This is a genomic window from Cellulomonas sp. GbtcB1 (assembly GCF_019091725.1).
Taxonomy (GTDB): domain Bacteria; phylum Actinomycetota; class Actinomycetes; order Actinomycetales; family Cellulomonadaceae; genus Cellulomonas.
This window is the reverse complement of record NZ_JAGXJG010000003.1, coordinates 56,822-113,254: the sequence shown is the minus strand read 5'-3', so window position 1 is coordinate 113,254 and position 56,433 is coordinate 56,822. Positions and strand designations below refer to the sequence as shown.

General features: G+C 76.5%; 55 protein-coding genes and 1 pseudogene (2 of these 56 only partly in view). 39 read left to right on the top strand and 17 right to left on the bottom strand.

What is annotated here, in order from left to right; genetic code table 11:
• Positions 1–1,690, bottom strand: the 5' portion of a protein-coding gene (locus tag KVT14_RS02390) for a metallophosphoesterase (protein ID WP_217614191.1). It extends 86 nt beyond the left edge of the window; the window shows 1,690 of its 1,776 coding nt (coding positions 1–1,690); it begins with the start codon at positions 1,688–1,690; the stop codon falls past the left edge of the window.
• A gap of 100 nt (positions 1,691–1,790) precedes the next feature.
• Here KVT14_RS02390 and KVT14_RS02385 point away from each other — a divergent pair, with 100 nt between their 5' ends.
• Complete coding sequence (locus KVT14_RS02385; protein ID WP_217614190.1) at positions 1,791–2,765, top strand: cation diffusion facilitator family transporter; 975 nt, start codon at positions 1,791–1,793, stop codon at positions 2,763–2,765.
• A gap of 315 nt (positions 2,766–3,080) precedes the next feature.
• Positions 3,081–3,473: a PASTA domain-containing protein gene (locus KVT14_RS02380; RefSeq protein WP_217614189.1), complete on the top strand. Its 393-nt coding sequence runs from the start codon at positions 3,081–3,083 to the stop codon at positions 3,471–3,473.
• Positions 3,474–3,762: 289 nt separating this feature from the next.
• Here KVT14_RS02380 and KVT14_RS02375 read toward each other — a convergent pair whose 3' ends face one another.
• The gene (locus KVT14_RS02375) at positions 3,763–4,527 is read right to left on the bottom strand and encodes a fructosamine kinase family protein (RefSeq protein WP_217614188.1); all 765 of its coding nucleotides are present in this window, start codon (positions 4,525–4,527) and stop codon (positions 3,763–3,765) included.
• Positions 4,528–4,593: 66 nt separating this feature from the next.
• Between KVT14_RS02375 and KVT14_RS02370 the strand changes: the two genes are divergently transcribed.
• Positions 4,594–5,628: an aminoglycoside phosphotransferase family protein gene (locus KVT14_RS02370; protein WP_217614187.1), complete on the top strand. Its 1,035-nt coding sequence runs from the start codon at positions 4,594–4,596 to the stop codon at positions 5,626–5,628.
• A 17-nt stretch (positions 5,629–5,645) separates the two neighbouring features.
• Here the strand turns inward: KVT14_RS02370 and KVT14_RS02365 are convergent, their stop codons facing one another.
• Positions 5,646–6,158 (bottom strand): Lrp/AsnC family transcriptional regulator, encoded by a 513-nt coding sequence (locus tag KVT14_RS02365; RefSeq protein WP_217614186.1) that lies wholly within the window; start codon positions 6,156–6,158, stop codon positions 5,646–5,648.
• A gap of 120 nt (positions 6,159–6,278) precedes the next feature.
• Between KVT14_RS02365 and ald the strand changes: the two genes are divergently transcribed.
• From ald to KVT14_RS02345, 4 genes are all read left to right on the top strand, one after another.
• On the top strand, positions 6,279–7,397 hold the full coding sequence (ald, locus tag KVT14_RS02360; RefSeq protein ID WP_217614185.1) for an alanine dehydrogenase: 1,119 nt from the start codon (positions 6,279–6,281) through the stop codon (positions 7,395–7,397).
• Between the two features lie 59 nt (positions 7,398–7,456).
• Positions 7,457–8,044: a GNAT family N-acetyltransferase gene (locus KVT14_RS02355; protein WP_217614184.1), complete on the top strand. Its 588-nt coding sequence runs from the start codon at positions 7,457–7,459 to the stop codon at positions 8,042–8,044.
• An 8-nt stretch (positions 8,045–8,052) separates the two neighbouring features.
• Positions 8,053–10,131 (top strand): M3 family metallopeptidase, encoded by a 2,079-nt coding sequence (locus KVT14_RS02350; RefSeq protein WP_217614183.1) that lies wholly within the window; start codon positions 8,053–8,055, stop codon positions 10,129–10,131.
• Between the two features lie 74 nt (positions 10,132–10,205).
• Entirely contained in the window at positions 10,206–11,555 is a 1,350-nt protein-coding gene (locus tag KVT14_RS02345) for a M20/M25/M40 family metallo-hydrolase (RefSeq protein WP_217614182.1), read from the top strand.
• Positions 11,556–11,655: 100 nt separating this feature from the next.
• Here KVT14_RS02345 and KVT14_RS02340 read toward each other — a convergent pair whose 3' ends face one another.
• Positions 11,656–11,901 (bottom strand): DUF5703 family protein, encoded by a 246-nt coding sequence (locus tag KVT14_RS02340; protein ID WP_147796572.1) that lies wholly within the window; start codon positions 11,899–11,901, stop codon positions 11,656–11,658.
• A 63-nt stretch (positions 11,902–11,964) separates the two neighbouring features.
• Between KVT14_RS02340 and KVT14_RS02335 the strand changes: the two genes are divergently transcribed.
• Complete coding sequence (locus KVT14_RS02335) at positions 11,965–12,285, top strand: primosomal protein (protein WP_217614181.1); 321 nt, start codon at positions 11,965–11,967, stop codon at positions 12,283–12,285.
• Positions 12,286–12,329: 44 nt separating this feature from the next.
• Here KVT14_RS02335 and KVT14_RS02330 read toward each other — a convergent pair whose 3' ends face one another.
• Positions 12,330–13,292, bottom strand: coding sequence for an aldo/keto reductase (locus KVT14_RS02330; protein WP_217614180.1), 963 nt, complete (start codon positions 13,290–13,292; stop codon positions 12,330–12,332).
• Positions 13,293–13,404: 112 nt separating this feature from the next.
• On the opposite strand from KVT14_RS02330, the gene KVT14_RS02325 reads away from it, so the two are divergent.
• Positions 13,405–14,286, top strand: a complete 882-nt coding sequence (locus KVT14_RS02325) for an undecaprenyl-diphosphate phosphatase (protein WP_147796573.1) — start codon at positions 13,405–13,407, stop codon at positions 14,284–14,286.
• 16 nt (positions 14,287–14,302) lie between these two features.
• On the opposite strand, the gene KVT14_RS22220 is transcribed toward KVT14_RS02325, so the two are convergent.
• Positions 14,303–15,292, bottom strand: a complete 990-nt coding sequence (locus KVT14_RS22220; protein WP_217614179.1) for a CorA family divalent cation transporter — start codon at positions 15,290–15,292, stop codon at positions 14,303–14,305.
• Positions 15,293–15,439: 147 nt separating this feature from the next.
• On the opposite strand from KVT14_RS22220, the gene mshC reads away from it, so the two are divergent.
• A complete protein-coding gene (gene mshC, locus KVT14_RS02315) occupies positions 15,440–16,702 on the top strand; it encodes a cysteine--1-D-myo-inosityl 2-amino-2-deoxy-alpha-D-glucopyranoside ligase (RefSeq protein ID WP_217614218.1) in 1,263 nt (420 codons plus the stop codon).
• Positions 16,703–16,737: 35 nt separating this feature from the next.
• Here mshC and KVT14_RS02310 read toward each other — a convergent pair whose 3' ends face one another.
• The 3 genes from KVT14_RS02310 to KVT14_RS02300 form a co-directional block, all read right to left on the bottom strand.
• Entirely contained in the window at positions 16,738–17,235 is a 498-nt protein-coding gene (locus KVT14_RS02310) for a hypothetical protein (protein ID WP_217614178.1), read from the bottom strand.
• 86 nt (positions 17,236–17,321) lie between these two features.
• Complete coding sequence (locus KVT14_RS02305; protein WP_217614177.1) at positions 17,322–18,755, bottom strand: DUF4232 domain-containing protein; 1,434 nt, start codon at positions 18,753–18,755, stop codon at positions 17,322–17,324.
• Positions 18,756–18,893: 138 nt separating this feature from the next.
• On the bottom strand, positions 18,894–19,757 hold the full coding sequence (locus KVT14_RS02300) for a PAC2 family protein (protein WP_147796577.1): 864 nt from the start codon (positions 19,755–19,757) through the stop codon (positions 18,894–18,896).
• 59 nt (positions 19,758–19,816) lie between these two features.
• Between KVT14_RS02300 and KVT14_RS02295 the strand changes: the two genes are divergently transcribed.
• The 4 genes from KVT14_RS02295 (at position 19,817) to KVT14_RS02280 (ending at position 24,230) form a co-directional block, all read left to right on the top strand.
• Complete coding sequence (locus tag KVT14_RS02295; RefSeq protein WP_308160833.1) at positions 19,817–21,511, top strand: bifunctional 3'-5' exonuclease/DNA polymerase; 1,695 nt, start codon at positions 19,817–19,819, stop codon at positions 21,509–21,511.
• Between the two features lie 63 nt (positions 21,512–21,574).
• A complete protein-coding gene (locus KVT14_RS02290; RefSeq protein ID WP_217614175.1) occupies positions 21,575–22,189 on the top strand; it encodes a TetR/AcrR family transcriptional regulator in 615 nt (204 codons plus the stop codon).
• Between the two features lie 98 nt (positions 22,190–22,287).
• Positions 22,288–23,250, top strand: a complete 963-nt coding sequence (locus tag KVT14_RS02285) for a DMT family transporter (protein ID WP_217614216.1) — start codon at positions 22,288–22,290, stop codon at positions 23,248–23,250.
• Positions 23,247–24,230, top strand: a complete 984-nt coding sequence (locus KVT14_RS02280) for a 3-methyladenine DNA glycosylase (protein WP_254630249.1) — start codon at positions 23,247–23,249, stop codon at positions 24,228–24,230. Before KVT14_RS02285 ends, KVT14_RS02280 begins: the two co-directional genes overlap by 4 nt.
• Positions 24,231–24,469: 239 nt before the next feature.
• Here the strand turns inward: KVT14_RS02280 and KVT14_RS02275 are convergent, their stop codons facing one another.
• On the bottom strand, positions 24,470–24,988 hold the full coding sequence (locus KVT14_RS02275; RefSeq protein WP_254630272.1) for a DUF6338 family protein: 519 nt from the start codon (positions 24,986–24,988) through the stop codon (positions 24,470–24,472).
• Positions 24,985–26,181, bottom strand: coding sequence for an ROK family transcriptional regulator (locus KVT14_RS02270; protein WP_217614173.1), 1,197 nt, complete (start codon positions 26,179–26,181; stop codon positions 24,985–24,987). Before KVT14_RS02270 ends, KVT14_RS02275 begins: the two co-directional genes overlap by 4 nt.
• Before the next feature lie 158 nt (positions 26,182–26,339).
• On the opposite strand from KVT14_RS02270, the gene KVT14_RS02265 reads away from it, so the two are divergent.
• The 21 genes and pseudogenes from KVT14_RS02265 (at position 26,340) to KVT14_RS23355 (ending at position 50,758) form a co-directional block, all read left to right on the top strand.
• Complete coding sequence (locus KVT14_RS02265) at positions 26,340–27,824, top strand: sugar ABC transporter ATP-binding protein (RefSeq protein WP_254630248.1); 1,485 nt, start codon at positions 26,340–26,342, stop codon at positions 27,822–27,824.
• Positions 27,821–28,951, top strand: coding sequence for an ABC transporter permease (locus KVT14_RS02260; protein ID WP_308160832.1), 1,131 nt, complete (start codon positions 27,821–27,823; stop codon positions 28,949–28,951). The genes KVT14_RS02265 and KVT14_RS02260 overlap by 4 nt, the downstream gene beginning before the upstream one ends.
• 133 nt (positions 28,952–29,084) lie before the next feature.
• Positions 29,085–30,143 carry a substrate-binding domain-containing protein gene (locus KVT14_RS02255; RefSeq protein WP_217614171.1) on the top strand — a complete coding sequence of 353 codons (1,059 nt, stop codon included), beginning with the start codon at positions 29,085–29,087 and terminating at the stop codon, positions 30,141–30,143.
• Positions 30,144–30,203: 60 nt separating this feature from the next.
• On the top strand, positions 30,204–31,391 hold the full coding sequence (locus KVT14_RS02250) for a Gfo/Idh/MocA family protein (RefSeq protein WP_254630247.1): 1,188 nt from the start codon (positions 30,204–30,206) through the stop codon (positions 31,389–31,391).
• 254 nt (positions 31,392–31,645) lie between these two features.
• The gene (locus KVT14_RS02245) at positions 31,646–35,047 is read left to right on the top strand and encodes a PQQ-dependent sugar dehydrogenase (RefSeq protein WP_308160831.1); all 3,402 of its coding nucleotides are present in this window, start codon (positions 31,646–31,648) and stop codon (positions 35,045–35,047) included.
• Between the two features lie 71 nt (positions 35,048–35,118).
• Positions 35,119–36,126: a sugar phosphate isomerase/epimerase gene (locus tag KVT14_RS02240; protein ID WP_254630246.1), complete on the top strand. Its 1,008-nt coding sequence runs from the start codon at positions 35,119–35,121 to the stop codon at positions 36,124–36,126.
• Positions 36,127–36,145: 19 nt separating this feature from the next.
• The gene (locus KVT14_RS02235; protein ID WP_217614169.1) at positions 36,146–37,420 is read left to right on the top strand and encodes a hypothetical protein; all 1,275 of its coding nucleotides are present in this window, start codon (positions 36,146–36,148) and stop codon (positions 37,418–37,420) included.
• 114 nt (positions 37,421–37,534) lie between these two features.
• Positions 37,535–38,692: a DUF916 domain-containing protein gene (locus KVT14_RS02230; protein WP_217614168.1), complete on the top strand. Its 1,158-nt coding sequence runs from the start codon at positions 37,535–37,537 to the stop codon at positions 38,690–38,692.
• 77 nt (positions 38,693–38,769) lie between these two features.
• The gene (locus KVT14_RS02225; protein ID WP_217614167.1) at positions 38,770–39,780 is read left to right on the top strand and encodes a sugar phosphate isomerase/epimerase; all 1,011 of its coding nucleotides are present in this window, start codon (positions 38,770–38,772) and stop codon (positions 39,778–39,780) included.
• Entirely contained in the window at positions 39,777–40,946 is a 1,170-nt protein-coding gene (locus tag KVT14_RS02220) for an inositol-3-phosphate synthase (protein ID WP_217614166.1), read from the top strand. Before KVT14_RS02225 ends, KVT14_RS02220 begins: the two co-directional genes overlap by 4 nt.
• Complete coding sequence (locus KVT14_RS02215; protein ID WP_308160830.1) at positions 40,943–42,055, top strand: SCO3242 family prenyltransferase; 1,113 nt, start codon at positions 40,943–40,945, stop codon at positions 42,053–42,055. The genes KVT14_RS02220 and KVT14_RS02215 overlap by 4 nt, the downstream gene beginning before the upstream one ends.
• Positions 42,052–43,026 carry a sugar phosphate isomerase/epimerase gene (locus KVT14_RS02210; protein WP_217614165.1) on the top strand — a complete coding sequence of 325 codons (975 nt, stop codon included), beginning with the start codon at positions 42,052–42,054 and terminating at the stop codon, positions 43,024–43,026. Before KVT14_RS02215 ends, KVT14_RS02210 begins: the two co-directional genes overlap by 4 nt.
• Positions 43,023–43,817 (top strand): EboA domain-containing protein, encoded by a 795-nt coding sequence (locus KVT14_RS02205; RefSeq protein WP_308160829.1) that lies wholly within the window; start codon positions 43,023–43,025, stop codon positions 43,815–43,817. The genes KVT14_RS02210 and KVT14_RS02205 overlap by 4 nt, the downstream gene beginning before the upstream one ends.
• The gene (locus KVT14_RS02200; protein WP_217614164.1) at positions 43,817–44,692 is read left to right on the top strand and encodes a TatD family hydrolase; all 876 of its coding nucleotides are present in this window, start codon (positions 43,817–43,819) and stop codon (positions 44,690–44,692) included. The genes KVT14_RS02205 and KVT14_RS02200 overlap by 1 nt, the downstream gene beginning before the upstream one ends.
• Before the next feature lie 2 nt (positions 44,693–44,694).
• A complete protein-coding gene (gene eboE / locus KVT14_RS02195; RefSeq protein WP_217614211.1) occupies positions 44,695–45,912 on the top strand; it encodes a metabolite traffic protein EboE in 1,218 nt (405 codons plus the stop codon).
• Complete coding sequence (locus KVT14_RS02190) at positions 45,909–47,321, top strand: nucleotide pyrophosphatase/phosphodiesterase family protein (protein ID WP_217614163.1); 1,413 nt, start codon at positions 45,909–45,911, stop codon at positions 47,319–47,321. Before eboE ends, KVT14_RS02190 begins: the two co-directional genes overlap by 4 nt.
• Positions 47,322–47,352: 31 nt before the next feature.
• A complete protein-coding gene (locus tag KVT14_RS02185; RefSeq protein ID WP_217614162.1) occupies positions 47,353–47,814 on the top strand; it encodes a nucleotidyltransferase domain-containing protein in 462 nt (153 codons plus the stop codon).
• Entirely contained in the window at positions 47,811–48,167 is a 357-nt protein-coding gene (locus tag KVT14_RS02180; RefSeq protein ID WP_217614161.1) for a HepT-like ribonuclease domain-containing protein, read from the top strand. The genes KVT14_RS02185 and KVT14_RS02180 overlap by 4 nt, the downstream gene beginning before the upstream one ends.
• 82 nt (positions 48,168–48,249) lie before the next feature.
• Positions 48,250–49,744: pseudogene (locus KVT14_RS02175) on the top strand (RNB domain-containing ribonuclease).
• 155 nt (positions 49,745–49,899) lie between these two features.
• Entirely contained in the window at positions 49,900–50,196 is a 297-nt protein-coding gene (locus KVT14_RS23360; protein ID WP_217614160.1) for a hypothetical protein, read from the top strand.
• Between the two features lie 52 nt (positions 50,197–50,248).
• Complete coding sequence (locus tag KVT14_RS23355) at positions 50,249–50,758, top strand: GNAT family N-acetyltransferase (RefSeq protein ID WP_217614159.1); 510 nt, start codon at positions 50,249–50,251, stop codon at positions 50,756–50,758.
• Positions 50,759–50,772: 14 nt separating this feature from the next.
• On the opposite strand, the gene KVT14_RS02160 is transcribed toward KVT14_RS23355, so the two are convergent.
• From KVT14_RS02160 to KVT14_RS02135, 6 genes are all read right to left on the bottom strand, one after another.
• A complete protein-coding gene (locus KVT14_RS02160) occupies positions 50,773–51,000 on the bottom strand; it encodes a hypothetical protein (protein ID WP_217614158.1) in 228 nt (75 codons plus the stop codon).
• 119 nt (positions 51,001–51,119) lie between these two features.
• On the bottom strand, positions 51,120–51,440 hold the full coding sequence (locus KVT14_RS02155; RefSeq protein WP_217614157.1) for a DUF3349 domain-containing protein: 321 nt from the start codon (positions 51,438–51,440) through the stop codon (positions 51,120–51,122).
• 10 nt (positions 51,441–51,450) lie between these two features.
• Positions 51,451–51,753, bottom strand: a complete 303-nt coding sequence (locus KVT14_RS02150; protein ID WP_217614156.1) for a hypothetical protein — start codon at positions 51,751–51,753, stop codon at positions 51,451–51,453.
• Positions 51,753–52,979, bottom strand: a complete 1,227-nt coding sequence (locus KVT14_RS02145; protein ID WP_217614155.1) for an inorganic phosphate transporter — start codon at positions 52,977–52,979, stop codon at positions 51,753–51,755. Before KVT14_RS02145 ends, KVT14_RS02150 begins: the two co-directional genes overlap by 1 nt.
• Before the next feature lie 142 nt (positions 52,980–53,121).
• Positions 53,122–54,303 (bottom strand): aromatic acid exporter family protein, encoded by a 1,182-nt coding sequence (locus tag KVT14_RS02140; protein ID WP_217614154.1) that lies wholly within the window; start codon positions 54,301–54,303, stop codon positions 53,122–53,124.
• Between the two features lie 95 nt (positions 54,304–54,398).
• On the bottom strand, positions 54,399–54,734 hold the full coding sequence (locus KVT14_RS02135; RefSeq protein WP_217614153.1) for a hypothetical protein: 336 nt from the start codon (positions 54,732–54,734) through the stop codon (positions 54,399–54,401).
• A gap of 145 nt (positions 54,735–54,879) precedes the next feature.
• On the opposite strand from KVT14_RS02135, the gene KVT14_RS02130 reads away from it, so the two are divergent.
• The 4 genes from KVT14_RS02130 to KVT14_RS23100 all read left to right on the top strand — a co-directional run.
• On the top strand, positions 54,880–55,362 hold the full coding sequence (locus KVT14_RS02130) for an SRPBCC family protein (RefSeq protein WP_308160828.1): 483 nt from the start codon (positions 54,880–54,882) through the stop codon (positions 55,360–55,362).
• Positions 55,359–55,748, top strand: a complete 390-nt coding sequence (locus KVT14_RS02125; RefSeq protein ID WP_217614151.1) for a metalloregulator ArsR/SmtB family transcription factor — start codon at positions 55,359–55,361, stop codon at positions 55,746–55,748. The genes KVT14_RS02130 and KVT14_RS02125 overlap by 4 nt, the downstream gene beginning before the upstream one ends.
• Position 55,749: 1 nt before the next feature.
• Positions 55,750–56,196, top strand: a complete 447-nt coding sequence (locus tag KVT14_RS02120) for an SRPBCC domain-containing protein (protein ID WP_217614150.1) — start codon at positions 55,750–55,752, stop codon at positions 56,194–56,196.
• An 85-nt stretch (positions 56,197–56,281) separates the two neighbouring features.
• Positions 56,282–56,433 carry the beginning of a DinB family protein gene (locus KVT14_RS23100; RefSeq protein ID WP_306795679.1) on the top strand. Its footprint extends 703 nt past the window's final position, so 152 of the gene's 855 nt are visible here — the first part of the coding sequence; it begins with the start codon at positions 56,282–56,284; its stop codon lies beyond the right edge, outside the window.

The window sequence follows — 56,433 nt, the reverse complement described above, 5'->3', positions numbered from 1 at the left end:
GGACCGGCACCACGGCGGGCCAGCGCTCCGGGTCGTGCACGACCGCGCTCGCGTCCGTGCCGATCTCGACGAGCTGCCAGTCGAGGATCTCGCGGGTCGTGGGGTCCCAGCGCAGCAGCGTCATCTCGGCGGTGCCCTTGAGCGGGCCGATCCGCGGCTCGTTCTCCTGCGCCCCCGCGGTCGACGACGAGATGTACCGGATCCCCTCCTCGATCTGCTCGGGGTCCGTGCGGGTGTGCATGTGCCCGGACACCAGCGCCGGCACGCAGCCGTCGGCCAGCATCGCGGGGGCGGTCCGCGGGTTGTGGAACAGCACGAGGTCGACGCCGTCGGGGTCCTCGCAGGCGACCTCGGACAGGCGGGTGCCGACCTCGGCGTACGACTCGTCCTGGGTCTGCGTCTGGATCAGCCGGGTGGCCTTCGGGTCGTGGTCGCCGAGGATGCGCATGCCGCGCACGTCGATGACGCCGCCGTCCAGGACGGTCGCGCCGGCCCGCGCGTACTGCGCGGTGGTCTCGGCGGAGTCGTGGTTGCCGGGCGCCGTGATCAGGTCGACGCCGTCCGGGATCGCCCGGGCGAACGTCGTCACGCAGTACTGCTCGACGGAGGTCCCGTTCATCGTGGTGTCGCCCGCGTCGAGCACGACCTCGGCGCCCGACATCTCGGCGAGGGACGTGATGAGCGGGGCCATGCCGACGTTGCAGTGCAGGTCCGAGATGACCAGCAGCGTGAGCGGCTCGGCCTCCTCGTCGGTCGGCTCCCCGGCGTCCGCCGTCGGGCTGGGCGACCCGGTCGGCGCGGCCGTCGGCCCCGTGGTCGCCGCCGGGGCGTCGTCGCCGTCCTCGTCGCGGGCGTCCCGGCGCCCCTCCCAGTCCGCCCACGCCGCGACGAGCGCGTCGTCGGCCTGATCGTAGAACTCCTCGTTCTCCTGGAACGCCTTGACGACCAGCCCGCCGTAGGTGTCGACGATGCCGCCGAGCCGCCCGGTGATCCGCGCGCCCTCGAGCGGCGTCCCGTCGAACACGGCGGACGCGGTCTGGGACGGGGCGCGCTCCGCGGCGTCGCCGCGCTCGCTCGCGGTGACCAGCGTCCCGACCAGCACGACCGCGAGGCCGCCCGCGGTGAGCTGCGCGCCGTGCGGCGCCAGGCGGCCGGCCAGCTCCTCGCGCCGACCGGGCCCGAGCAGCCAGCGTCCCCCGAACCACAGCGCCACCAGCACGACGAGCGCGCCCAGCGTCCGCCACAGGGCGTTCGCCACGAGCGCGCGGGCGGCGTCCTCGATGGTGGCCTGCGGCCCGGTGAAGAACTGCAGGTAGGAGTTGAGGTCCCCGGTGAGCGCCTGGAGCGTGTCGATCCCGTGCAGCGCGTCGACGCCGGCGGGGATCTCCTCGACGGTGACCCGCGCGCCGAGCCCGAGCGGCAGCGGCGAGTCGATCTGGAGGGTGCCGAGCGGACCCACGTCGATCGTGACCGTCGCGTCGGTCGTGACGTCGTACCGCGCCTCGTGCGGGCCGAGGCTCGACTCGGCGGTCGCCGTCGTGACCCCGAACACGAGCGCGGCGAGCAGCGCGACGAGCGCCAGCAGGCCGTGCAGCAGCCACCGGCGGCGGCGGCCGGGGCGCGCGGGACGGGCGGGACGGACCGGCGGCGCGGCCTCGGCGGGCTCGGGGGTGGCGTCGGGTGCGGGCATCCCGCCGAGCCTAGACGCGCCGGCCCGGCGCCGTCCTGCCGGGCCGGCGGGTCCCCGTCCGCCCGTGCGGGGCGTCCCGCGCTGTGCTACTCCGGAGACCATGACCAGCCCCGTCACCACGCCGGACGGCCCGCCCGCGGCGGCGGACGGCCACGCGGAGAGCACCCTCACCGTCGTCGTCGCCTTCGCCGCCAACGCGCTCATCGCGGTCGCGAAGACGGTCGCCGCGGTGCTCACCGGCGCGGCGTCGATGCTCGCGGAGGCCGCCCACTCGTGGGCGGACACCGGTAACGAGGTGTTCCTCCTCGTCGCCCAGCGGCGCGCGGCGCGGGCGCCGGACCGCGCGCACCCGCTCGGCTACGGGCGCGAGGTCTACGTCTGGTCGCTGTTCGCGGCCATCGGCCTGTTCGCGGTCGGTGCGGGCGTGTCGATCACCCACGGGATCCAGGAGCTGGTGCACCCGGAGCCCGCGTCGTCGTACGTCGTCGCCTACGTCGTGCTCGGCGTCGCGCTCCTGCTCGAGGGGACGTCATTCCTGCAGGCGTGGCGGCAGGCGCGCCGGGCCGCCCGGCGGCGGGACATGGACCTGTGGGAGCACGTGCTGGCGACGTCCGACCCCACGGTCCGGGCCGTGTTCTTCGAGGACGCCGCGGCGCTCGTCGGCATCGTGATCGCGGGGACCGGCATCGCGCTGCACCAGGTCACGGGGTCGCCCGTGCCGGACGCGGTCGGCTCGATCCTGGTCGGCGTGCTGCTCGGGGTCGTGGCCGTGCTGCTCATCGACCGCAACCGCCGGTTCCTCGTGGGGGAGACGGCCGACCCGGCGCTGCAGGGCGCGGCGGTGCGCGCGCTGCTGGCGATGCCCGAGGTCGCGCGGGTGACCCAGCTCCGGCTGGAGGTCGTCGGAGCGCGGCAGCTGTTCCTGGTCGGAGCCGTCGACCTGGCGGGCAACCTCGCCGAGGACGAGGCGTCGCACGTGCTCGCCTCCGTCGAGCGCCAGGTCACCGCGGTACCCGGCGTCGTGGGTGCCGTGCTGTCCCTGTCCGAGCCGGAGGAGGCGGCGCTGACGCCCTGACGGCGGCGAGCGCCCCGGCCGGCACCCGCCCGGGCGGTGCGCACGGGTGAACGGCTGGGCCGTCCGGGCGTCGCCGCTGGTGGCTGCGTCACAGATCCCCGAAATGCGGACGTAACCTGTCGGCCGACAGGCGTATTCTCTGTGCCGAGGGCGCGTCGCCCGCCGGGGCACGTCCCGGGCGGCCGCTCGACTGCCGACGACGGCCGCCTGCGAGCCGCAGCGCGGCGCGTTCGCCCGTCCCGCGCCCTCCGCGGCGACCGGCGACCCCGGGGACCGCGGTCCGTGACGCACCGCAACAGCCCAGGAGGGCCCCCGATGAACATGTCCATCGCCCGAGCCGGTCGCCGGACCACGCGCACCCTCAGCGTGGCCGCCGCCGCCGTCGCGACGGTCTCCCTGCTCGCCGCCTGCGCCTCCGGCGAGGGCAGCACGTCGGCGGGCTCCGCGTCCGACGACTCCACCACCGCGGCCGCCGAGACCCAGGACGTCCAGGTCATCGATCAGACCAACCTGCTGCTCGCGACCGCGCAGGAGACGCTCGAGGCCCGCGGCCTCGAGGTCCAGGCCGCCGACGCGTCCGGCCAGGGCCGGCCGATCGACGACCCGACCCAGTGGGTCGTCGTCACGCAGGACCCGACCTCCGGCACCGTCGAGGCGGGCACCGAGGTCACGCTCACGGTCCGCATGACCACCGACCCGGTGGGCTGATCGGAATAAACGCTGGCGCCGCCGCGCTGGACGGGGTGAGACTCAGAGCTCCCGGTCCGCGCGGCGGTGCAGCATCCCGCCGCGGAGGGACCGGCCCGGACGCGGAGCACGCGCCCCTCGTGAGGGGTGGACGGACGCGGGACGGGTGGCTCGTCACCGACGGCCCTCAACGAGGCCGGGGCGGATCAGGTCGCGCGGGAGAAGGACAAGCGGGCGCGGCGGACGGTGGCGTACAGGTGCTGACCCGCCCGGGCGGGGCCACGGGCCCCGCCGGGCGCACGCACGGCCGTCACGCGTAGGGCGCGGCGAGCCGGCGCAGCTGCGCGGCGTAGCCGCCGCCGAACAGCACCGCGTGCATCCCCACCGGGTACACCTGGTGCAGGCCGATCCGGTGCTGCCACCCGCGGCGCAGCGGGTGCACCTCCTGGTAGGCGTCGAGCACGTCGGTCAGGTGCGGGAACCCGAACAGCGCGAGCATCGCCAGGTCGGACTCCCGGTGGCCGCCGTGCGCGGCCGGGTCGATCAACGTGGCCCCCGCCGGCGTCCACAGCACGTTGCCGGACCAGAGGTCCCCGTGCAGCCGCGCGGGCGTGTCGTCGTCGTCGAGCCCGCCCGACCGGAGCCGGTCCGCGAGCCGGCGCAGCAGCGCGACGTCGTCCGGCCCCAGCGCCCGGCGCCGCTCGGCGGCCGCGGCCAGCGGCTCGATGCGGCAGTCGGACAGGAACGCGCCCCAGCGCTCGTGGTCGCCCGCCGGCATCGGCAGCGGCTGGTCGAGCGGGCCGAAGAACCCGTCGCCCTGCCAGCCGTCGGGCGGGCTGCCGAACCGGCGGGCGCCCGCGTCGTGCATGACGGCGAGTCCGCGGCCCAGCTCGCGCGCCGCCCGGCGGCTCGGCGGCACCTCGGTCAGGGCGGCGAGGTCCAGGTGGTCGGGGCCGACGCCGAGCACGTCGACGACCGGCGCACCGCCGCGCACCCGCAGCCACCGCAGCCCCGCGGCCTCGCACGCGAAGAACCCCGGGGGCGCGCCCGCGCGGCGCTTGCGGTAAGTGTCCATGCGACGGCCTCCCTCGACACGGCGGGCGCGGGCGGGCACGGGCGGCTCGCCGCTAGCCTGGCGCGCGTGCCGCCCGACGCCGACCCGATCCTCGTCAGCGGCGCGGCGCCGCCGGGGGAGGCGCGCCGTGCCGGGCCGCGGTCGCCGGCGCTGCCCGCTGCCCTGCGCCAGGGTGCCGGGCGCACCCCGGAGGGCGCGGACTGGCTCGGCCGCCTGCCGTCCCTGGTGGACCGCGCGGTCCGCCGCTGGGATCTGGTGCTGGGCGACCCGTTCCCGTCGGGCTCGGCGTCCTGGTGCGCGCCCGCCCGTGACGCCGCCGGGCGCGACCTGGTGCTCAAGCTGTCGTTCCCGCACGACGAGGCGCGGGACGAGGCCGCGGTGCTGCGCGCCTGGGGCGGGCGCGGCGCGGTGCCCCTGGTCGACGGGCACGCGGGCGACTGGGCGCTCCTGCTCGGCCGGGCGCGACCCGGCACGCCGCTGCGGGCGGTCCGGGCGCCCGCGGCCCGGCGGCTGGCCGCGGCGGCGGACGTGCTGCGTGCCCTGCACGCCGGGCCGACCCCGGCGGGGCTGCCCGCACTGGCGGACGTCGGACGCGGGCTCGCGGACGTGGTTGCGGAGCGGGCGGACCGCGCGGCCCGCGCCGGGCTCCGGCCGGACCCGGGCCTGCTGCGGGCGGCGGACGCGACCCTGCGCGGGGTCGGGGCCTCAGCCGCGCCGGTGCCCGTCACGCTGCACGGCGACTACAACCCGGGCAACCTGCTGCTGGCCGGGACCGGCGAGGGAGCCCGTTGGGTGGCGATCGACCCCAAGGCGCTCACGGGCGACCCGGCGTACGACGCCTGGCCGCTGCTCGAGCAGGTCGCGGACCCCTGGCGCACCGCCGACCCGGTGCGCGTCCTGCGCGACCGCCTCCTCCTCGTCGCCGACCGCGCCGGGCTGGACGCCGCGGGCGCCGCGCGGTGGGCGGTCGCCCGCGGTGCGGAGTCCGCGCTCTGGTCCTGGCACCACGGAGGCGTTCGGCGCGGCACCGCCCGGGGGCTCGACCGCGCGCTGGCCCGGGTGCGGGACTGGGCCCGGGTCGCGGACCTGCTCGGCGGCTGAGCGGCCGCGGCGGGCGGTCAGCCCACCGCGCCCCGGAGGTGGTCGAACACCAGGCTGGTCTCGGTGGAGGCGACGTCCGGCCGGTCGCTCAGGCGCTCCACGACGAACCGGCGCAGCTCGTCGGTGTCGCGCACCGCGACGTGCAGGAGGAAGTCGTCGGCACCGGCGAGGAAGTACACGTCCAGCACCTCCGGCCGCGCGGCGACCGCCCGGGCGAAGGGTTCCAGGGTGGCCCGGGAGCCCGCCGCCATCCGGACCGCGACCATGGCCCGCAGGCCTCGGCCGAGGGCCTGGGGGTCGACGTCCGCGTGGAACCCGCGGATGACGCCGGCCCGGCGCAGCGCCCGGACCCGCGCCAGGCAGGTCGACGGCGCGATCCCCACGGCGGCGGCGAGCGCGTTGTTGGCGACCCGGCCGTCCTCCTGGAGCAGCCGGACCAGCTGCCGGTCGACCGCGTCGAGCGGAGCGGCTCGAAGATCGTTCGGCGGTGTGACCGACGTCGCACCGAGACCCGCAGGAAGTTCGACCATATCCTGAGCGTAACGAACCGACACGCGCCGTCACGCCGCGGAAACACCGCGAAGTTCACGCTGGAACCCGACGGGCGCCGAACCGGCCCCGCACGCCGCGCGACGCCCCAGGAGGCTGCGATGAGGGTCGGGATCCCCGCCGAGGTCAAGAACCACGAGTACCGGGTCGCCATCACCCCCGCCGGGGTGCACCAGCTGGCCGCGGCCGGGCACGAGGTGCTGGTGCAGGCCGGCGCCGGGCGCGGCTCCGCGATCGCCGACGAGCAGTACGCCGCCGCCGGCGCGACCCTCGTCCCGGAGGCCGCGCGCGTCTGGGGCGAGGCCGACCTGGTGTGCAAGGTCAAGGAGCCCGTGCCGTCCGAGTACGGGCACCTCCGCGACGACCTCGTGCTGTTCACCTACCTGCACCTCGCGGCGGACCGGCGGCAGACCGACGCGCTGCTCGCGGCCGGCACCACGGCGATCGCCTACGAGACGGTCCAGCTCCCGGACCGCTCGCTGCCGCTGCTCGCGCCCATGAGCGAGGTGGCGGGCCGGCTCGCCGCTCAGGTCGGCGCCTACCACCTCATGCGCAGCGCCGGCGGGTCCGGTCGGCTGCTCGGCGGCGTCCCCGGCGTCGCCCCGGGGCGGGTCGTCGTCATCGGCGGCGGCGTCGCGGGGCAGCACGCGGCGGAGATCGCGCTGGGCATGCGCGCGGACGTCACCGTGCTCGACGTGTCGGTCCCGCGGCTGCGGGAGCTGGACACGGCGTTCGGCGGACGGGTCCGGACCCTCGCGTCGTCCGCGTACGCGGTGCGGGAGGCGGTGGCCGACGCCGACCTGGTCGTCGGGGCCGTGCTGGTCCCGGGCGCCCGCGCGCCGAAGCTGGTCACCGACGACATGGTCGCCGCGATGCGCCCCGGCTCGGTGCTCGTCGACGTGGCGGTCGACCAGGGCGGCTGCTTCGAGTCCACCCGGCCGACCACGCACGACGACCCGACGTTCGCCGTGCACGACGCGGTGTTCTACTGCGTCGCGAACATGCCCGGCGCGGTGCCGGTCACGTCGACGCAGGCGCTGACGAACGCGACGCTGCCGTACCTGACCGCCCTCGCGTCCCGCGGCTGGCGCGAGGCGCTGGCGGCGGACCCGGCCCTGGCGGCGGGACTCGCGACGCACGCGGGGCTGCTTTACCACGCCGGGGTGGGCGCGGCCCACGACCTGCCCGTGGCGGACCCGGGCGTCGTGCTGGCGGCCTGACCAGCGGCGACGGGCGAAAGGCCGCGACCCGGGCGGTCCGACCGTGGCAGGGTGGGCCGATGGAGACCTTCGAGCTGACCGACGGCGTCGTCGTCCTGCGCGCGCCGGGCCCCGCGGACGTCGACCGGATCGACGCCCTCTGCCAGGACCCGGCCATCCAGGAGTGGACGACCGTGCCCAGCCCGTACACGCGCGAGGACGCCGAGTCCTTCGTCACCGGGTACGTCGCGGACGGCTGGGCCCGCGGGACGACGCTCAACTGGGCGGTGCGCGACGCCGCCGACGACACGCTGCTCGGCATGGTCGGCCTCGGCATGGAGGGCACAGGCTCGGCCGAGATCGGCTACTGGCTGGCGCCCGAGGCTCGGGGCCGCGGCCTGATGTCCCGGTCCGTCGAGCTGGTGCTCGACGCGGCGTTCGGCCGTCTGGGGCTGGTCCGGGTGTTCTGGCGCGCGTTCGTGGGCAACGGCCCGTCCCGCGCGGTCGCCGAGCGGGCCGGGTTCCGGGTCGAGGGGGAGCTGCGGCTGGGCGGCGTGCAGCGCGGCGTCCGGCGCGACGACTGGGTGGGCAGCCTGCTCGCCACCGACGCCCGGCCCCGGCGTGTCGGCGAGCGCTCTCCGGCCGCTGCCTCGGGCAACGGGAGATGATGGCGGGCATGAGCACCCCCACCCTGGACGCGGATAACCCGTTCGCCGCCCCGTCCTCGCTGCCGTACGGCCTGCCCGACTTCGCCGCGATCCGCGAGGAGCACCACCGCCCCGCGCTGCTCGCCGGCATGGCGGAGCAGCGGGCGGAGGTCGAGGCCATCGCCGCGTCCACCGACGCGCCCACCGTCGAGAACACCCTGGACGCGCTCGAGCGCTCCGGCCGGCTGCTGCACCGCGCGGCCATCGTGTTCTTCAACCAGTCCTCCGCCGACTCGACCCCCGGGCTCGAGGCGCTCGAGGAGGAGGTCGCGCCGCTGCTGGCCGCGCACAGCGACGCCATCTACCTGGACCGCCGGCTGTTCGCGCGCCTGGAGGCGCTGCGCGAGGCGGCCGAGGCCGGGGACCTGGAGCTCGCCCCCGACACCGCGTGGCTGCTCCACCGCCAGCACACCCAGTTCGTCCGCGCGGGCGTGCGGCTCGACGACGACGCCCAGGCCCGGCTCCGCGAGCTCAACGCCGAGATCACCCGGCTGGAGACCGTGTTCGGCCGGCTGCTGCTCGCCGAGACCAACGACTCCGCGGTGCTCGTCACCGACGCCGCCGAGCTCGCGGGGCTGCCCGAGGACGCCCGGGCCGCCGCCGCCGAGGCAGCCGCCCGCCGCGGCCACGAGGGCGCCTGGCTGATCGACCTCATCCTGCCGACCCAGCAGCCGGCGCTGGCGCAGCTGTCCGACCGCGCCCTGCGCGAGCGTCTGCACACCGCGTCCGTGCGGCGGGGCGGCCGCGGGGGCGAGCACGACACCCGCGCCACCCTGCTGGAGCTGGCCCGGCTGCGCGCCGAGCGCGCCCGCCTGCTCGGCTACCCGCACCACGCGGCGTACATCGCCGAGGACGCGACCGCGAAGACCCCGGAGGCCGTCGCCGACATCCTCGGCCGCCTGGCGCCCGCCGCCGTCGCCAACGCGCGCGCCGAGGCCGCCGACCTCGAGGAGGCGCTGCGCCGCGACGTCCCCGGCGCCACCCTGGAGGCCTGGGACTGGGCGTACTACGCCGAGCAGGTCCGCAAGGAGCGCCGCTCCCTCGACGACTCGTCGCTGCGCCCGTACCTGGAGCTCGACCGCGTGCTGCACGACGGCGTGTTCCGCGCCGCGGGCGAGCTCTACGGCCTGACCTTCACCGAGCGCGCCGACCTCGTCGGCTACCACCCGGACGTCCGGGTCTTCGAGGTGACCGACGCCGACGGCACCGGCCTCGGCCTGTTCCTCGGCGACTACTGGACCCGCGACTCGAAGCGCGGCGGCGCGTGGATGAACAACCTGGTCGACCAGTCGACGCTGCTCGACGAGGCGCCGGTCGTGGTGAACAACCTCAACATCCCGAAGCCTCCGGCGGGTCAGCCGACGCTGCTGACCTGGGACGAGGTCATCACGCTGTTCCACGAGTTCGGCCACGCGCTGCACGGCCTGTTCTCCGCGGTGCGGTACCCGTCGCAGTCCGGCACCGACGTGCCGCGCGACTTCGTCGAGTACCCGTCGCAGGTCAACGAGATGTGGGCCTGGGAGCCGTCGGTCCTGCGCGCGTACGCCGTGCACCACGTCACCGGGGAGCCGATGCCGCAGGAGTGGGTCGACACTCTCATCGCCGCCCGGCAGGACGGCGAGGGCTTCGCCACGACGGAGTACCTGGCCGCGGCGCTGCTCGACCAGGCCTGGTACCGGCTCGCGCCCGAGGACGTCCCGACCGACGTCGCCGAGGTGGAGCCGTTCGAGGCCGCCGCGCTGGAGCGCGCGGGCATCGCGTTCGCGCCGGTGCCGCCGCGGTACCGGACCACGTACTTCAACCACGTGTTCGGCGGCGGCTACTCGGCTGGCTACTACTCGTACATCTGGTCCGAGGTCCTCGACGCCGACACGGTCACCTGGTTCGAGGAGAACGGCGGCCTGCGCCGGGAGAACGGCGACACCTTCCGCGCGAAGCTCCTCTCGCGCGGCGGCAGCGTCGACCCGATGGCCGCGTTCCGCGACCTGCGCGGCCGCGACCCGGAGATCGCCCCGCTGCTCGCGCGCCGGGGCCTGACCTCGGCCTGAGCACCGCGCCGGGGCCGGGGGTCCGCCGTGGACCCCCGGCCTCGGCGTGCCCGTGCGGCCGGTAGCGTGGGGGCATGAGCGACGCACCCGCCACCCCGCCCGCCGGCCAGCACGACACCTCGGCGGCCGAGGGCGAGGTCGTGCGGATCGCGCAGGAGCTCATCCGGTTCGACACGTCGAACTACGGCGACGGCTCCGGCCCCGGCGAGCGCTCCGCCGCCGAGCACGTGATGACCCTGCTGCACGAGGTCGGCCTCGAGCCCGAGCTGATCGAGTCCGCCCCCGGCCGCGCGAACGTCGTGGTGCGCCTGGCGGGGGAGGACAGCAGCCGGCCCGCGCTGGTGCTGCACGGGCACACCGACGTCGTCCCGGCCGAGGCGAAGGACTGGAAGGTCGACCCGTTCGCCGGCGAGGAGTTCGACGGCATGGTCTGGGGCCGCGGCGCCGTGGACATGAAGGGCATGGACGCGATGATCCTGGCGGTCGTCCGCCAGATGGTCCGCGAGGGGCGCCGGCCCGCCCGGGATGTCGTCGTCGCCATGTTCGCCGACGAGGAGGCCGGGGGGAGGTTCGGCGCCCGGCACCTCGTCGACCACCGCCCCGACCTGTTCGAGGGCGCCACCGAGGCCGTCTCCGAGGTCGGCGGGTTCTCCGTCGACGTGCAGGGCCGCCGCGCCTACCTGCTGCAGACCGCCGAGAAGGGCATCGCCTGGCTCCGGCTGGTCGCGGACGGCACCGCCGGCCACGGCTCGGCGGTCAACCCCGACAACGCGGTGACCGAGCTGGCCGGCGCGATCGCCCGCATCGGCGCCTACCAGTGGGACACCCGGCTCACGCCGACGGTGCTCGCGCTGCTGGAGGGCGTCGCCGACCTCACCGGCCTGCCGCTCGACGTGGACGACCCGCTGGCGATCGACCGGCTGATCGGCGCGCTCGGCCCGGCGCGGCGGTTCGTCGGATCGTCGATCCGCACGCTCGCCAACCCGACGCAGCTGCACGCCGGCTACAAGACGAACGTCATCCCGGGCCGCGCCACGGCGACGGTCGACGTCCGGCCGCTGCCCGGCGACCACGAGGACGTCCTGGCGAAGGTCCGCGAGCTCGCCGGCCCGCACGTCCGGGTCGAGCCCGAGCACCTCGACATCGGCCTGGAGGTGCCCGCGACCGGCGCGCTGGTCGACACGATGACCGACGTGCTGCGCGCCCAGGACCCCGAGGCCGTCGTGCTGCCGTACATGCTGTCGGCGGGCACGGACAACAAGTCGCTCGCCCGCCTCGGCATCGAGGGCTACGGCTTCGCGCCGTTGCGGCTGCCGGCCGACCTCGACTTCACGGCGCTGTTCCACGGCGTCGACGAGCGGGTGCCCGCGGACTCCCTGCGGTTCGGCGTCCGCGTGCTGGACGGGCTGCTGCGCGAGGCGTGAGCGGGACCTGACCGCAGGGCGGGCGCGCGCCCGCGACGACGGCGGACGGGCACCCGCGACGACGGCAGGGCGGCACCTGCGGGTGCCGCCCTGCCGTCGTTCAGTCGCCCAGCGCGCCGAGCGTGGAGCGGACCCGGATGATCCGGCGCCGCAGCCACACCTTCCGCTCGCCGCCCGCGTACAGGAGGGTCCGGGCCAGCTCCCACCGGCCGTACTCCGCCTGCTCCGTGAGCAGCCGGCGGGCGTCGCCGCGGCTGGTCGTCCGGGGGATCGTGAGGACGCGGTACTCGTACTGCCGCGCCTGCTCCGGGCCGCCCGGGCGTCCCGAACGCGTCGTGCCTGCCATGCCCACCGCCTTGTCGATCGGGTCGTGGTGCCATTGTGCCTGGTGCGGCGCTACGGTCATCGCATGGCTATCGACCCGCGCGCGGCACTGGACCGCCTCATCGCAGCTCTCGAGGCGCACTACACCGCCGTGTCGACCCGGCGGGGCGAGGACGACCCGGCCGTCGACGACGCGTACGACGTGCTCGCGGACGCGTTCGAGGTCTACGACGACGCCCTCGGCACCGTGCACGGGGAGGCCACGCCGTTCTACCTCGCGGAGGAGGACGACGAGGAGGACGAGCACGAGGACGACGACGAGCAGGACGACGAGTACGACGCGGACGACCTGCCCGAGGAGTCCTACGAGGACGACGACGAGGACGACGGCGCGCTGAGCCGCTGACGCCGCGCGCCACCGCCGGGACGGCCCGGGCCCGCGCGGGCCGGTCAGCGGCGCTCGGGGTACCCCGTCGCCGGCGCGCTGACCTCGTCGAGCGCCCGCAGGATCTCCGGCGGCAGCTCCACGTCCTCCGCCGCGAGCGACGCGCGGAGCTGGGCGGGCGTCCGCGCGCCCACGACCGCCGAGGCGACCTGCGCGCGCACCCGCAGCCAGGCGAGCGCGACCTCCAGCGGTGCGCGGCCGAGCCCGTCCGCGGCGATCACGACCGCCTCGACGACCGCCGCCGCCACCGACCCGAGGTACGGCTCGACGAAGCCCGCGAGGTGCGGCGACGCCGCCCGGGAGTCGGCGGGCACCGTGCGCCGGTACTTCCCGGTCAGCACGCCCCGCCCGAGCGGCGACCAGGCGAGCACCCCGACGCCGAGGTCCGCCGCCGCGGGCAGCACCTCCCGCTCGATCCCGCGCTGCAGCAGCGAGTACTCCGCCTCGACCGCGGCCAGGCCGGGGTCGTCGCCGAGGAGCGTGGCGGCGCGCGCCACCTGCCAGCCGGCGTGGTTCGACAGCCCGACGTAGCGGGCGCGCCCGGACTCGACGGCCCGGCGCAGCGCGCTCACCGTCTCGGTGAGCGGCGTGCGCGGGTCGGGGGTCTGCACCAGGAACAGGTCGACGTGGTCGGTGCCGAGCCGGCGCAGCGAGGCGTCCAGGCCGTCGAGCAGCGCGCCGCGGGACGCGTCGACCACCCCGCCCTGCGGCGTGCGCCGCACGCCCGCCTTGGTGCAGAGCACGACCTCGTCGCGGGGGACCACGCGCCCGAGCAGCGACCCCAGCAGCTCCTCGGCGCCGCCGTCGGCGTACGAGGCGGACGTGTCGACGAGCGTCCCGCCCGCGTCGGCGAAGTCGCGCAGCTGCTCGGCGGCGTCGTGCTCGTCGGTGTCCCTGCTCCAGGTCAGCGTCCCGAGTCCGAGGTGCGAGACCCGCAGGCCGGTCCGTCCGAGCTGGCGCTGTTCCATGCCGTGAGGGTATCCGTGCCGCCGGGTCGTCCGGGCACGGGGGTGACCAGCGGCTATCGTGGCGCCTCGTGGCAGCGCACCCGAGCACCCCGTCCCGGATCGGCACCGGCGCATGAGCGTCTGGGAGGCGATCGTCCTCGGACTCGTCCAGGGCCTCACCGAGTTCCTGCCCGTGTCGTCGAGCGCGCACCTGCGGATCGTGGGCGAGCTGATCGGCTCGGGCGACCCGGGCGCGGCGTTCACGGCGATCACGCAGATCGGGACCGAGACCGCCGTCCTGCTGTACTTCCGGCGGGACATCGCCCGGATCTGCGTGCACTGGTGGCGCGCGGTGCGCGGCGACCTCGGCACCGACTGGCGGTCCCGCGCGGGCGCGCCCGTGGGGGGCACCCCGGACCGCGACGCGCAGATGGCGTGGTTCATCGCGCTCGGCTCGGTGCCGATCGTCGTGCTGGGCCTGCTGTTCCAGGACGCGATCGAGGCGCCGTTCCGCAACCTGTGGCTGATCGTGCTGACGCTGACCGTGTTCGCGCTGATCCTGGACTGGGCCGACCGGCGGTCGAGCAGCCGCCGGGAGCTGACGGACCTGACCCCGCGGCACGCGCTGTACTTCGGGCTCGCGCAGGCGATGGCGCTCGTGCCGGGCGTGTCCCGCTCGGGCGGCACGATCACGGCCGGCCGACTGATGGGCTACAGCCGGACGGCGGCCGCCCGGTACTCGTTCCTGCTCGCCATCCCGGCCGTCCTCGGGTCGGGGCTCTACCAGCTCGGCAAGAGCGTCGGCACCTTCGGCGAGGCCGGCACCCCCGGCGTCCTGCCGACCCTGATCGCGACGGTCATCGCGTTCGTCGTGGGCTACGTCGTGATCATCGGGTTCCTGAAGATCGTGTCGACGTACTCGTACCGGCCGTTCGTGATCTACCGGATCGGGCTCGCGGTGGTCGTCTCGCTGCTGCTGCTGACCGGCGTCCTGGACCCGCTCGCCGGGGCCTGAGGGCGGACGGCGGGCGCTACAGCCAGCCGGACCGCTTGAACAGCCGGAACAGCAAGCCGGCGGCCGCGCCCATGAGCACGATCGACGCGGGGTAGCCGACCAGCCAGTGCAGCTCGGGCATGTGGTCGAAGTTCATGCCGTACACCCCGGCGATGAGCGTCGGCACCGCGATGATCGCCGCCCACGCGGAGATCTTCCGCATGTCCTCGTTCTGCCGCACCGACACCCGGGACAGGTGCACGGACAGCATGTCGCCCAGCAGCGCGTCGTGGGCGTCGAGGTGCCGGTCGACCTTCGTCAGCACGGTGTCCAGGCGGCGCAGCCAGCGCATGGTGCGCGTCTCCCGCTGCGCGTCCTCCTGCTCCGCGACCAGGTCCGGGAACGCCGACAGCAGCGGCACCAGCGCGCGGCGCGCCTCGCCGATCTCGCGCTTGAGGTCGTAGACCACCTCGGCGGGGTCGTCGGCCTGCGGGCTGAACACCAGCTGCTCGACGTCGGCGACCGCCTCGCCGATGCCCATCTCGACGTCGCCGGCCCGCCGGACGAGCGCCATGAGCACCGCGGCGAACACGTGGCTCTCGCGGTCCTGCGGCAGGTGGTCGCCCTCGGCCAGGTGCTCCCGCACGTCGTCGAGCAGCGCGCCGGGGCCCTCCTCGGCGGTGATGGTCACGCCCTCGACCTCGAGCGACCCCCAGACGCCGGTCGTGACGTCGCGGGTGCGCCCGTCGTAGGCCAGCGTCGGGCTCACCAGGTACCGGCCGCCGCCGGGCAGCCGGCGGAGCTGCGGGCGCCGGGGGTCGCCGGGCGCGGCGGGTCCGTGGTCCGCGACCGCGCGGTGCACCACCGACTCCGGGACGCCGGCCTGCCGCGCCGCGTCGGCCAGCAGGTCCAGCGAGTCGACGTGCACCCACGCGACCGGCGGCTCGGGCGCCGCCAGCAGGGCCAGCAGCCCGTCGGGGTCCGTCTCGGCCCAGCCGTCGCCCTGGTGCACCCACGCTCTCTCCACGCGGGCATTGTCCCGGGGCCGCGCGCGGGCCGGGCGTCCGACGCGCCGCCGCGCCGCTCGGGCGACCCGGACGGGGGAGCGGTGGCGTCCGTCACCCCGGCCCGGACGCGGGCGCCCGTCCCCGCGGCGGCCGGTACGCTCGACGCCGTGCTCACCTGGCCCGCCCCGCAGATCCCGCAGCTCCCCGGCCAGGGGGGTCCGGTGCGCGTCCGCGACACCTCGACCGGCGAGCTCGTCGTGGCGGCGCCGGGGCCGGACGCCACCGTCTACGTCTGCGGCATCACCCCGTACGACGCCACGCACATGGGCCACGCCGCCACCTACGTCGCGTTCGACCTGCTGGTCCGCGGCTGGCTCGACGAGGGCAAGCACGTCCGGTACGCGTCCAACGTCACCGACGTCGACGACCCGCTGCTCGAGCGCGCCGAGGCCACCGGCGTCGACTGGCGGGAGCTCGCGGCCGACCAGACCGCGCTCTACCTCGAGGACATGACCGCCCTGGGCGTCGTGCCGCCGGACGTGTACACCGGCGCCGTCGAGTCCGTGCCGGACGTGGTCAAGGCCGTCGAGGCGATGCTGGCGGCCGGGACCGCCTACGTGATCGGCACGCCGGACGCGCACGGCCAGGGAGCCGGCGACGTGTACGCCGACCTGTCCGCGGACCCGGCGTTCGGGCAGGTCGCCCGCCTCGATCGCACCGAGATGCTCGCGCTGTTCGGCGAGCGCGGCGGCGACCCCGCCCGCCCGGGCAAGCGCGACGCCCTCGACCCGCTGCTCTGGCGGTCCGCGCGCCCGGGCGAGCCGTCCTGGGACGGCAACGCGCTCGGCCCGGGCCGCCCCGGCTGGCACATCGAGTGCGCCGTGATCGCCCGCGACGGGATCGGCCTGCCCTTCGACGTCCAGGGCGGCGGCTCCGACCTGCGGTTCCCGCACCACGAGATGAGCACCTCGCACGCCCGGCTGCTCGACGCCGGCGAGGGCGCCCGCACCCACGTGCACACCGGCATGGTCGGGCTGCACGGGCAGAAGATGAGCAAGTCCCTCGGCAACCTCGTCCTGGTGTCGCAGCTGCGCGCCGAGGGCGTCGACGCCATGGCCGTCCGGCTCGCCATCCTCGACCACCACTACGCGGCCGACTGGGAGTGGACCGACGAGGTCCTGCACGCCGCCCAGGCCCGGCTGGACCGGTGGCGGTCGGCGGTGTCGGGCAACGGCGGGCCGGCGTCCGCCGCCCTGCTGGCCGAGGTGCGCGCCGCCCTGGCCGACGACCTCGACGCCCCCCGCGCCCTGCGCGCCGTGGACGCCTGGGCCGACGCCTCGCTGGCCGGCGGCCCCGCGGCCGAGGCCGAGGAGGGCGCGCCGGGGATCGTGGCCCGCGCCGTCAACGCGCTGCTGGGCGTGCGGCTCTAGCGGATCCGCCCGGCCCGGCGTACGCCGCCGGCGGGCTACCCGCCGGTGAACGCGCTGATCGCCAGCGGCGCGCCGACCGCGTCGCACGCCGTGCCGAGGTCGGTCGCGGCCTGAGACCACGCGGGCGAGCCCACCCCGGTGGACTCCGCGGACGCCCCGGACGGCACGGCCGGCGCGGCCGCCTGCAGCGCGCCGATCGCCGCCTGCACGTCGGTGCCCCCGTCGGCGGGGAGGCGCCCGAGCACGCGGGTCGCCAGCTGGTACCAGCCGTGCTGCTCCTGCGCCGCCATCCGGCCCTCGGCCAGGGCGACGTCGGCGTTCTCGACGATGGTCAGCACGTCACCGAAGGCGGTGCACGCGGCGTCGTCGTCCGTGGCGGCGTCGTCCGCGGCGGGTGCGGCAACCGCCGCGGCCGGCGCGGTCGGGTCCCCGGCGGGCCCCGTATCCGGGTCCGCGCCGCCCGCGCCGCACGCACCCAGGGACGCCGTCCCCAGCACCGCCGCCGTCAGCACCGTCCACCGTGTCGTCCGCACCCGCGGATGCTACCGAGGTGCCGACCCCCTCGGAGGGCGATCCGGCAACGGACCTGGCGACGCCCCCCGCGCGCCGTGGAGCCGCGTCAGCCGTCCCCGCCGTCGAGCGCCCAGCCCTCGGGTGCGGGCTCCCACGCGCCGATCTCGACGGCGGCGCCCGCGAGCACGTCCAGCGTGTGCTCACCGGCGGGCACCTCGACCGGGTCGGCGCCCGGCACGGCGGTCACCCGCAGCGCCACGGTCACGTCCGGGTCGAGGGCCGTCGACATCCCGCGCCAGGTGAGACCGGCGTGCAGCCGCTCGCCGGGCGGCAGGACGTACCGGGCCGGTCCGGGCGTGCCGGTCGGGGTGCCGGTCTCGACATCGGGCGCCGGCGTGCCCGACGCGCGGAGGAACACGACGCCCGGCCGGCCCTCGACCGCGCACGGGGCGTCCGACGCGTTGGTCGCGGTCAGCAGCAGGTACCGGCGGCCCAGCGCCGCGTCGAAGCCGCCGAGGCTGACGTCGAGGTCGGCTCCGCCGCACGCGGGCGCGTCGGGGTCGTCGGGCCAGGGAGAGGTGGCAGCCCCGGCGGGGTCCGCGGGGGCACCGGGATCCGCCGGCGGCGCGGGGTCGGGGCGGCCCACGACGCCCGCCTCGGAGCGGAACGACGAGGACACCACGGCGTGCACGACCGGGCCGTCCGCGGGCCACGCGGCCGAGGTGAGCGCGGCCGTGAGCGCGGCGACCGTGTCGTCGCCCTCGACCTGGACCCGGAGCCACACGTCGGCCGTGCCCTCGGTGCCGACGAGCTGCGACGTCACCCCCGGCCACCCGTCGACCCGGGCGACGAGCCCGGCGAGCCGGGCGTCGAGCAGCGACGCCTCCAGGTACGTGCTGACCCGGCCGTCGTCGGTGGCGAGCGCGGCGACGGCGGCGCGGGTCGACCGGACGGCGCCCGCGAGCCGCCCGAGCGCACGGGCGTCGGCCGCGGACGCACTCACCGTCCCGCCCGACACCTGGAGGTCCGTCAGCCCGGTCGGTCCCGCGGCGTCGGCCACCCCGCCGAGGATGCCGAGTGTCCCCGCACCGCGGTCCCCGGCCCCGGAGAGCTCCGCCGCGAGGTCGGGGACCCCCGGCACGTCCCGCTGCCAGACCCGGGCGGCCACCCGCGCCGTGGCGGGCAGCTCCGCGGCGACCGCCGCCGCGACCGCGACGAAGCCGTCCGCGTCCTCTGCGGCCGCGCGGACGTCGACCTGGACGGCGACCGCCTTCCCCCGGTCGCCGGACCCGCCGGGCAGGGCGAGGTCGGTCGCCGTAGCCTCCGCCACGCCGTCGAGCCCGGCGATCGTCGCGGCGAGCGCGGTGGCCGCCGCTGCGTCCGGGGCGGGGTCTCGGGCGTCGTCGCACCCGGCGAGCGCGGCGACCGTGAGCACCAGCGCGGCGGTCGCCAGGGCCGCGACCGGGTGGCGTCGCCGCCGGGGGACGGGCGGGGCGGGATCCCGGCGGGCGGGCGCGGGCGGTGGCGTGCGGTCGGGCATGCCCGGGACGCTAGGGCCGCCGCCCGTCCGCGCGGGGGTGGTCCACCGCACCGCCCGCGGATGCGCGCCGGACCTGCACAGGCGGCGCACAGCCGCCTGGGCGCGCACCCCGGTCCACCGTCCCGGCGGACGGCCCCGTCAGCCGCCCGTGCCCTTGTCCCGCCGGCGGAGGTACCGCTCGAACTCCTGCGCGATGGCCTCGCCGGACGCCTCGGGGAGCTCCGCGGTGTCCTTCGCCTCCTCGAGCTGGTGCACGTACTCGGCGATCTCGGAGTCCTCGCTCGCGAGCTCGTCGACGCCGTCCTGCCACGCCGCGGCGTCCTCGGGCAGGTCGCCGAGGGGGATCGGCTCGCCGGTCAGGGCCTCGATGCGGTGCAGCAGCGCCAGCGTGGCCTTCGGCGACGGCGGGTGCGCCACGTAGTGCGGCACCGCGGCCCACAGCGACACCGTGCGCAGCCCGCGCGCGGCCGCCTCGTGCTGGAGGACGCCGACGATGCCCGTCGGGCCCTCGTAGGAGTTCGGCTCCACGTCGAGGGCCGCGCGGACCGCCTCGTCCTCGCTGGTCGCGGTCACCGGGATCGGCCGGGTGTGCGGCACGTCGGCCAGCAGCGCGCCCAGCGTGACGACGGTGGTCACGCGGAGCGTGGCCGCGATGTCCAGCAGCTCGCCGCAGTACCGGCGCCAGCGCATCGACGGCTCGATGCCGTGCACCAGCACCACCTGGCGGCGCGCGTTCGGGGTCGTGGCGACGGCCACCGCCGTGGTCGGCCAGGTGATCTCGCGGCGCCCGTCGTCGCCCGCGCCGACCACGGGGCGGTTCACCTGGAAGTCGTGGTACTCCTCGGGGTCCAGCTCGTCGACCTGCTCCGCGCCCCAGGCCTCGTGCAGGTGCTCCAGCGCCTGGCTGGCCGCCGACCCGGCGTCGTTCCAGCCCTCGAAGGCCGCCAGGAGGATGGTCTCGCGCTCCGGGAGCCCCGCCGGTGCGTCTGCCTGCTCGGTCATCGGGCCAGCGTAGGACCCCGCGGCGCCCGATGTCGGACCGGGCGGGGAGAATGGGACGCGTGCCGCTCGTCCTCGTCGCCGTCGACCCGGACCGACCGGGCGGCGTCGTGCTGCGCGAGGCCCGGGACGCCGCCGCCGCGGAGGCCGAGGACGTCGGCCCGCCGGTGCCGGTCGCCGGGGACGACCTGGCGCGCGCGGTCGCCGAGCGGGAGGCCGCGGACCACCCGCGGTGGGTCTGGGACGACACCGAGCACTGGTACCCCGACCTGCTGGCCGCGGGTGTCCGGGTGGAGCGCGCGCACGACCTGCGGCGGTGCCGGACCATCCTGCGCGGGTCGACCCGGTGCGCCGGGACCGCCCTCGCGCGCGAGCCGGAGGGGCGGTGGGACCGCGCCGCGGCGGCGGGCGGGACGGGTGCGCACGAGGCCGACGCGCCGAGCCTGTTCGACGACCTCCCCGACGCGGTGCCCGACGCCGCGCCCAACGTCGCCGCCGAGCTCGCGCGCCAGCTCGGGGCCCTGACCGAGGCGGGCGACGACGGCCGGCTCCGGCTGCTGCTCGCCGCGGAGTCGACCGGCGCCCTCATCGCCGCCGAGATGCGGCACGACGGGCTGCCGTTCCGGCCCGACCTGCACGACGCGCTGCTGACCGGGCTGCTCGGGCCGCGCCCGCGCGAGGGCGCCCGTCCCGAGCGGCTGGCGGCGCTGGCCGAGCGCGTGGCGGCCGCGCTGGACCGGCCCGGCCTCAACCCCGACTCCCAGCCCGAGCTCCTGCGCGCCCTGCGGGCCGCCGGCCTCGAGGTCACCTCGACCCGGACGTCCGAGATCCGCGCGCTCGACCACCCGGTGCGCGAGCCGCTGCTCGAGTACAAGAAGCTGGCCCGCCTGCTGTCCGCGAACGGCTGGGCCTGGATGGACCGCTGGGTGCACGAGGGCCGGTTCCGGCCCGACTACGTCCCGGGCGGCGTCGTCACCGGGCGGTGGGCGAGCAGCGGCGGCGGCGCGCTGCAGCTCCCCGGGGTCATCCGCGACGCGGTGCGGGCCGACCCGGGTCGGCGGCTGGTCGTCGCCGATGCCGCGCAGCTGGAGCCGCGCGTGCTGGCCGCCATGTCCGGCGACGGCGCGATGGCCGCGGCAGGGCGGCAGGCCGACCTGTACGCCGCCGTCGTCGCGGCCGGCATCGTCGCCGACCGGCAGCAGGCCAAGTACGCCATGCTCGGCGCCATCTACGGGGCGACCACGGGCGCCAGCGCCGTCCTGATGCCGCAGCTCGGGCGCGCCTACCCGCGGGCCGTCGCGCTCGTCGAGGAGGCCGCGCGGGCGGGGGAGCGCGGCGAGCAGGTGACGACCTGGCTCGGCCGGTCCTCGCCCGCCCCGAGCGCGGCGTGGCTCGCCGCCCGGCAGGCGGCGTCGACCGAGGGCGCCGCGCCGGAGGACGCCCGCGACGCCCGCCGCCGGTCCCGCGACTGGGGCCGGTTCACCCGGAACTTCGTCGTCCAGGGCACGGCGGCCGAGTGGGCGCTGTGCTGGATGGCCGTCCTGCGCCGCCGGCTGCTGGACCTGCCGGGTCGGCCGCACCTGGCGTTCTTCCTGCACGACGAGATCGTGGTGCACGCGCCCGCGGACGTCGCCGACCGGGTCGCCGACGCCGTCCGGGAATCGGCGGTCGAGGCGGGTCGGCTGCTGTTCGGCGCGACGCCGGTCGAGTTCGCGCTCGACGTCTCGGTGGTGGACAGCTACGCCGACGCCGTGTGATGCTGCCGCTCGGTGGGTAGACCGGTCTACCTAGTCGGGCGGGGCGAGGCGGTGGGAGCGCGCATGGCGGAGGCACGGGACCCGAGGCCCGGCGGCGCGGCCGTGCGACGTCGACCGGCGCGCGACCGGCTGCTGGCGGCCGCCGCGGCGCGGTTCTACGCCGACGGCATCGCCGCGACCGGCATCGATACCGTCACCGCCGACGCCGGCGTGGCCAAGATGAGCCTCTACAACAACTTCGCGTCCAAGGCCGACCTCGTCGCGGCGTACCTCGTCGCCCGGCACGAGGAGTGGCTCGGGCTGTACGCCGCGCGGCTCGCCGCGGCCGGCGACGACCCCCGGGCCCGGGTGCTCGCCGTGTTCGACGCGTACGCCGACCACGCGAACGCCGGCTACGCCCACGGCTTCCGCGGCTGCGGCCTGCTCAACGCCGCCGCCGAGCTGCCCGCCGGGGACCCGGGGCGCGCTGTCGTCCGCGGCCACAAGGAGGAGGTCGAGGCGATCGTGGCCGGCCACCTCGCGGACCTGCTGCCGGGTGACCCGTCCCGGGCCGCCGCGCTCGCCGAGCACCTGGCGTTCCTGCTGGAGGGGTCCATGGCGCGCGCGGGGCTCGAGGGGGACGACGCCCGCCTGCGCCGCGCCCGCGCGCTGGCCGCCGGTCTGCTGGACGCGGTGTGACCGCCGGGCGCACCGCGCCGCTCGCCGCCCCCGTGGACCACGGGTCCGCGGAGCCCGACGCCACCGGGCGCGGCGCGTCCGCCCGGCCGTCCGCGACGGTGCGGGGCGCCGGGGTCGGGACCTTCTCCGTGCTCGCGGCCTCCGTCCTGTGGGGCACCACCGGCACGGCCGCGACGTTCGCCCCGGAGGTCGGCCCCCTCGCGATCGGCGCCGCGGCGATGGGCATCGGCGGGCTGCTGCAGGCGGCCGTCGCCGGCCGGGTGATCGCCGCGCACGCCGCCGCCCTGCGGGCCCGGGCCGGGCTGGTGCTGCTCGGGGCCGCGGCCGTGGCCGTCTACCCGCTCGCGTTCTACACGTCGATGCGGCTCGCGGGGGTGGCGGTCGGCACTGTCGTCTCGCTGGGGTCGGCGCCGCTCGCAGCCGCGCTCGTCGAGCGCCTGGTCGACCGGCGACGGTTGTCGCGGCGCTGGCTCGCCGGTGCGGCGGTCGGGCTGCTCGGCATGGTCCTGCTGTGCGCGGCGCAGGCGCTCGGCGGCGGGCACGGGGCGGACGTCCCGGGTGCCGCGTCGCCCGCCGGCGCGCTCGGCGGGGTGCTTCTCGGGCTCCTCGCGGGCGCCACCTACGCGCTGTACTCGTGGGTCGCGCACCGGCTGATGCAGGGCGGCGTGCCGTCGCGCGCGGCGATGGGTGCCGTGTTCGGCGTCGGCGGCGTGCTGCTCCTCCCGGTGCTCGCGGTCACCGGCGGGGCGCTCGTCGCGTCGTGGGGGAACGCGGCGGTGGGCGCGTACATGGCGCTGGTCCCGATGTTCACCGGGTACGTGCTGTTCGGGTGGGGGCTCGCCCGCGTGCCGGTCAGCACGGCGACCACCCTGACCCTCCTGGAGCCGGCGGTCGCGGCCGTGCTCGCGGTGCTGGTCGTCGGGGAGCGGCTGCCGCTCGCCGGCTGGGCCGGGGTGGGACTGGTCGTCGTGTGCCTGGGCGTGCTGTCCGTGCCGGCGCGGTCGGCGGGCCGGGCCGAGCGGCGGCTGCGCGCCCGCCGCCGCCTACCCTGGACGCCATGACCGTCACCGCCGGTGCCGCGCCCCGCGCGGCCACGCCCGCCGACGGGCGGGGCGTCGACGCGACGGCGCCCGGCCCCGTGCTGCTCGACGCGTCCACGTGGCGCGCCCGCGCCGAGGCGCACGCCGACCGTGCGGACGACCTCACCGCCGGCCACCGCGACCGCCGGGCCCGCGGCGGCGAGCGGCACGCGATCGAGGACTTCCTCTTCGAGTACTACCCGGCCAAGCCCGCCCAGCTCCGCCGCTGGCACCCGGGCGCGGGCGCCGCCCTGGCGGACGCCGCCGAGGCGCCGCACGCCGCCTGGCGCTGGTACCGCGCGGACGCGGACGGCACGGTCGGCCTCGACGCCGCGGCGTTCCTCGCCGACCGCGGCGACACGGTCCGGTACGTCCGCGCGCTGCTGTCCGCCACGGCCGTCCGCCCCGCCGCCACCGGCTGCTTCGGCCTGCACGAGTGGGCGATGGTCTACCGGGAGGGCGACGGCGACCACCGGCACCCGCTGCCGCTGCGGCTCGGCGGTGCCGGCACCGACGAGGTCGTCGAGCGGCACCGCATCCGGTGCACCCACATCGACGCCTTCCGGTTCTTCACACCGGACGCCGTCCCGCGGAACACCCTGCAGCCGACCCGCGAGACCCAGGTGGCGATGGAGCAGCCGGGCTGCCTGCACGCGAACATGGACCTCTACAAGTGGGCGCTCAAGCTCGGCCCCGCGGTGCCGGGGGACCTGCTGCTCGACGCGTTCGCGCTCGCGCGCGAGATCCGCACCGTCGACATGCAGGCGTCGCCGTACGACGTGTCGTCCTACGGGCTCGAGCCCATCGCGATCGAGACGGCCGAGGGCAAGGCCGAGTACGTGCGGCGGCAGCGCGGGTTCGCGGAGGCGTCGCAGGCGCTCCGGGTGCGGCTGGTGGCGGTGTGCGACGCGGTGCTCCGTGCCGACGCAGGCGCGGCGCAGGCGGGGTCCCTGGCGCGGTGAGCGGGAGGCCCGCACGCCGTCAAGTGTCGGCGGCCCCGCCTGCGGCCTCGTGTCGCGCGACAGCCTCGGCGCGCTCCCGGGCCTCGCGCTCCTGACGGCGGATGCCGGCCTCGGTCGCAGGTGTCTTCGGGGGCAGCCCGGTGCGCGGGCCGACCTCGCCGTTCGGGCCGACTCCCCGGTAGAAGCCACCGTCCGGGGCGAACCACCGTCGGACCGGGGGCGGGCGTCGCCGGTTGCTGTCAGCCACGGGGCTGCACCGTCCTCACGTCATCGTCGCGACCCCCGGCCTGATCATCCCGCCTGCCCGGGAGGAATTCCACGGCGATCGCGTCGGCGCACCTGATCACCATCCCGCCTGGGGCGTGGACCACGTCGCTGAACGTCCCGTCGTCGCCCACGACCCAGCCCACCTCGACGAAGAGCTCGGGAGGGTGGGGGTGGGTGGTGGCGAACGAGTCGTCCCCGTACCAGCCCCCCAGCCACCGGCCGTCCGCGAACCGCACGCGCACCCAGCCACGTGGCGCACCCCCGAACGCGCGGTCCCACGCGCTGGGCGGGTGGTCGAGCGGTCGACCGCGACGGAGCGCAGGCGGCGTCCGAGCCGTGAAGAGCACGAACCGCTCGCTGCGGACGGCCCAAAAGCACAGCCGCGCGGCCAGCCAGGGCAGGGCGATCGCGAGCACGACGAACCCGAGGCTGACGACCCGTGCGTTCCCGAGGGCCCGCGCCGGCGCGCGCGCCGCCCAGCCCGGCCTCAGGCGATCCGCGCCTCCAGCAGCGCGTCGATCGCCACCGGCGACAGCACGTGGTCGACGGCCATGGCCGACGCCCCGAGGATCCCGACCTCCGACCGCGCCTGCGACGTGACGATCCGCAGGTGCTGCGTCGCCAGGGGCAGCGACCGCTGGTACACGACCTCGCGGATGCCGGCGATCAGGTGCTCGCCGGCCTCGGCGACCACGCCGCCGATCACGACCAGCGACGGGTTGAGCAGGCTCACGCAGGCGGCGAGCACGCCGCCGATCTCCCGCCCGGCCTGCCGGACGGCCCGGCCGGCGGCGAGGTCGCCGGCCCGCACGAGCGCGACGACGTCGGCGCCCCCGCGGGCGTCGGCCCCGTCCCGGCTGAGCTGCTCGGCGAGCGCCCGGCCGGACGCCATGGCCTCGAGGCAGCCGAGGTTGCCGCACCGGCACGGGACGTCCTCGGCCCCCGGCACCGCGATGTGGCCGATGTCGCCGGCGGCGCCCTGGGCCCCGCGCCGGAGCTCGCCGTCGGAGATGATCCCGGAGCCGATGCCGGTGGCGACCTTGACGAACAGCATGTCGTCGACGTCCGGCCAGGCGGAGCGGTGCTCGCCCAGCGCCATGAGGTTCACGTCGTTGTCGACCAGGACGTCGGCGCCGCCGAGCTCGGCCGAGAGGAGGCCGCGGACGTCGGCGTCGTCCCAGGACGGCATGATCGGCGGGTTGATCGGCCGGCCGGTGGCGTGCTCGACGGGCCCGGGCAGGCCCACGCCGACGGACACCAGGTCGTCGAGCGAGCGCCCGGCCTCCGCCACGAGCTTGCGCCCGTGCTCGGCGACCCAGGGGAGCACGACGTCCGGTCCGTCGGCAATGGCCAGCGGCGCCTCGCCCTCGACGAGGACGTTCGACGCGAGGTCGGTGATGGCGAGCCGGACGTGCGTGGCGCCGAGGTCGACGGCGAGCACGACGCGCGCGCTGGGCTCGAAGGCGAAGGTCGCGGGCGGGCGGCCGCCGGTGGAGGAGGCCTCGCCGGCCGGCGCGATGAGCCCGGCGGACATGAGGGCCTCGACGCGTGCGCTGATCGTGGAGCGTCCCTGACCGGTCGCCGCCGCCAGGTCGGCGCGCGTGCGCGGCCGCCCGTCGCGGAGGAGCTGGAAGAGGTCTCCGGCCCCTGAGTGCCGCGGTGGGAGCTTCACGACGTCCTGCATGGCGCCTAGTGAACCAGAAAGTCCCCCCACTTGTGTTCGTCACGATCGGGTAACTCGGACAAACCCGGATCAACTTTTGCTTGACCCGTGACGAAAGTCCTGCATAGGTTCCTCACATGGTCACCGTGGACCCACCGAACCGGCCTCCGCTCCTCCAGATGCGGGGCATCGTCAAGCAGTTCCCCGGAGCGCGCGCCCTGGACGGCGTCGACCTCGACGTCCTGCCGGGGGAGGTGCACTGCCTGCTCGGGCAGAACGGGGCCGGCAAGTCGACCCTCATCAAGGTGCTCGCCGGCGCCCACCAGCCCACCGAGGGCGAGGTGCTGGTCGACGGCGAGGTGGTCACGATCGCCAACCCGGTCGCCGCGCTGAAGCTCGGCGTCGCCACGATGTACCAGGAGCTCGACGTCGTCGGCGGCCTCACCGTCGCCGAGAACGTGTTCCTCGGCCACGAGCTCGCGACCGCCGGCGTCTCCCGCCGCCGCGAGGCCCGCCGGCGGACCCGGGAGATCCTGGCCCGCCTCGGGCACCCGGAGATCTCCCCGCACCGCGAGGTCGGCTCGCTGCCGGCCGCCGCGCAGCAGATCGTCTCGATGGCGCGCGCGCTCTCGCACGACGCCCGCGTGATCGTCATGGACGAGCCCTCCGCGGTGCTGGACTCGGACGAGGTCGAGAACCTGTTCCGCGTCGTGCACCAGCTCACGGCCGCGGGCGTCGCGATCGTCTACATCTCGCACCGCATGGAGGAGATCCGCGCGATCGGCGACCGGATCACGGTGCTCAAGGACGGTCGCACGGTCGCCCGCGACCTGCCCGCCCGGGACACCCCGACGCGCGAGCTGATCCGCCTGATGACCGGCCGGAACGTCGAGTACGCCTTCCCGCCGAGCCAGGACCTGGCGCCCGACGCGCCGGTCGTGCTGGACGTGCAGGGCCTGGCGCTGCGCGGGGCCTTCACCGGCGTGGACCTCCGGGTCCGCGCGGGGGAGATCGTCGGCCTCGCCGGGCTGGTCGGCTCGGGGCGGTCCGAGATCCTGGAGACGATCTACGGCGCCCGCCGGGCGAGCGCCGGCACCGTCGAGGTCGCGGGCCGGCGGCTGCGCGCCGGCGACGTCACGGCCGCCGTCCGCGCCGGGATCGGCCTCGCCCCCGAGGAGCGCAAGGCCCAGGGCCTGCTGCTGGACGAGCCGGTCTACCGCAACATCACGCTGTCGACGTTCGGGCGGTTCGCCAAGGGCGGCCTCCTGGACGAGCGCACCGAGCGCCGGATCGCCGAGGAGCAGGCCGAGGCCCTCGACCTGCGCCCCGCCGGCGTCGACCGTGCCATCCGCACCCTGTCGGGCGGCAACCAGCAGAAGGCGATGCTCGCCCGGTGGCTGGTGCACGGCTGCCGGGTGCTGCTGCTCGACGAGCCGACCCGCGGCGTCGACGTCGGCGCGCGCGCCGAGATCTACGCGCTCGTCCGCCGGCTCGCCGACGAGGGCGCCGCCGTCGTCGTCGTCTCGAGCGAGATCCCCGAGGTGCTCGGTCTGTCGGACCGGGTGCTGGTCGTGTCCGAAGGCCGGGTCGTCCACGAGGGCCCCGCCACCGCCATCGACGAGCACGCCGTGCTCGACCTCGTCATGGAAGGAAGTGCCGCGTGAGCGAGCACCAGCTCTCCGCCCCGCCCCCGGGCACGCCGGGCGCCCCCTCGGGCCCGACCTCCGCGCCCGGTTCCGCCGGCGCGACCCCCGCGGCCCCCGCCGCGGACGAGTCCGCCCGGGTCGAGGGCGTCGCCCGGGAGCACGGCCGCTCCCGGCGCGGCCCCGCCGGCGCCGGTTCGGCCCGGATCCTCGGCCTGGTCATCGCGCTCGCGCTGATCTGCGTCGTCGGGTACATCACCGCCGGCAGCCGGTTCGCGAGCATCGACAACGTCCTGGTCATCCTCAGCTCCGCCGCCATCGTCGGCGTGCTGGCCATCGGGATGACCTTCGTGATCACCGCGGGCGGCATCGACCTGTCCGTCGGGTCGGTGCTCGGCCTCGCCTCGGTGTGGGCGACCACGGTGGCCACCCAGTCGATGGCCGACCAGTACGGCTGGATCGTCATGGTCGGCTGCGCCCTCGCGGTCGGCCTCGGCGCCGGCCTGGTCAACGGCGTGCTGATCGCCTACGGCCGGGTGGTCGCGTTCATCGCGACGCTCGCCATGCTGGTCGCCGCCCGCGGCCTCGCCGAGCTGATCGCCCAGCGCCGGACGCAGCTGGTCTCGGTGCAGTCGTTCGAGGACACCTTCCGGGGCAACCTGCTCGGGGTGCCCAAGATCGTGTGGATCTTCGCGATCGTCGCCGTCGCCGGCTGGTTCCTGCTCAACCGCACCACGTTCGGCCGCCGCACCGTCGCGGTGGGCGGCAACCCCGAGGCTGCCCGCCTGGCGGGCATCGCGGTCAAGCGGCACACGATGTACCTGTACGGCCTCGCCGGCCTGGCCGCCGGCATCGCCGCGGTGATGATGCTCGCCCGCACCGGCGCGGGCTCGTCCACGAACGGCCTGCTCTACGAGCTGGACGCGATCGCCGCGGTCGTCGTCGGCGGGACCCTGCTCGCCGGCGGCCGGGGGACGATCGTCGGCACCGTGCTCGGCGTCCTGATCTTCCAGACGCTGACGAACATCTTCATCCAGAACAACCTCGACTCCTCGGTCCAGCAGGTGATCAAGGGCGCGATCATCGTCGTCGCCGTCCTCCTGCAGCAGCGCTTCACCTCTCGCACCCCGCGGACCGCACGCACCTAGCCCGGGGCGCCCCCGCGGCGCCCCGCCCCGCGCCACCGACGCACCAGCGCACGACCCCCACCGCGACCGGGTCCGACCCGCTCGCACGCCCCACCCTGCCCGCACGACCCCGGACATCGTCGAAGGAGATCCCATGTCCACCACCCGCACCACGCGCCGCCGCGGCCGCGTCCTCGCGCCGGTCGCCGTGCTGTCCGTCGCGTTCCTCGCCGCCTGCACCTCCAACGCCCCCGCGGAGGAGGAGGACACCGGCGCGGAGGCCGCCCCGGTCGCCGTGTCCGACAACGACGAGGCCGGCGAGACGGTCGTCATCGGCTTCTCGGCCCCCGCCGCCGACCACGGCTGGATGGGCGCCATCACCTCGGCCGCCCAGAAGGAGGCCGAGAACTACGAGGACGTCGAGCTCCGGGTCGCCGAGGGCACGAACGACGTCAACGTGCAGATCAGCCAGATCGAGGGCTTCATCAACGACGGCGTCGACGCCATCGTGCTGCTGCCGTTCGACGGCGGCGCCCTCACCGACGTCGCGACCAAGGCGATGGAGGCCGGCATCCCGGTCATCAACGTCGACCGCGAGTTCTCCAGCCCGTTCGCGTCCCGCGCCACCGTGCTCGGCGACAACTACGGCATGGGCGTCTCGGCCGGCACCTACATCTGCGAGCGGCTCGGGGACAACCCGGACGCCGTGGTGGCGGAGATCGCGGGCATCGACTCGCTGCCGCTGACCCAGGACCGCAGCCAGGGCTTCGCCGACGCGCTCGACGACTGCGGCCTGGACGTCGACAACCGGGTCGCCGCGGACTTCACCGTCCAGGGCGGCGAGCAGGCGGCCGCGAACCTGCTGCAGGCCGCGCCGCAGATCGACGCGATCTGGAACCACGACGACGACCAGGGCGTCGGCGTGCTGGCCGCGATCGAGAACGCCGGACGCGACGAGTTCTTCCTCGTCGGCGGCGCCGGCTCGGCGAACATGATGCGCGAGATCCAGGACGACGCCTCCGTGGTCGAGGCCACGGTCATCTACCCGTCGACCCAGGCGGCGGACGGCATCAAGCTCGCGCGGCTCGTCGCGCACGAGAAGTCGCTGAGCGACCTGGCGTCCTCGGGCGTGCCGCGCACCGTCCAGCTGTTCGCGCCCGTCGTCACGGCGGACAACGTCGACCAGTACATCGACTCGGCCTTCGAGTCCTGATCCGGACCACGGGGGGGCGCCGCCCGGCGCCCCCCCGTGCCCAGGCAAGGAGGTCTCGTGATGGACGGGACGACGGCCGCGCCGCTCGGCGTCGGCATGGTGGGGTACGCGTTCATGGGCGCCGCGCACTCGCAGGCGTGGCGTACCGCCCCGCGGTTCTTCGACCTGCCCCGCACCCCGGTCATGCGGGTGCTGGGCGGCCGGGACGCCACCGCGGTCAAGTCCGCGGCGGACCGGCTCGGCTGGCAGGACACGGCCGGGTCGTGGCAGGAGCTCGTGGCACGGGACGACGTCGACCTCGTCGACATCTGCACGCCGGGCCGCACGCACGCGGAGATCGCGGTCGCCGCGCTCGAGGCGGGCAAGCACGTGCTGTGCGAGAAGCCGCTGGCCAACACGATCGAGGAGGCCGAGGCCATGGTCGCCGCGGCCGAGGCCGCCGCCGCCCGCGGCGTCCGGTCGATGGTCGGCTACACGTACCGCCGGGTGCCGGCGGTGCAGCTCGCGCGGCAGCTGGTCGCGGACGGCCGGATCGGGGCGGTGCGGCACGTGCGCGTGCAGTACCTCCAGGACTGGCTCGCCGACCCGGAGGCGCCGCTGTCCTGGCGGCTGGACAAGCAGCAGGCCGGCTCCGGCGCGCTGGGCGACATCGGCTCGCACGCCGTCGACCTGGCGCAGTTCATCACCGGCGAGCGCCTGACCGGAGTGTCGGGGCTAATGGAGACCTTCGTGCACGAGCGGCCCGTGGCGGCCGAGTTCGCGGGCCTGCACGGCCCTGCGGCCGGCCCGGACGCCGCGCGCGGCCCCGTCACCGTCGACGACGCCGCGGTTTTCCTCGCCCGGCTCTCCGGCGGCGGCCTGGGCGTGTTCGAGGCGACCCGGTTCGCCACCGGCCGCAAGAACGCCATCCGACTCGAGGTCAACGGCGAGCGCGGCTCGCTGTCGTTCGACTTCGAGGACATGAACGTCCTGCACTTCCACGACGCGACCGAGGACGCCGCCGTCGCGGGGTTCCGCCGGATCGTGGTCACCGAGCCGCAGCACGCGTACGTCGGCCACTGGTGGCCGGCGGGGCACGGTCTCGGCTACGAGCACGCCTTCACCCACCAGGTCGTCGACCTGGTCGGCGCGATCGCGGCGGGTCAGGACCCGTCGCCGTCGTTCGCCGAGGGACTCGCCGTGCAGCGCGTGCTCGACGCCGTCGAGCGCAGCGCGGCCGACGGCAGCCGGTGGGTCGCCCTGGGCTGACCGCCCGGGGGCGACCCGCCCCGCGGGTACCCCGCCCGCACCAGCACCACCCGTCAGACGACGATCAGCTCACCGCTCGAGGGGGAGGAGGTGGGACCGCGCCACGACCGGCAGAGCCGCCGGTCGGTTGAGGAGGCCGGGCTCGGCGAACCGTGGGGACGACTCAGGAGCCCGACCTCTGTGACGAGATCCCGTAAGGAGCTGCATCACTCATGGATCGTACGCAGCCGCGCTCGCAGCGCGGCAGGAAACTGGTGGGTTTCACCCTGGCCGGGGTGCTCACCGTGACGGGGCTGGCGCTGGGCGCCGGACCCGTGGTGGCCCACGACGGCGTGGACCACGGGGCCGAGCCCGGCGGCGACGCCGCGCTCGACTGGGACAACTACGAGAAGATCACCCTCACCAAGGACGTCGGCGAGCCGATCGACCTCGCGGTGCTGCCCGACGGCCGCGTGCTCCACACGGCCCGCAACGGCGACGTCCGCCTGACCGACCCGGCCACCGGCGTCACCCGGATCACCAACACGATCCCCGTGTACGCGAACTCGGAGGACGGCCTCCAGTCCATCGGCATCGACCCGGACTTCGAGGAGAACAACTGGGTGTACCTCGTGTACGCCCCGCCCGGGAACACCCCCGCGGGCTCGGCGCCGAACACGCTGCCGGCCGGCCAGGACGAGTCCTACTGGGACCAGTGGGTCGGCGTGAACCGGTTGTCCCGGTTCCAGTGGACCGGCGAGGGGCTGGACCTGGCCTCGGAGCAGCAGATCCTCGACGTCGAGGTCCAGCGCGGGCAGTGCTGCCACGTGGGCGCCGACTTCGACTGGGACGCCGACGGCAACCTGTACCTGGGCACCGGCGACAACACCCCGGCCGGTACGCCGGGCGCCAACGGCTTCGCGCCGAACAACGACGCCCCCGGCATGAACCCCGGCTTCGACTCGCGCCGCGGCGCGGGGAACACCAACGACCTGCGCGGCAAGATCCTGCGGATCCACGTCGAGGAGGACGGGTCGTACACGATCCCCGAGGGCAACCTGTTCCCCGAGGGCACCGAGGACACCCGGCCCGAGATCTTCGTCATGGGCGTCCGGAACCCGTTCAAGCTGGACGTCGACCCCGAGACGAGCTCGCTGTCCTGGGGCGACTACGGCCCGGACGCCACCAAGGCGGTCGCGGAGACCGCGGGCCGCGGCCCGATGGGTCTCGTCGAGTGGAACGTCGTCGGCCTCGACGACCCGCACAACGCCGGCTGGCCCTTCGTCACGGGCGACAACTTCGCCTACAACGACTGGGACTTCGCCACGGCGACGCCCGGCGCGTTCTTCGACCCGGAGAACCTGGTCAACGACTCGCGCTGGAACACCGGCCTGACGAACCTGCCCCCTGCTCGCCCGGCCACGGTCTACTACGGCGACAACCCGGGCGACCAGCCCTGGGACGAGCTGGTGAACTTCGGCACGGGCAACGGCCAGGGCCCGATGGGCGGCCCGGTGTACCACCGTCCGGCCGACGCCGGCCCGGACGCGTGGCCCGCGTACTGGGAGGGCAAGGCGTTCTTCGGCGAGTTCTCGCAGGACTACATCGCGGCGTTCACGGTCGACTGGGACACCTTCGAGGTCACCCACATCGAGGACGTCACGCCGAACGCGGCGATCACGGCCGAGGGATGGCCGCCGATCGACAACCCGATGGACATCGAGTTCGGCCCGGACGGGTCGATGTACGTCCTCGACTACGGCGACGGCTTCTTCCGGGCCAACCCCGACGCGGGTCTGCACCGGATCGCCTACGCCGAGGGGAACAAGGCGCCCCGCGCCGAGTTCACCGCCACGCCGACGTCCTCGTCCACCGCGCCGCTCACCGTGCAGTTCGACGCGTCCGCGTCGAGCGACCCCGAGGGCGGCGAGCTCCGCTACGACTGGGACTTCGACGGTGACGGCACGTTCGACGCCACCGGCGTCGAGGCGGAGCACACCTACACCGAGATCGCGGCCTACACGGCGCGGCTCAAGGTGACGGACCCCGAGGGCAAGTTCACGCTCACCTCGCACCCGATCTCGGTCGGCAACCAGGCGCCCGAGGTCACGCTCACCTACCCGGAGAACGGCGGCTTCTTCACCTGGGGCGACGCGGTGCCGTTCCGGGTCACCACCCAGGACGCCGAGGACGGCACGGCCACGGACTGCACGCGCGTGTCCTGGACGTACGGCCTGGGCCACGACGAGCACGCCCACCCCGAGGTCTCGGGCACGGGCTGCCAGGGCGCGTTCAAGACCGACCCGAACTCGCCGGAGCACGGCCCGGGCGCGCTGCTGTACGGCGCGGTCGTGGTCACGTACCGCGACGCGGGCGCCAACGGCCTGCCGGCCGCGTCGGGCGAGGCCACGCTGCGCCTCAACCCGCGCGAGCAGCAGGCGGAGCACGCCGCACGCACCGGCGTCACCGTGTACGCGGACGAGACGGCCTCGGCCGGCAACGCGGTCCGCGGCCTCGGCACCGGCGACTCGCTGACGTTCACCCCGGTGAGCTTCAGCGGGATCACCGGCGCGGTCGTCCGGGCCAACGGCGGCGGGGAGGTCCAGCTCCGCTGGGGCGCCGCCGACGCGGCGCCGTTCGCCACCGCCACCATCCCGGCGGGCGCCGGCTGGAAGGACGTCGAGATCGCCTTCGACGCCCCCGAGGGCACCGGCGACCTGGTCGTCACCTCGGCCGACGACCTGGCCGTGGACGCGATCACGATGGTCGGCCCCGGTGTCGCGGACACCGCCGCCCCCACCGTGGCGCACACCCTGACCCCGGCGGCGCCCACCGGTGCCGGCGGCGTCTTCACCGAGCCGGTGCGGTTCGCCGTGCAGGCCGCGGACAACGGGGCGCTCGCCAGCGTGCAGTACTCGCGCGACGGCGGGGCCACCTGGACGAACCTCGCGGCGAACCAGCAGTACGGCGTGACGTTCTCCGAGAGCGGCGCGTACGACCTGCGGTACCGGGCCACCGACACCCAGGGTCTGGTCTCCGAGGTCGGGTCGGTGCAGTTCACCATCGACCTCGAGGCCCCGGAAGAGCCCACCGTCGACACCACCACCACGGCCGCCGTGGCCGCGGGGCGGGTGCCGTTCGGCGCCCCCGGCGAGGTCACGGTCGCGGTCTCCGCGGCCGAGGGCGTCGCCTCCGGCGAGGTCGTGCTGACCGTCGGCGAGACCGAGGTCGGGCGGGGCGCCCTCGGCGAGGACGGCACCGCCGTCGTCGCCCTCGACCCGGCCCTGGGCGTCGGCACCCACACGGTGACCGCGTCCTTCGTCGGCGGCGAGGTGTTCAAGCCCTCGGCCGGCACCGTCCGCCTCACGGTGGCGCGCACCACCTCCACGGTGGCCGCGACGGTGTCGCCGAACCCGGTCAAGCCCGCCGTCGCCGCCAAGGCCACCGTCCAGGTGACCACCGGCAGCGGCGTCGCCGCCGCCGGGGACGTCACGGTGACGGTCAAGCGCAACAACCAGACCGTCGCCACGCTCACCGGGACCCTCGACGCCTCCGGCGCGAGCGTCGTCTCCCTCGGGCGCCTGCCCGAGGGCACCTACAAGGTCGACGTCGCCTACGGCGGCACGGCCGGCATCTCCGGCTCCACCACGAGCACCACCCTCACCGTCCGCAGCTGACCGCGCGCCGGTGCCCGGGCGGGGTTGCGCGAGCAGACCCGCCCGGGGCCCGGCCGTCTCGAAGGAGAGACATGAGCACGCACCAGCACGCCTCGATCCCCGCCCGGCCGATGAGCCGGCGGTCCCTGATGAAGGCGCTCGGCGCCTCCACGGTGGCCGTGGGGCTCGGGACCGCCCTCGGCGCCTCCGGGGCCTCGGCCGCCGGCCTCGCGCCCGCGGCCGCGCCCACGACCGGGCGGACCCGCCTGGTCCCGGCCAACCGCATCGGCATCCAGCTGTTCACGATCCGCGACAAGGTCAGCTCGCTCGGCTTCCGGGCCGTGTTCGAGGAGCTCGGCCGGATCGGGTACGCGGAGGTGGAGTTCGCCGGCTACACGCAGGGCAACGTCGGCGCCATCACCCCGGCGGAGATCCGCCAGCTGCTCGACGACAACGGCCTCAAGGCCGTCGGCTCGCACGTCAGCACCCAGCTGCTGCGCACCGACCTCGCCAACCAGATCGACATCGCGCACACCCTCGGCATGCCGCACCTCGGCACCGGCAACGCGCCCACGAACACCGCGACGAAGGAGGGCTACCTCGCCGCCGCGGAGGAGTGGAACGGCTGGGGCGAGCAGGTCAAGGCCGCGGGCATGAAGATCTACCAGCACAACCACGACGGCGAGTTCCGGTTCGACCCGGTCGACCCGTCGGTCCGGCTCTACGACGTGTTCTACGACAACACCGACCCGGACCTGGTCTACCTGGAGATGGACATCTACTGGGCGTACGTCGGGCAGCACAAGTACCCGGGGTTCGAGCCGGTCGACTACGTCCTGCGCAACCCGCGGCGCTACCCGCTGCTGCACCTCAAGGACGGCAAGGCCAACGAGGCCAGCGCCAACGGCTACGACATCATCGAGTTCGGCGCCGGCGACCTGCCGTACCAGCAGTTCCTGTCCCAGCTCCGCACGCGCGGCCAGCACTTCGGGCTGTACGAGCAGGACAACGCCTCGACGGTCGCCGAGCCGCCGAACCCGCTGAACTCCCTCGGCAACGCCGACCGCAGCTACGACGCCATCGCCGGCCTGCGCGGCTGAGCGAGAAGGAGACACGGACATGAAGCGGATCTACTCGGTGCCCGCCGCTCTCGTGGGCGCGTTCGGGCTCGTGGCCCTGGGCAGCACGGTGGCGCAGGCGGCCTCGACCGACTGCACCGCCGACCTGGGGGACCAGACCATCACCGGGGACCTCGTCGTCCCGGCCGGCGCGGACTGCGTGCTCGCCGGCGCGACGGTCGAGGGCTCCATCACCGTCGGCGCCGACGCCTGGCTCGACGCCACGTCGGTGACCGTCACCGGCGACGTCGTCGCCACCGACGCGTACGGCGTCCTGCTGGACGGCACCCGGGTCGACGGCGACGTCAGCGCCTACACGACGGGCTCGCGCGTCGGTTTCCTCTACCTCAACGACCTCGAGGTCGGCGGCAGCGTGGCGGCCGGCGGTCTCGACGTCGAGGTCACCGGCTCGTCCATCGGGGGCGGTCTGACCACGCAGGCGGCGACCTACGTCGACCTGCTGCAGACCGGCGTGAAGGGCGAGGTGGCGATCGCCGACTCCGACTGGGGCGTGAACGTCGCCGGGGCCGTCGTCGGCGGCACCCTGTCGGTCACCGGCTCCAGCCGGGACGTGCTGGTCGGCGCCACCGCGGACGGCGCGGCGGACACGTTCGGCAACACCGTGGGCGGCGACCTGGTGCTCACCGGCAACACCGCGAACCTGCGGGTCGCCGGAACCACGGTCCTCGGCACCATCCGGCTCGCGGACAACGACCCGGCCGCCGCGTTCGGCCCGGGCAACACCGCGGGCGGCGTCGACGGCGACCACACCGGCGAGGCGCCGGGCTCCGTGGCCGCCGGCGACCAGGCCCTGGCCGTCACCGTGCCGGAGCAGCGGGCGGGCGAGCTCGTCTGGTCGCTCGAGGGCACCTCCGGCCTCGTCAACCTCGGCGTCGCCGAGGAGCTCGAGGACCGGTACCGGGCCACCGGCGAGATCGTCCCGGTGCGCGTGCAGGACACCCGCGCGGGCGACCCGGAGTGGTCCATCACCGCGCAGGTCAGCGACTTCGTCGCCGGGGGCGAGACCCTGTCGTCGAAGTACCTGGGCTGGACGCCCGAGGTGCTCGAGAACGGCGGCGACGCCGTGGCCGGGCCCGCGGTGCCGTCCGGGTTCGAGGAGGGCGACGGCCTGTCCGTGGCCCGCACCCTCGCCGAGGCCGAGACCGGGCACGCCCGCGGCTCGTCCCTCGTCGGGGCCGACCTCGACCTGCAGCTCCCGCTCGACGCCCCGCAGGGCACCTACACGGCCACGCTGACGCTCACCGCGCTCAGCTGACGCCGACCCGCAGTCCCCGTCCCCGCCCGCCCGGTCCTCGTCCCGGGCGGGCGGGGGCGGCACCACCGCCGCACCACCCGCACCCGTCGTCACCGTCGACCCGGAGGCCCCGCCGTGACCCCGACCCGCGTCCCCGCCGCCCTCGCCGCGCTGGCGGCCGCCGTCGCCCTCGCGCTGGGCGGCGCGCTGCCCGCCGTCGGTGCCGCCCCGGCCACGCGCACGGTCCCGCTGGTGGCGCCCGCCGCCGCGGACCCGGCCCCGGCCGCCCCGGCCGCCGACCCGGCGACCGACCCCGCCGCCGCGGACCCCGCCGCCGCGAGCACCCAGGTCACCTGGGGCGTGCGCCCGGCCGACACCGTGCACGGCGCCGCTCGCCCGAACTTCGCGTACTCCCTGCCGCCCGGCGGGACCCTCGCCGACGCCCTCGTCGTGACGAACAAGGGCGACGCCCCGCTCGCCCTCGACGTGTACGCGGCCGACGGCTTCCTCACCGCCGACGGCACCCTCGACGTGCTGGGCGCGGGGGAGGAGTCGACCGCGCTCGGCGCCTGGGTGCAGGTCGAGACGCCCGAGATCGTCCTCGAGCCCGGCGCCGCCGCCGAGGTCCCGTTCACCCTGACCGTCCCCGAGGACGCCCAGCCCGGCGACTACGCCGCGGGCATCGTGTCCAGCCTGCTGGTCGAGAACGCCGCGGGCGTCTCGGTCGACCGGCGGCTGGGTTCCCGGGTGCACCTGCGGGTGCAGGGCGACCTGGCGCCGGCGCTGGCCGTCTCCGGCCTGCGCGTCGACTACGACGCCGGCGGCAACCCGGTCGCCCCGGGCGCCGCGACCGTGACGTTCACCGTGACGAACACCGGCAACTCGCGCGTCGCGCCGACCGAGCAGGTGCAGGTCGCGGGGCTGTTCGGCCTCGGCCGGGCCCGTGCCGCCGCCGTCGACGTCCCCGAGCTCATCCCCGGTGCGTCCGTGCAGCGCAGCGTCCGGGTCGACGGCGTGTGGCCGCTGGTGCGGACCACCGCCACGATCGCCCTCGGCGGCGAGGTGGTCGCGCTGCCCGGCGCCGCGGCCGCCGACGCCGCGCCCGCCGTCCCCGGCGTCACCGCCGCCGCGGCCGCCTGGGCGGTGCCGTGGGCCCTGATCGGCGCGCTCGCGCTGGTCGTCGCGCTCGTCGCCCTGCGCGTCCTCGCCGGCCGCCGGCGGAGGGCCCGGCACCAGCGCGCGGTCGACGCCGCCGTCGCCGACGCCCTCGCCCGCCAGGGGGCCACGACATGACCTGAGGCGCCCACCCCTGGACGCCGCGCCCCGGCGCCCCGCAGCATCGACGTTCCGCTCTCGACGAGGAGACCGACATGACCCGCCCGATCACCCTGTTCACCGGCCAGTGGGCCGACCTGCCGTTCGAGGAGGTGGCCCGGCTCGCGTCCGAGTGGGGCTACGACGGCCTCGAGATCGCCTGCTGGGGCGACCACCTCGACCCGTGGCGCTGGGACGACGACGCCTACGTCGCCTCCCGGCTCGAGATCCTGGACCGGTACGACCTCAAGGTCTGGGCCATCTCCAACCACCTCAAGGGCCAGGCCGTCTGCGACGACCCCATCGACCTGCGGCACGAGGAGATGCTCTCCGCGCGGGTGTGGGGCGACGGCGACCCCGAGGGCGTCCGGCAGCGCGCCGCCGAGGAGCTGAAGCACACCGCGCGGATCGCGGCGAAGCTCGGCGTCGACACGGTCGTCGGCTTCACCGGGTCGTCGATCTGGAAGTACGTGGCGATGTTCCCGCCCGTGCCGGCCGCCGTCATCGAGGCGGGCTACCAGGACTTCGCCGACCGGTGGAACCCGATCCTCGACGTGTTCGACGAGGTCGGCGTGCGGTTCGCGCACGAGGTGCACCCGAGCGAGATCGCGTACGACTACTGGACGACGGTCCGCACCCTGGAGGCGATCGGGCACCGCGAGGCGTTCGGCCTGAACTGGGACCCGAGCCACATGGTCTGGCAGGACCTCGACCCGGTCGCGTTCCTCTGGGACTTCCGGGACCGGATCTACCACGTCGACTGCAAGGACACGAAGAAGCGGATGGGCAACGGCCGCAACGGCCGGCTCGGCTCGCACCTGCCGTGGGCGGACCCGCGGCGCGGCTGGGACTTCATCTCGACCGGCCACGGCGACGTCCCCTGGGAGGACGCGTTCCGGGTGCTCAACACCATCGGCTACACCGGCCCGATCTCCGTCGAGTGGGAGGACGCCGGCATGGACCGGCTGCTCGGCGCGCCGGAGGCCCTGGCGTTCGTCAAGCGGCTCGCGTTCGACGCCCCGGAGGCCGCCTTCGACGCGGCGTTCTCGACCAAGGGCGACGCGTGACCGCCGACGCCCGCGCGCGCACCGGGCTCTGGCTCGTGGGCGCGCGCGGGTCGGTCGGCACGACCGCCGCGCTCGGCCTCGCCGCGCTCGCCGCCGGGCACGCCGGGGCCGCGGGCTGCGTCACGGCGGCGCCGGCCTTCGACGGCCTGCCGCTGCCCGGGTGGGGCGACCTCGTCGTCGGCGGGCACGACGTCAGCGACGTGTCGTTGGCCAAGCGCGCCGAGGCGCTCGTCGACGCCGGGATGATCCCGGCGCCGCTGCTCGCCGCCACCGCGCACGCCCTCGACGCCGCCGACGCGGAGGTCAGGCCCGGGCACCGCGGCCCCCTGGTCCCGGGCGGGTCGCAGCAGCAGGTCGCCGAGCGGCTGGCCGGGGACATCACCGGGTTCGCCGCGCGGCACGACCTCGCGCGCGTCGTGGTCGTCGACGTGTCGTCCACCGAGCCGCCCGCGCACCCGACCCCCGCCCACGACGACCCGGCGGCCCTCGTCGCGGCGGTGCAGGAGCCCGGGCGCGTCGTGCTGCCGCCGTCGTCCGTCGCCGCGTACGCCGCCGTGCTCGCGGGCGCGTCCTACGCCGGGTTCACGCCGTCCGCCGGCCTGGGGCTGCCCGCCCTGCAGGCCCTCGCTGCCGAGGCCGGCGTGCCCGTCGCGGGGCAGGACGGCAAGACCGGGCAGACCTGGCTGCGCACGGTGCTCGCGCCGGCGTTCGCCGACCGGGGCCTGCGGGTGCTGTCCTGGGCCGGGACCAACCTGCTCGGCGGCGGCGACGGCGCCACCCTCGCCGACCCCGAGGCCGTGCGGTCCAAGCTCGCCTCCAAGACCCGCGGGCTGCGCGACCTCACCGGCTCCGACGTGACGCCGCTGCACATCGACCACGTGCCCGACCTGGGGGACGTCAAGGTGGCCTGGGACCACGTGCACGCCGAGGGGTTCCTCGGCTCACGGATCACCCTGCAGACCACGTGGTCCGCGTACGACTCCATGCTCGCGGCACCGATGGTGCTCGACCTCGCCCGGCTGCTCGCCCTGGCACACGCCGGCGGTGCGGCCGGGGTGGTGCCGGAGCTCGGGTTCTTCTTCAAGGACCCGTGGGGCTCCGACCGGCACGCGGCCGCGGACCAGGCCGGCGACCTCGTGCGCTGGGCCCAGGGGCTGGCGGCGTGACGGCGGGCGTGCCGGCCGGGTCGGTGCGGGCGGGCGCCGGCGGTGTGGCCGTGCTGGGGGCGGCCGCGCCGGGGGAGAGCGTGCCGGGGGAGCCTGCGCCGGCCAGCGCGGGCGTGGCGACCGCCGTGCCGGTGGTCCGCTCGCTCGACGGCCGGCCCGCGGCGGACGACCCGGGCCCGCAGCCGTCCCCGTCCGCGCGGTCCGGGCTGCCCGCCCGCGTGCGCGACCACCTCGAGCTGGTGCGCGCGCCCGCCGTCCTGACGGTGCTCGGCGACACGGTGGCGGGGGCCTCGGCTGCCGGGCACCCGCTGACCGGCCGCCGCGCGGTGCTGCCGCTCGCCTCGGCGTGCCTGTACGCGGGCGGCATGGCGCTGAACGACTGGGCGGACCGTGGGGTCGACGCCGTCGAGCGCCCCGAGCGCCCGATCCCGTCGGGCCGGGTCGCCCCGCGGCAGGCGCTGGGCGTCGCCGGAGGGCTCGGCGCAGCCGGGCTCGCCCTCGCCGCGGCGGGCGGCGGGCGACGCGCCCTGGCGGTGGCCGTGCCGCTCGCCGCGGCCGTCTGGCTCTACGACGCCCGGCTCAAGGACACCGTCGCCGGCCCGATCGCGATGGCGGCGTGCCGGGGCCTCGACGTGCTGCTCGGCGCGGGGGTCGGGCGCCTGCGGGCCGCCGCCCCGGCCGCGGCGGCGGTGGCCGCGCACACCGCGGGGGTCACGCTGCTGTCCCGCGGCGAGGTGCACGGCAGCACCCGCGCGACGGCGGGTGCGGTCGCCGCGGCCTCCCTCGTGGTGGCGGGAGCGGCCCTGGTGGGTGCCCCGGGCTCCGTCGGGTGCACGGGCACCGGGCTCGGCGCGCGCGCCGCCACCGTGGTGGCGCTGGCCGCCTACCTCGCGCAGTGCGTCCCCGCGCAGGCCCGGGCCGCGCGGACCCCGACCGCCCCGGCCGCCCGCGCGGCGACCGGCGCCGGCGTCCGCGCGATGATCCCGCTGCAGGCCGCGTGGACCGCAGGTGCCGGCCGCCCCGGCGCGGCGCTCGCGCTCGGCGCCGTCGCCGCGGCCGGCGCGCTGCTCCGCCGGGCCACGGGCCCGCGGGCGGTGAGCGAGACGTGAGCTCGGTCCCCGGACCGGGTGCCACGGACCTGGCGCCCCTGCCGTTCGCGCTCGGCTACGGCACGAACGGCCTCGGCGACCACCCCCTGCCCGTGGCGCTCGACCTGCTGGAGGAGCACGGCTACGACGCCGTCGCGCTCACCCTCGGCTTCCCGCACCTCGACCCGTGGGCGCCCGCCGCCGACCTCGCGGCGCTGCGGGACCGGCTCGCCCGCGCGCACGACGGCCGGGGGATGCGGGTCGTCGTCGAGACCGGCACCCGGTACCTGCTCGACCCGCGCCGGAAGCACGCGCCCGCCCTCGTCGACGCCGACGCGGCGCCGCGGCTCGCCTACCTGCGCCGGGCGGTCGAGGTCGCCGCCGCACTCGGCGCACCCGCCGTGCAGCTGTTCTCGGGCGTCCGCTCTGCCGGGGTGACGTCGGCCGAGGCGGACGACCGGCTGCGCGACCGCCTGCCCGGCCTCGTGCGGCACGCCGCGGAGCACGGCGTCCGGCTGGCCCTCGAGCCGGAGCCCGGGATGCACGTCGAGACCGTCGCCGACGCCCTGCGGCTGCGCGCCGACCTCGGGGACCTGGCCGCGCTGGGCCTGACGGTCGACGTCGGGCACTGCCTCGTCGTCGAGCCGGGCGGCGTGACCCGGGCCCTCGCCGCCGCGGGCTCGTCCCTGGCCCACGTGCAGATCGACGACATGCCGCGCACCCACCACGACCACCGGCCGTTCGGCGAGGGCGACCTCGACCTGCCGGCGGCGCTGGCGGCGCTCGCCGGGGCCGCCGCGGGTCCGGCCGGGTACGCCGGGGTGGTCGCCGTCGAGCTGCCCCGGCACTCGTGGGACGCGCCGCGGCAGGTCGCCGACGCGGCCGCCGCGATCCGGGTGGCGTGGGCGCGGCTCGGCGCCGGCAGCCCCGCACCCCTGCCCGATCCCGCACCCCTGCCCGAACCCGCTCGCCGAGAGGGAGTGACACCGTGACGCCGACGACGTCGTCCGACCCCGCCGCACCGACCACCGCCCCGCCCGCGTCCGCCGGCGCGACCGCCCCCGGCCCCGCGCCCGCGGCCGCCCCGCCGCCGGTCACCGCGGTCGTCGCCGCGGCCCGGGCCGCGCACGCAGGCTGGCTCGCCGACGTCCTCGCCGGGGTCCGCCGCGACCCCCGGACCGCCGAGCGGGCGTTCCCGATGGTGGGGCGGCGGGTCGGCCGGACGCCGCTGCGCCCCGCGACCGACCCGGCCGGCGTCGTGCACGGGACCGTCGACGACGCCGCCCGCGCCGCCGTCGTCCTGGCCCTGGCCGACGCGCACCGCGGCGACGGCGACCGGCTGGCCGCGCACCTCGCCGACCTGTACCGCGAGGGCGACACCGCCGAGCGGCGCGGCGTCCTGCGCGGCCTGGACGCCCTCGAGGTCTCGGAGCCGGCCGCTCTGCCGGGCCCCGTCGTCGCCCTCGGCCGCGACCTGGCCGCCGACGCGCTGCGGGCCAACGACACCTCGCTCGTAGCCGCGGCCGTCGGCCCGTTCGCCGCGGCCCACCTCGACCAGCACACCTGGCGGCACGCGGTGGTGAAGCTCGTGTTCCAGGGCACCAGCCTGGACGCCGTCGCCGCGCTGGACGACCGCGCGGACGCCGAGCTCGCCCGCATGGCCCGCGACCTCGCCGCCGAGCGTCGCGCCGCCGGGCGCGCCGTGCCCGAGGACCTGGCCCGTCTGACCACGCCGGCGCAGCCCGGCGTCCCCGCACGCACCACCGAGACCGAGGAGCCGTGATGCGCATCTTCGACCCGCACGTCCACATGACCAGCCGCACCACCGACGACTACGAGGCCATGTACGCCGCCGGCGTCCGCGCGCTCGTCGAGCCGGCCTTCTGGCTGGGCCAGCCGCGCACGAGCGTCGGCTCGTTCGTCGACTACTTCGACGCGCTGCTCGGCTGGGAGCGGTTCCGGGCCGCGCAGTTCGGCATCCGGCACCACGCGACGATCGCGCTCAACCCGAAGGAGGCGAACGACCCGCGGTGCACCGAGGTCCTCGACCTCATCCCGCGCTACCTCGCGAAGGACGGCGTCGTCGCGGTCGGCGAGGTCGGCTACGACGCCATGACCCCGGCCGAGGACGAGGCCTTCACCCGGCAGCTGGCCCTCGCGCTCGACGCCGACCTGCCCGTCCTCGTACACACCCCGCACCGGGACAAGCAGGCCGGCACCCGGCGCACCCTCGACGTCGTCCGCGAGTCGGGCCTGCCCGCGGAGCGCGTCCTCGTCGACCACCTCAACGAGACGACCGTCGCCGCCGTGCGTGACGCGGGCGCCTGGGCCGGGTTCTCGATCTACCCCGACACGAAGATGGACGAGACCCGCATGGTCGCGATCCTGCGGGAGTACGGCACCGAGCGGATGATCGTGAACTCCGCGGCCGACTGGGGCCGATCGGACCCGCTCAAGACCTGGCGCACCGGCATGACCATGCGGGAGCAGGGCTTCACCGAGGACGACGTCGACCGCGTGCTCTGGCGCAACCCCGTCGAGTTCTACGGGCAGTCCGGCAACCTCGTGCTCGACCCCGTCCCCGGGTTCGTCGCGGGCGAGGTCCCCGCGCCGGCGACCTTCGAGGGCTCCTCCGTGCTGCGGGGGGTGCGCGCGTGACGATGCCGCTGTCATACTGCACCAACGTCCACCCGGCCGAGGACCTCGACGGGGTCCTGGCCCAGCTCGACCGGTACGCCGGGCCCGTGCGCGAGGCCGCCGGGCTCGACACCCTCGGCGTCGGCCTGTGGCTGCCCGCCGGCCTCGCGCACCGGCTGGCCGCGAGCCCCGACGACCGCGACCGGCTCCGGTCCGCGCTCGCCGCGCACCGGCTGACCGTGCACACCCTCAACGCCTTCCCGTACGGCGGCTTCCACGCCCAGGTGGTCAAGCACGCCGTGTACACCCCGACCTGGGCGGACCCGGCCCGCGCCGCGTACACGCTGGCGTGCGCGGAGGTGCTGTCCGACCTGCTGCCCGACGGCGTCGACGGCTCCATCTCGACCCTCCCGCTCGCCTGGCGCGAGCCGTGGTCCGCCGTCGACGACGCCGCGGCCACCGCCGCCCTCGCCGCGGTCTCCGCGGGGCTGCGCGACCTGGCCGCCCGCACCGGCCGCACCGTGCGGCTCGCGGTCGAGCCCGAGCCCGGCTGCGTCCTCGACACCGTCGCCGACGTGGTCGGCTGGCTCGAGCCCCGCCTCGGCACCGGCCCCGCGGAGATCGACCCCGAGCACGTCGGCGTCTGCCTCGACACCTGCCACCTCGCCGTGTCGTTCGCCGACCCGGTCGCCGCCGTCCGGCGCATCCGGCAGGCCGGGCTCCGGGTGGTCAAGGTGCAGGCGTCGGCCGCCCTGCACGTCGCGGACCCCGCCGACCCGGCGACGCGGGCCGCCGTGGCCCGGTTCGCCGAGCCGCGGTACCTGCACCAGGTGCGCGAGCGCAGCGGGGGAGCCGTGCACCCGGCCGACGACCTGCCGGACGCGCTCGACCCCGACCGCGGCCTGCCCGGCGCCGGCCCCTGGCGGGTGCACGTGCACGTCCCGCTGCACGCCCGGCCCGCGGCCCCGCTCCAGGCCACCACCGACGTCCTGCGCGACGCCGTCACCGCCGTCCTGCGCGGCCCGCACGGCGACGCGGCGCACCTGGACGTCGAGACCTACACCTGGGCCGTCCTGCCGGACGAGCTCGCGGCCCGCGCCGCCGACGACCTGGTGGCCGGCATCGCCGCCGAGATGCGCTGGGCGGTCGACCACCTGGACCGCGGGTCGTGGTGGGACGCGGACGCGGGCACCGGCTCGGACGCGGCCGGCCACGACCTCACGACCCGGAGGACCGCATGAGGCCCCTGCTCCTGCTCGACGTCGTCGGGCTCACCCCGCGCGCCCTCGCGCACATGCCGCGGCTGTCCCGGCTTGCCGACGGCGGCTGGCGCGCCGGCCTGCGCACCGTGCTCCCCGCCGTGACCTGCTCCGTGCAGTCGACGATGCTCACCGGCCTCGCGCCCTCGGGGCACGGGATCGTCGGCAACGGCTGGTTCTTCCGCGACCTCGGGGAGGTGCACCTCTGGCGGCAGCACAACCGGCTGGTCGCGGGGGAGAAGGTCTGGGAGACCGCGCGGCGGGCCGAGCCCGGGTACACCGCCGCCAACGTCTGCTGGTGGTACGCGATGGGGATGTCCACCGACGTCACCGTCACGCCCCGGCCGGTCTACCACGCGGACGGCCGCAAGTCGCCGGACGCCTACGTCCGGCCACCGGCCCTGCACGACGAGCTCGTCGAGCGGCTGGGTGACTTCCCGCTGTTCCAGTACTGGGGCCCTACCGCGTCGATCGCGTCGACGGAGTGGATCGTGGCCGCCACCCGGCACCTCATGGCGACCCGGCCCACGGACCTGACCCTGGCGTACGTCCCGCACCTCGACTACGACCTGCAGCGGTTCGGGCCGCTGGACCCGCGCGCCGACGCCGCGGCGGCCGAGCTCGACCGTGCCCTCACCCCGCTGCTGGACGACGCCGAGGCGCGCGGCACCACGGTGCTCACGGTGTCGGAGTACGGCATCGAGCCGGCGTCCCGGCCGGTGCACCTCAACCGGCTGCTCCGCGAGGAGGGGCTGCTGCACGTCTACACCCAGGCCAGCGGCGAGCAGCTCGACCCGTGGACCTCGCGGGCGTTCGCCGTCGCCGACCACCAGGTCGCGCACGTCTACGTCGCCGACCCCGCCGACGTCCCCCGGGTCGCGGCGCTGCTGCGGGGGGTCCCGGGGGTCGACGAGGTGCTCGACCGCGCGGCGCAGGCCCGGTACGGCCTCGGCCACGAGCGGTCCGGCGAGCTCGTCGTCGTGGCCGAGCCGGGAGCGTGGTTCACGTACTACTTCTGGCTCGACGACGACCGGGCGCCCGACTACGCCCGCGGCGTCGACATCCACCGCAAGCCGGGCTACGACCCCGCCGAGCTGTTCTTCGCCGACGGCGCCGCGAAGGCCCGCGCGGGGCTGAACCTGGCGAAGAAGAAAGTCGGGCTGCGGTACGCCATGTCGACCACCCCGCTGGACCCGGCGCGGGTCGCCGGCAGCCACGGACGGCTGCCGACGTCCGCGGCCGACGCGCCCGTCGTGCTGTGCTCCGACCCCGACGTCCCGCCCACCGTCGCGGCCGCGCTGGCGTCGGGCGACGCGGTGCCGGCGGCGGCCGTCCGCTCGGCGGTCCTGGAGCTCCAGGGCCTCGGCGCGGTGGCGTCCGCAGGGCGATGACGCGTGATCACGTCGTTGTTATCGTGGGGGCATGAGCGATCGACCGGTCGGTGACCTGGTCCGAGCGCGGCGGGCGCTGCTGGGCCTGTCGCAGCGCGCGTTGTCGCAGTCGTCCGGCGTGGCGCAACCGCTCATCTCGGCCATCGAGTCCGGACGCAGACCTGCCACCGAGGCGTCGGCAGCGGCACTGCTCGCCGCGCTGCCGCTCCGGCCGTCCGTGGCGCTGGAGCGCAGGCGCGCCGCGGTCGCAGCGGCTGTCCGCAAGCACGGCGGCAGGGACGCGGCGGTCTTCGGGTCGGTGGCTCACGGCACCGACGCGCCGGGGTCCGACCTGGACCTGATGGTCGCGTTCGAGGACGGGCGGGACATCGTCGACCTGCTCGCGCTGCAGTCGGACCTCGAGGAGCTGCTCACCGTTCCGGTCGACGTCGTCTCGGCGGGATCGAGCGGAGCGGTGGCCGACCGCGCCCGCGGCGAGTCGGTCGCCCTGTGACGGACCAGGAGCGGGTCGCCCGACGTCTCGCCGACCTCCGGATGTTCGGGCTGGAGGCGCGGTACGTGGTCGACCGGGGGCGCGACGCGTACCTCGCCGACACACCGGAGGGCAGGATGCTGCGCAACGCCGGGGAACGTGTGCTGATCAAGGTCGCGACCGTGGTCGAGAAGCTGCCCGAGTCGTACAAGGCGACCCACGACGAGGTCCCGTGGGTCGCCATCTCGCGGATGCGGAACCTGGTCGCGCACCACGACGACAAGGTCAACGACGACGTGATGTGGGCGGCTCTGGCCGTGCGTGTACCCGCGATGCTGGCCGCGCTCGGGCTGACGGGAGCGGGCGACGCCTGATCACGTGGTGCCCTCGACGCCGACGCCGACGCCGACGCCGGCAGCTCGAGCACCCGGCCGCGTCCCGCCCTAGGCTCGCCGGGTGCCCCGACGCCACGTCCGCCTCCGCCCCGCGCCGACCGCCGCCGACGACACCCGCCGGGTCGACGCCGACGTCCGCTCCGGCCTCGACGCCCTGCGCGCCGAGCTCGACGTCCCCGCCTCGTTCTCGGCCGACGTGCGCGCCGAGGTCGACGCCGTGCTCGCCGCCGGCCCGGCCCCGGCCCCCGCCGGTGCGCCCGCCAGCGTCGACGCGACCGACGTCCCCTTCGTCACCGTCGACCCCGAGGGCTCCCGGGACCTGGACCAGGCCGTGCACCTCGAGCGCCGCGGGGCCGGCTACCGGGTGCGGTACGCCATCGCCGACGTGGCCGCCTGGGTCCGCCCGGGTGGCGCCGTCGACGCCGAGGCCCGCCGCCGCGTCGTCACGCTGTACGCCCCCGACGGCCGCACCCCGCTGCACCCGCCGGAGCTGTCCGAGGGTGCCGCGAGCCTCCTCCCGGGCCAGGACGCCCGCGCTGCTGTGGCAGATCGACCTGGACGCCGACGGCACGCCGACCGACGTCGACGTCCGCCGCGCGACCGTCCGCAGCCGCGCCCAGCTCACCTACGAGGGCGCGCAGCGGGCGCTCGACGACGGCACCGCCGACGACACCCTGGTCCTGCTCCGCGCCGTCGGCCGGCTGCGGCAGGCCGCCGAGGTCGCGCGCGGCGGGCTGACCCTGCCCACGCCCGAGCAGGTCGTCGAGGTCGACGCCCGGGGGCGGTGGACCCTCACCAGCCGGGCGACCCTGCCGGTCGAGGAGTGGAACGCTCAGGTCTCGCTGCTCACCGGCATGTGCGCGGCGGGTCTGATGCTCGACGCCCGGGTCGGGGTCCTGCGCACCCTGCCGCCCGCCGACCCGCGCGACGTCGAGCGGCTGCGGTCCGCGGCCCGCGCGCTGGGGGTCGCGTGGCCCGCGGGGGCCGACCACGCCGCGGTCGTCCGCGCGCTCGACGCGGGCGTCCCCGCGCACGCCGCCCTGCTCACCGAGGCGACCACGCTGCTCCGCGGGGCCGCGTACGTCGCGTTCGACGGCGCGCCGCCCGAGCAGCCGCTGCACGCCGCGATCGGTGCCCCCTACGCGCACGCCACGGCGCCGCTCCGGCGGCTGGTCGACCGGTTCGTCGGCGAGGTGTGCCTGGCCGTGTCCGCCGGCGTCGAGGTGCCGGGGTGGGCGCGGGAGGCGCTGCCGGACCTGCCCGCGCTGATGGCGGCCGGGGACCGGCGCGCGTCCGCGTACGAGCGGGGCTGCGTCGACCTCGTCGAGGCGGCGCTGCTGTCCTCCCGCGTCGGCGAGGAGTTCGACGGCGTGGTCGTGGACGTCCGGGACGGCGGGGAGACCGGCGTCGTGCAGCTCCGGGACCCCGCCGTGCGCGGGCGCGTGGCGGGCGCCGCGCTGCCGCTCGGGACCGACGTCCGGGTGCGGCTCGACGAGGTGTCCGTCACCGACCGCACGGTGCGGTTCGTGCTGGACGGGGCGACGCCCGCGGTCTGACGACCAGCGGTGTGCGCGTCCGGCCGTCCGGCACCGGCCGGCACGGCGACGGCCGGCCGGGCGCGGGCCAGCGCCGCATCCGTCCGCGCGGTACCGCCCTCGGGGCGCCGTCCGCCCACGTGCCGGCGTCCCCGCCCCGGGCTGGCGTCGGTCGGGTGTCCCGTCCGCGATCCGCGGCAGTCGCCGCGTCCAGCCGGTGGACCGACCCCGACGGCGTCCGCGTCCCCGCCGGGGAGGTGCACGCCTGGGAACCCGCGCGCAACGAGACGGTGTGCGGGCTGTCGCTGCACCGCTCGGCGCTCGAGCGGTTCCCGCACGTGCGGTGGGCGGACGTGCAGCCCGCCACGGGTCGGCACGCGGACGCCGTCGGGCGGGTCTGCCCGCGGTGCGCGGCCGGGACGGGGACCCGCCGCGACGCGAAGGCGTGGCGGCGCGTCGACCCGCGTCCGTAGGTGCCGTCCCCAGGTGCCGGAGTCCGGCCCACGCCTCGCTACCGTGGCGGACGTGCCCCTCGACCTGCGCCCCTACGTGCCGTCCGACGCCGAGGCGCTCACCGAGCTGCTGCACCGCTCGTACGCCGGGCTCGCCGAGCGCGGCCTCAACTTCACCGCGGCCACCCAGGACGTCGAGCTGACCCGGTGGCGCGCCGAGGCGGGGCCGACGTTCGTCCTGGCCGACGGCGGGGCGCCGGTCGGGACCCTCACCCTGTCCCTGCCACCTGCCCGGTACCTCCAGGGGCTGACACCCGAGGCCGCCGCACCCGGCCGGGGCTGGCTCAACCAGATGGCCGTCGACCCCGCGCACCGCGGGCGGGGGCTGGCCCGCAGGCTCCGGGACGCGGCACTGGCCCACGCCGCCGCGCACGGGGTGACGGCGATCGGCGTCGACACGGCCGAGCCGGCCGCCGACCTGCTCGACCTGTACCGGCGCTGGGGCTTCGCCGAGCGCGACGTCATCCGGTGGCCGGACAAGACCTACGACAGCGTCGTCCTGGTCCGCGAGATCCCGGGCTGACCCCGGCACCCGGCTCAGGCGGGGGGCGTGCCGGGGTGCGGCGGGGCGGCCCCGGCCGGACCGTCGCCGGCCGTATGCACGCGGCGCTCCGCCGCCTCCCGCGCGTCGACCCGCCGCGCGTCGAGCATCCCGTCGCGCACCCCGCGGCGCACGACCGCGTAGAGGACCAGCGCGACGACGGCGGCCGGGACGATCCACGCGACGAGGGCGAACGCGACCGAGGTCGCCGTGAGCTCGAACATGCCGCCACGCTAGCCGGGGGAGGAACCACCGTGGGCTCGTTCCCGCTGCCACCCACCGGACGCGTCCGGTCCGGTGGGAAAGCCTCCGGCTACGGCCCGGCGGGGGTTCGCGCCGCCACCTACCCGGGCGCGCTCGGCCCCGCGAGCGGCCACCCGCCCCGCGCGAGGTGCGCCGACACCCGCGCCACGTCCTCCTCGGACGCCGCGTCGAGCGTGGCCGCCCCGACCATCCGCTCGACGTCGGCGGTGGTGATCTCCGCGCCCCGGCTGGCCAGCACGGCGAGGTCGCCCGCGATCTGGTGCACCTCGACGTCGGTGAGGGACCGCCGCAGCAGCCCCAGCAGCACCACGTAGTCCTGCTGGGGCACGCCCGCGGGGTACCCCGCGCGCAGCCAGCGCAGCACCCGCGTGGGCCAGGTTCCCGTCTCCGTGTCGGTCATGACGCGCCCCTCACGACTTCTCGACCAGCAGCGGCGCGCCGCCGAGGCTCACCTCGTAGCCGAGCCCGGACGCCACGACGACGGTGATGCCGAGCACCACCCCGGCCACGGCGAGCGCGAAGCACAGCACGGCGAGGACCCGCCCGAGCGGGTGCGGACGCGGCGCCTCGCCGGCCGCGTGCTCCTCGGCGTCGCCGCCCGCGCCCCACGCCGAGGCACGGAGGCCCAGCCCGAACAGGACCGGCAGGCCGGCGCCCAGCACCAGCGACACCAGAAGCACCTGGCCGAGCACCCCCGTCTCGGTCGCGAGCATCAGCGCACCTCTCCCGCCGTGGCCGGGCGGCGCTCGCGCGCCGGCTCCTGCCAGTCGTCGTTGACGTTGCCCGCGTGCACGGCGTCCCGCCGCGACCGCACGTACATCGCGCCGCTCAGCGCCACGAGCACCAGGACGACCGCGACCGCCCCGAGCACCCCGCCGCCCAGCACCTGCGCGAGGAACCACGTCGCGGCGCCGACCAGGCCCGCCGCGGGCATCGTGATGAGCCACGCGACGCCCATCCGCCCCGCGACGCGCCACCGCACGGTCGCGCCCGGCCGGCCCACGCCCGCGCCGAGCACCGACCCGGTCGTGACCTGGGTCGTGGACAGCGGCAGGCCGAGGTGGCTGGACACCAGGATCGTCGCGGCGGAGGCGGTCTCGGCGGCCATGCCCTGCGGCGGGGCGATGTCGATGAGGCCCTTGCCGAGCGTGCGGATGATCCGCCACCCGCCGAGGTAGGTGCCGAGCGCGATGGCGAGCGCGCAGCAGACCTTGACCCACAGCGGGATCGCCGTCGTGCTGGCCCAGTGGCCGGAGGCGATGAGCGCGAGCGTGATCACGCCCATCGTCTTCTGCGCGTCGTTCGTGCCGTGCGCGAGCGACACCAGCGAGGCGGAGCCGATCTGGCCCCAGCGGAACCCGCGCTCGGTGTACCGCGCGGCGACGCCGACGGTGATCCGGTACACGAACCAGGTGCCCGTCGCCGCGACCACGCCCGCGATGACGGGCGACGCCACCGCGGGGACCACGACCTTGCCGAGGATCCCGTCCGGCTCGCCGCCGTCGCCCGTCCAGTGCACCGCGCCCCAGCCGAGCCCGGCGACCGTCGCGCCGATCAGCCCGCCGAACAGCGCGTGCGAGGAGCTCGACGGCAGGCCGAGCAGCCAGGTCAGCAGGTTCCAGACGATCGCCCCGACCAGCCCGGTCAGGACGATGAGCAGCAGCGCCTCGCCCCCGTCCTGCACGAGGTCGGGGCTGGGGGCGCCGTCGGACTCCTGGATCCGCACGACGGCGTTGGTGACGGTCAGCGCCACCTCGACGGAGAGGAAGGCGCCCACCAGGTTGAGCACCGCGGAGAGGGTCACGGCCGCCTTCGGGGGCAGCGCGTGCGTGGCGATGGACGTGGCCATCGCGTTCGCCGTGTCGTGGAACCCGTTCGTGAAGTCGAACGCGAGCGCGACGACGACCACCAGCACGAGGATGACGGTTGCAGCGTCCACGGCGCCCACCGTCCTCGCGACCCCGCCGACGCGCACCAGGGGCACCGTTCCGTCGGCGAGTCGTCGCCCGCCGTTCACCCGCGTCCGGGAACCCGACCCCGTCGGCCACCTGGGAACGGGCGAGAGAGGCGGTGGGCGGCCGTCAGCCGGTGAGCAGCGGCGTCAGGGCCACCACGACCCCGTCGGCGGGCCGGGTCGCGCCCGCGGCCGTGGCGCGGTCCGTCGCCACCGCCTCCTGCAGGTCGTCGAGGGCCCGCGCGAGCTCTGCCGCCGCGTGGTCTGCGTCGTCGGCGTCCTCCGTGCCCGCACCCGGGCCGTCGGGCCGCAGGGCCCGCACGAGGGCTGCGCCGGCCTCGATCGCACGCGCGGTGCCCTCGCGGACCGCGTCGGCCCGCTCCTGGTCGCCGGCGTGCGCCGCGATCGGCAGGTGCACGTCGCGCTCCGCGGGCGGTGTCGCACCGGTCGCGGCGACGGTCCGCGACGTGACGACAGCCCGCCGGACGTCCAGCGCCACCACGGCGGCGGCGTCCATCGACTCGGCGTGCCGGTCCTGCCGCTGCCGCCAGGAGCGGTAGTGCCGGGCGGTCCAGTTCCCCCGCGCCGCCTCCTGCGCGTCGGCCACCGCCGCCTGCGCATCGGCCCGCGCCGCCCGGAGCGGGCGGTCCGGCGGCAGTGGCGCGTCGTCGTCGCGGACCGCAGCCGCGAGCGCGTCGAGGTGCTCGCTCGCGACCGTCCGGAGCCGGTCGAGCGACCGCTCCGCCGGGGTCAGCGGGAGCGGCGGCACCACGAGGTTCACGGCGACGCCGACGAGCGCGCCGAACAGCGTCAGCCCGACGTAGGCCGAGATGTACCCGACCGGGTCGGCGTTCCCGATGATCAGGACGAACAGCGCCGCCGTCGGGACCCACGAGCCCATGTCGCCGAGCAGCCGCCACCCGGAGAGCAGCACCCCCACGAGGACCACCAGCGCCAGCCCCGCGACGCCCGGCAGGTCGAGCGCGTCGACCAGCCGCGCGACGACCGCGCCCAGCGCGATGGCCAGGACGGACTGGACCGACCGCCGCGTCGTGCCCCGGACCGTCACCGAGGTGGCGATGACCGCGCCCAGCGGGGCGTAGTACGGGTAGTCGCTCCACGGGCCGGGCACGAACCGCACGAGGACCCACGCGATCACCGCCGCACCCGTCGTGCGGACGGCGCGGGTGAGCCACGGCCGGGCGGCGAGGAACCGCGAGGTCGCCGTGCCGACGGCGCGGAACCGGGGCAGGCGGCGGGCGGCGGGGGGCGGTCCGGGCTCGGGTTCGAGGGCGGTGCGGTCGGTCATCGTGCTCAGCGTCGCCCGCGGTGCGCCGCCGCGCACCCGGGACGCCGCCCGCGGGGCGGGGCTTCGCGGGCACCTGCCGGGCGCCCGCCCCGGGCTCAGCGCGAGGCGGCGACGCCCGCGCCGCGGGTGCGCGCCGCGGCGCGCCGGCGCAGGTGCACCCGGAGCAGCGCGTGCAGCACGACGTTCAGCCACGCGCAGCCGACCGCCAGCGCCACCACCGTGGCGGTCGCCCACGTGGTCGGACCGAGCAGCAGGCCGAGGGTCCACGGCAGGCCGAACGGCAGCGTGGCAAGGAGCGCCAGCCCGGCGCCGATGTTGGCGTCCTCGACCGGTCGCGAGGCGAGCACGACGAGCAGCACGGTGACGACGGCGACGACCGCGGCGTGGGCGACGAGCAGACGGGGTGCGAGGCGCGATGCGGGGGAGGCCATCGCCCCATCGTCCTCGGGAGCGCGCCGCGCTGCCCCTCGGGGCGCGGGCTCCGCTCGCCGGACCGCAACCAGGGGTTGCGCATCGTGCCGAACTTCTCCTACGCTAACGCGCAACCGAACGTTGCACCCGATGCGAGGAGGCACCGTGGAACGCCGAGACACCGAGCCGGGCACCATCGAGCGGGAGATCCACGTCGCCGCGACCCCGGAGGTCGTGTACGAGGTCCTGAGCCGGCCCGAGCACCTCCGGGAGTGGTGGCCGGACGACGCCGTGCTCGGCGAGCCCATCGCCGGAGCCGAGGGCGAGCTCGTCTTCGGGCGGCGTGGCGAGGCGGGTGCGGTCGTCGAGCGGCTGACCGTCGTCGAGGCCGACCCGCCGCGCACGTTCTCGTTCCGCTGGACGCACGGTCCCGGCGAGGCGGCCACGGCGGCGACGTCGCTGCTGGTGACCTTCGCCCTGGAGCCCACCGCCACCGGCACGCGGCTCACGCTGACCGAGACCGGGTTCCGCGAGCGGGGCTGGGAGGTCGCCGTCCTGGAAAAGCAATACGCGGACCACGTCCAGGGCTGGGACCAGTTCGTCCCCCGGCTGGCGGCGTACCTCGACCGGCTGGCGGTCGCGCCGTGAGCGTCGACGACGCGCTGTGGTCCGCGGTCGGCGACCCGACCCGGAGGCGGCTGCTCGACGCGCTGCTCGCCGAGGGCGGCGGCACCGCCACGAGCCTCAGCGCGGCGGTGCCGGTCACCCGGCAGGCCGTCGCCAAGCACCTCGCGGTGCTCGACCGCGCCGGCCTCGTGCACGGCGTGACCGAGGGCCGGGAGCGGCGGTACCGCGTGGACGACGCGCAGCTCGCGCGGGCGGCCGCGCAGCTCGACGCGGTCGGGCGCACCTGGGACGCGCGGCTGCGGCGGATCGCCGGGATCGCCGAGGCGATCCAGCGGGAGCGGGACGCGCAGGAGCAGAACGAACCGGCGGTCGCGCGGCCGTCGGCAGCGACGACGGAGGAGGACTGACATGGTCGACATCCGGCACCGGCTCGGCGTGCGCGCCGCGACGGCGGACGTGTACGCGGCGCTGGCGACGGCCGAGGGCGTCGCGGGGTGGTGGACGACGGACACCCGCGGCGACGGGGGTCCCGGCGGGCGGCTGGAGCTCGCCTTCCGCGGCGCCGACGAGCCCTACGTCATGGAGGTGGTCGACGCCGACCCGGGGACACGGGTGCGCTGGCGGGTCGCGCAGGGCCCCGCGGAGTGGGTCGGCACGTACGTCGACTTCCGGCTGCGGGCGTCCGGGGACGTGACCGTGGTGCTGTTCACGCACGAGGGCTGGGCCGAGCCCGTCGAGTTCCTGCACCACTGCAGCACGAAGTGGGCGACGTTCCTGCTCAGCCTGCGCGAGCTCGTCGAGACCGGGCGCGGGCGGCCGCAGCCGCACGACCTCTGGGTCGACGACTGGGGGTGACCGGACCGATCCCGGTGGGACGGACCGCAGGCGGGCCGTCCCACCGAGGGCGACGGCCGACCCCCGCGCCGCTAGCGTGGGCCGCATGGGCGGGCGGATCACGGCGGAGGAGTTCCGGGCGGCCGACGGCGTCGCCGACTGGCGGGTCGGGCCGGACGGCGTGCACGCGCGGTTCCGCACCGGGTCGTTCGCGGCGGGGGTCGAGCTGGTCGACGCGATCGGCGAGCTCGCCGACGC

Coding starts and splice junctions, on each gene's coding strand:
- KVT14_RS02385 (WP_217614190.1), top strand. CDS start 1,791: ATGACCAGCCCCGTCACCACGCCGGACGGCCCGCCCGCGGCGGCGGAC.
- KVT14_RS02380 (WP_217614189.1), top strand. CDS start 3,081: ATGAACATGTCCATCGCCCGAGCCGGTCGCCGGACCACGCGCACCCTC.
- KVT14_RS02375 (WP_217614188.1), bottom strand. CDS start 4,527: ATGGACACTTACCGCAAGCGCCGCGCGGGCGCGCCCCCGGGGTTCTTC.
- KVT14_RS02365 (WP_217614186.1), bottom strand. CDS start 6,158: ATGGTCGAACTTCCTGCGGGTCTCGGTGCGACGTCGGTCACACCGCCG.
- ald (WP_217614185.1), top strand. CDS start 6,279: ATGAGGGTCGGGATCCCCGCCGAGGTCAAGAACCACGAGTACCGGGTC.
- KVT14_RS02355 (WP_217614184.1), top strand. CDS start 7,457: ATGGAGACCTTCGAGCTGACCGACGGCGTCGTCGTCCTGCGCGCGCCG.
- KVT14_RS02350 (WP_217614183.1), top strand. CDS start 8,053: ATGAGCACCCCCACCCTGGACGCGGATAACCCGTTCGCCGCCCCGTCC.
- KVT14_RS02345 (WP_217614182.1), top strand. CDS start 10,206: ATGAGCGACGCACCCGCCACCCCGCCCGCCGGCCAGCACGACACCTCG.
- KVT14_RS02340 (WP_147796572.1), bottom strand. CDS start 11,901: ATGGCAGGCACGACGCGTTCGGGACGCCCGGGCGGCCCGGAGCAGGCG.
- KVT14_RS02335 (WP_217614181.1), top strand. CDS start 11,965: ATGGCTATCGACCCGCGCGCGGCACTGGACCGCCTCATCGCAGCTCTC.
- KVT14_RS02330 (WP_217614180.1), bottom strand. CDS start 13,292: ATGGAACAGCGCCAGCTCGGACGGACCGGCCTGCGGGTCTCGCACCTC.
- KVT14_RS02325 (WP_147796573.1), top strand. CDS start 13,405: ATGAGCGTCTGGGAGGCGATCGTCCTCGGACTCGTCCAGGGCCTCACC.
- KVT14_RS02305 (WP_217614177.1), bottom strand. CDS start 18,755: ATGCCCGACCGCACGCCACCGCCCGCGCCCGCCCGCCGGGATCCCGCC.
- KVT14_RS02300 (WP_147796577.1), bottom strand. CDS start 19,757: ATGACCGAGCAGGCAGACGCACCGGCGGGGCTCCCGGAGCGCGAGACC.
- KVT14_RS02290 (WP_217614175.1), top strand. CDS start 21,575: ATGGCGGAGGCACGGGACCCGAGGCCCGGCGGCGCGGCCGTGCGACGT.
- KVT14_RS02280 (WP_254630249.1), top strand. CDS start 23,247: ATGACCGTCACCGCCGGTGCCGCGCCCCGCGCGGCCACGCCCGCCGAC.
- KVT14_RS02270 (WP_217614173.1), bottom strand. CDS start 26,181: ATGCAGGACGTCGTGAAGCTCCCACCGCGGCACTCAGGGGCCGGAGAC.
- KVT14_RS02265 (WP_254630248.1), top strand. CDS start 26,340: ATGCGGGGCATCGTCAAGCAGTTCCCCGGAGCGCGCGCCCTGGACGGC.
- KVT14_RS02255 (WP_217614171.1), top strand. CDS start 29,085: ATGTCCACCACCCGCACCACGCGCCGCCGCGGCCGCGTCCTCGCGCCG.
- KVT14_RS02250 (WP_254630247.1), top strand. CDS start 30,204: ATGGACGGGACGACGGCCGCGCCGCTCGGCGTCGGCATGGTGGGGTAC.
- KVT14_RS02240 (WP_254630246.1), top strand. CDS start 35,119: ATGAGCACGCACCAGCACGCCTCGATCCCCGCCCGGCCGATGAGCCGG.
- KVT14_RS02235 (WP_217614169.1), top strand. CDS start 36,146: ATGAAGCGGATCTACTCGGTGCCCGCCGCTCTCGTGGGCGCGTTCGGG.
- KVT14_RS02225 (WP_217614167.1), top strand. CDS start 38,770: ATGACCCGCCCGATCACCCTGTTCACCGGCCAGTGGGCCGACCTGCCG.
- KVT14_RS02200 (WP_217614164.1), top strand. CDS start 43,817: ATGCGCATCTTCGACCCGCACGTCCACATGACCAGCCGCACCACCGAC.
- eboE (WP_217614211.1), top strand. CDS start 44,695: ATGCCGCTGTCATACTGCACCAACGTCCACCCGGCCGAGGACCTCGAC.
- KVT14_RS02190 (WP_217614163.1), top strand. CDS start 45,909: ATGAGGCCCCTGCTCCTGCTCGACGTCGTCGGGCTCACCCCGCGCGCC.
- KVT14_RS02185 (WP_217614162.1), top strand. CDS start 47,353: ATGAGCGATCGACCGGTCGGTGACCTGGTCCGAGCGCGGCGGGCGCTG.
- KVT14_RS02160 (WP_217614158.1), bottom strand. CDS start 51,000: ATGTTCGAGCTCACGGCGACCTCGGTCGCGTTCGCCCTCGTCGCGTGG.
- KVT14_RS02155 (WP_217614157.1), bottom strand. CDS start 51,440: ATGACCGACACGGAGACGGGAACCTGGCCCACGCGGGTGCTGCGCTGG.
- KVT14_RS02150 (WP_217614156.1), bottom strand. CDS start 51,753: ATGCTCGCGACCGAGACGGGGGTGCTCGGCCAGGTGCTTCTGGTGTCG.
- KVT14_RS02140 (WP_217614154.1), bottom strand. CDS start 54,303: ATGACCGACCGCACCGCCCTCGAACCCGAGCCCGGACCGCCCCCCGCC.
- KVT14_RS02135 (WP_217614153.1), bottom strand. CDS start 54,734: ATGGCCTCCCCCGCATCGCGCCTCGCACCCCGTCTGCTCGTCGCCCAC.
- KVT14_RS02120 (WP_217614150.1), top strand. CDS start 55,750: ATGGTCGACATCCGGCACCGGCTCGGCGTGCGCGCCGCGACGGCGGAC.